This window comes from Streptosporangium sp. NPDC049248 (genome assembly GCF_040678965.1).
GTDB lineage: Bacteria > Actinomycetota > Actinomycetes > Streptosporangiales > Streptosporangiaceae > Streptosporangium > Streptosporangium fukuiense.
Genome location: NZ_JBFAQY010000018.1, coordinates 1 through 54,659, shown reverse-complemented (window position 1 = coordinate 54,659; position 54,659 = coordinate 1). Strand labels below are relative to the sequence as shown.

At 69.8% G+C, this 54,659-nt stretch carries 55 protein-coding genes, 2 tRNA genes and 1 riboswitch (1 of these 58 running past the window's edge); of the genes, 29 read left to right on the top strand and 28 right to left on the bottom strand.

The window, feature by feature from the left end; all coding sequences use genetic code 11:
- A protein-coding gene (locus tag AB0K21_RS28330; RefSeq protein ID WP_364154673.1) for a L,D-transpeptidase family protein crosses the window boundary here: on the bottom strand, nucleotides 1–765 show its 5' portion. 108 nt of this gene lie to the left of the window's left edge; only the first 765 of its 873 coding nucleotides appear in the window; it begins with the start codon at nucleotides 763–765; its stop codon lies off the left edge, out of view.
- 225 nt (nucleotides 766–990) lie between these two features.
- On the opposite strand from AB0K21_RS28330, the gene AB0K21_RS28325 reads away from it, so the two are divergent.
- On the top strand, nucleotides 991–1,314 hold the full coding sequence (locus AB0K21_RS28325; protein ID WP_364154670.1) for a hypothetical protein: 324 nt from the start codon (nucleotides 991–993) through the stop codon (nucleotides 1,312–1,314).
- A 119-nt stretch (nucleotides 1,315–1,433) separates the two neighbouring features.
- Here the strand turns inward: AB0K21_RS28325 and AB0K21_RS28320 are convergent, their stop codons facing one another.
- The 3 genes from AB0K21_RS28320 to AB0K21_RS28310 are packed head-to-tail and all read right to left on the bottom strand — an operon-like array spanning nucleotide 1,434 to nucleotide 3,923.
- Entirely contained in the window at nucleotides 1,434–1,844 is a 411-nt protein-coding gene (locus tag AB0K21_RS28320; RefSeq protein ID WP_364154667.1) for a Rieske (2Fe-2S) protein, read from the bottom strand.
- A 40-nt stretch (nucleotides 1,845–1,884) separates the two neighbouring features.
- The gene (locus tag AB0K21_RS28315; protein ID WP_364154664.1) at nucleotides 1,885–3,252 is read right to left on the bottom strand and encodes a HAMP domain-containing sensor histidine kinase; all 1,368 of its coding nucleotides are present in this window, start codon (nucleotides 3,250–3,252) and stop codon (nucleotides 1,885–1,887) included.
- A gap of 2 nt (nucleotides 3,253–3,254) precedes the next feature.
- A complete protein-coding gene (locus AB0K21_RS28310) occupies nucleotides 3,255–3,923 on the bottom strand; it encodes a response regulator transcription factor (protein ID WP_364154661.1) in 669 nt (222 codons plus the stop codon).
- A gap of 124 nt (nucleotides 3,924–4,047) precedes the next feature.
- Between AB0K21_RS28310 and AB0K21_RS28305 the strand changes: the two genes are divergently transcribed.
- A complete protein-coding gene (locus AB0K21_RS28305) occupies nucleotides 4,048–4,635 on the top strand; it encodes a hypothetical protein (RefSeq protein WP_364154658.1) in 588 nt (195 codons plus the stop codon).
- A gap of 136 nt (nucleotides 4,636–4,771) precedes the next feature.
- Here AB0K21_RS28305 and AB0K21_RS28300 read toward each other — a convergent pair whose 3' ends face one another.
- On the bottom strand, nucleotides 4,772–5,863 hold the full coding sequence (locus AB0K21_RS28300; protein ID WP_364154655.1) for a hypothetical protein: 1,092 nt from the start codon (nucleotides 5,861–5,863) through the stop codon (nucleotides 4,772–4,774).
- A 163-nt stretch (nucleotides 5,864–6,026) separates the two neighbouring features.
- On the bottom strand, nucleotides 6,027–6,575 hold the full coding sequence (locus AB0K21_RS28295) for a hypothetical protein (RefSeq protein ID WP_364154652.1): 549 nt from the start codon (nucleotides 6,573–6,575) through the stop codon (nucleotides 6,027–6,029).
- A gap of 206 nt (nucleotides 6,576–6,781) precedes the next feature.
- Between AB0K21_RS28295 and AB0K21_RS28290 the strand changes: the two genes are divergently transcribed.
- A complete protein-coding gene (locus AB0K21_RS28290) occupies nucleotides 6,782–7,318 on the top strand; it encodes a peptidylprolyl isomerase (RefSeq protein ID WP_343970656.1) in 537 nt (178 codons plus the stop codon).
- Between the two features lie 151 nt (nucleotides 7,319–7,469).
- Complete coding sequence (locus AB0K21_RS28285) at nucleotides 7,470–8,345, top strand: rhomboid family intramembrane serine protease (RefSeq protein WP_343970659.1); 876 nt, start codon at nucleotides 7,470–7,472, stop codon at nucleotides 8,343–8,345.
- A 49-nt stretch (nucleotides 8,346–8,394) separates the two neighbouring features.
- On the opposite strand, the gene AB0K21_RS28280 is transcribed toward AB0K21_RS28285, so the two are convergent.
- Nucleotides 8,395–8,640: a cell division protein CrgA gene (locus AB0K21_RS28280; RefSeq protein WP_343970662.1), complete on the bottom strand. Its 246-nt coding sequence runs from the start codon at nucleotides 8,638–8,640 to the stop codon at nucleotides 8,395–8,397.
- A gap of 213 nt (nucleotides 8,641–8,853) precedes the next feature.
- On the opposite strand from AB0K21_RS28280, the gene AB0K21_RS28275 reads away from it, so the two are divergent.
- From AB0K21_RS28275 to AB0K21_RS28265, 3 genes are read left to right on the top strand one after another with little or no spacing between them, the layout of a single operon-like run.
- Nucleotides 8,854–9,486 carry a class E sortase gene (locus tag AB0K21_RS28275; RefSeq protein ID WP_364154647.1) on the top strand — a complete coding sequence of 211 codons (633 nt, stop codon included), beginning with the start codon at nucleotides 8,854–8,856 and terminating at the stop codon, nucleotides 9,484–9,486.
- A gap of 38 nt (nucleotides 9,487–9,524) precedes the next feature.
- Nucleotides 9,525–9,683 carry a hypothetical protein gene (locus AB0K21_RS28270; protein WP_343970668.1) on the top strand — a complete coding sequence of 53 codons (159 nt, stop codon included), beginning with the start codon at nucleotides 9,525–9,527 and terminating at the stop codon, nucleotides 9,681–9,683.
- Entirely contained in the window at nucleotides 9,680–10,252 is a 573-nt protein-coding gene (locus tag AB0K21_RS28265; protein ID WP_343970671.1) for a gamma-glutamyl-gamma-aminobutyrate hydrolase family protein, read from the top strand. Before AB0K21_RS28270 ends, AB0K21_RS28265 begins: the two co-directional genes overlap by 4 nt.
- Nucleotides 10,253–10,409: 157 nt before the next feature.
- On the opposite strand, the gene pknB is transcribed toward AB0K21_RS28265, so the two are convergent.
- The 7 genes from pknB to AB0K21_RS28230 all read right to left on the bottom strand — a co-directional run bounded on the left by pknB (nucleotide 10,410) and on the right by AB0K21_RS28230 (nucleotide 19,182).
- Nucleotides 10,410–12,263 (bottom strand): Stk1 family PASTA domain-containing Ser/Thr kinase, encoded by a 1,854-nt coding sequence (pknB, locus tag AB0K21_RS28260; RefSeq protein WP_364154642.1) that lies wholly within the window; start codon nucleotides 12,261–12,263, stop codon nucleotides 10,410–10,412.
- A gap of 82 nt (nucleotides 12,264–12,345) precedes the next feature.
- The gene (locus tag AB0K21_RS28255) at nucleotides 12,346–13,797 is read right to left on the bottom strand and encodes a serine/threonine-protein kinase (RefSeq protein ID WP_364154639.1); all 1,452 of its coding nucleotides are present in this window, start codon (nucleotides 13,795–13,797) and stop codon (nucleotides 12,346–12,348) included.
- The gene (locus AB0K21_RS28250; protein WP_343970681.1) at nucleotides 13,794–15,251 is read right to left on the bottom strand and encodes a penicillin-binding protein 2; all 1,458 of its coding nucleotides are present in this window, start codon (nucleotides 15,249–15,251) and stop codon (nucleotides 13,794–13,796) included. Before AB0K21_RS28250 ends, AB0K21_RS28255 begins: the two co-directional genes overlap by 4 nt.
- A complete protein-coding gene (locus AB0K21_RS28245) occupies nucleotides 15,248–16,627 on the bottom strand; it encodes an FtsW/RodA/SpoVE family cell cycle protein (protein WP_343970684.1) in 1,380 nt (459 codons plus the stop codon). Before AB0K21_RS28245 ends, AB0K21_RS28250 begins: the two co-directional genes overlap by 4 nt.
- Nucleotides 16,628–16,631: 4 nt before the next feature.
- The gene (locus tag AB0K21_RS28240) at nucleotides 16,632–17,960 is read right to left on the bottom strand and encodes a Stp1/IreP family PP2C-type Ser/Thr phosphatase (protein WP_343970687.1); all 1,329 of its coding nucleotides are present in this window, start codon (nucleotides 17,958–17,960) and stop codon (nucleotides 16,632–16,634) included.
- The gene (locus AB0K21_RS28235; RefSeq protein ID WP_343970689.1) at nucleotides 17,957–18,424 is read right to left on the bottom strand and encodes an FHA domain-containing protein; all 468 of its coding nucleotides are present in this window, start codon (nucleotides 18,422–18,424) and stop codon (nucleotides 17,957–17,959) included. Before AB0K21_RS28235 ends, AB0K21_RS28240 begins: the two co-directional genes overlap by 4 nt.
- A 17-nt stretch (nucleotides 18,425–18,441) precedes the next feature.
- Nucleotides 18,442–19,182, bottom strand: coding sequence for a DUF3662 and FHA domain-containing protein (locus tag AB0K21_RS28230; RefSeq protein ID WP_326646286.1), 741 nt, complete (start codon nucleotides 19,180–19,182; stop codon nucleotides 18,442–18,444).
- 166 nt (nucleotides 19,183–19,348) lie between these two features.
- Between AB0K21_RS28230 and AB0K21_RS28225 the strand changes: the two genes are divergently transcribed.
- A tRNA-Leu gene (locus AB0K21_RS28225) sits at nucleotides 19,349–19,431 on the top strand.
- Between the two features lie 480 nt (nucleotides 19,432–19,911).
- On the opposite strand, the gene AB0K21_RS28220 is transcribed toward AB0K21_RS28225, so the two are convergent.
- Nucleotides 19,912–20,946, bottom strand: coding sequence for a hemolysin family protein (locus AB0K21_RS28220; protein ID WP_343970694.1), 1,035 nt, complete (start codon nucleotides 20,944–20,946; stop codon nucleotides 19,912–19,914).
- Nucleotides 20,943–22,418, bottom strand: a complete 1,476-nt coding sequence (locus tag AB0K21_RS28215; RefSeq protein ID WP_343970697.1) for a hemolysin family protein — start codon at nucleotides 22,416–22,418, stop codon at nucleotides 20,943–20,945. Before AB0K21_RS28215 ends, AB0K21_RS28220 begins: the two co-directional genes overlap by 4 nt.
- Before the next feature lie 294 nt (nucleotides 22,419–22,712).
- Here AB0K21_RS28215 and AB0K21_RS28210 point away from each other — a divergent pair, with 294 nt between their 5' ends.
- The 5 genes from AB0K21_RS28210 (at nucleotide 22,713) to AB0K21_RS28190 (ending at nucleotide 27,425) form a co-directional block, all read left to right on the top strand.
- The gene (locus AB0K21_RS28210; protein WP_364154632.1) at nucleotides 22,713–23,972 is read left to right on the top strand and encodes an LCP family protein; all 1,260 of its coding nucleotides are present in this window, start codon (nucleotides 22,713–22,715) and stop codon (nucleotides 23,970–23,972) included.
- 121 nt (nucleotides 23,973–24,093) lie between these two features.
- Nucleotides 24,094–24,660, top strand: coding sequence for a DM13 domain-containing protein (locus AB0K21_RS28205; RefSeq protein ID WP_343970703.1), 567 nt, complete (start codon nucleotides 24,094–24,096; stop codon nucleotides 24,658–24,660).
- A 15-nt stretch (nucleotides 24,661–24,675) separates the two neighbouring features.
- Nucleotides 24,676–25,281, top strand: coding sequence for a TenA family protein (locus AB0K21_RS28200; RefSeq protein ID WP_343970706.1), 606 nt, complete (start codon nucleotides 24,676–24,678; stop codon nucleotides 25,279–25,281).
- Between the two features lie 236 nt (nucleotides 25,282–25,517).
- Nucleotides 25,518–25,841 (top strand): rhodanese-like domain-containing protein, encoded by a 324-nt coding sequence (locus tag AB0K21_RS28195; RefSeq protein WP_343970709.1) that lies wholly within the window; start codon nucleotides 25,518–25,520, stop codon nucleotides 25,839–25,841.
- A gap of 107 nt (nucleotides 25,842–25,948) precedes the next feature.
- A riboswitch (TPP riboswitch) is annotated at nucleotides 25,949–26,088 on the top strand.
- Nucleotides 26,079–27,425 (top strand): cytosine permease, encoded by a 1,347-nt coding sequence (locus AB0K21_RS28190; RefSeq protein ID WP_343970712.1) that lies wholly within the window; start codon nucleotides 26,079–26,081, stop codon nucleotides 27,423–27,425. It overlaps the preceding riboswitch by 10 nt.
- 15 nt (nucleotides 27,426–27,440) lie before the next feature.
- Here the strand turns inward: AB0K21_RS28190 and AB0K21_RS28185 are convergent, their stop codons facing one another.
- Nucleotides 27,441–28,001, bottom strand: a complete 561-nt coding sequence (locus AB0K21_RS28185) for a methylated-DNA--[protein]-cysteine S-methyltransferase (RefSeq protein ID WP_364154628.1) — start codon at nucleotides 27,999–28,001, stop codon at nucleotides 27,441–27,443.
- Nucleotides 28,002–28,126: 125 nt separating this feature from the next.
- Between AB0K21_RS28185 and AB0K21_RS28180 the strand changes: the two genes are divergently transcribed.
- Both AB0K21_RS28180 and AB0K21_RS28175 read left to right on the top strand, forming a co-directional pair.
- A complete protein-coding gene (locus AB0K21_RS28180; protein WP_364154625.1) occupies nucleotides 28,127–29,998 on the top strand; it encodes a PAS domain S-box protein in 1,872 nt (623 codons plus the stop codon).
- Nucleotides 29,999–30,154: 156 nt separating this feature from the next.
- The gene (locus AB0K21_RS28175) at nucleotides 30,155–30,604 is read left to right on the top strand and encodes an ATP-binding protein (RefSeq protein WP_051753245.1); all 450 of its coding nucleotides are present in this window, start codon (nucleotides 30,155–30,157) and stop codon (nucleotides 30,602–30,604) included.
- Between the two features lie 74 nt (nucleotides 30,605–30,678).
- On the opposite strand, the gene yidC is transcribed toward AB0K21_RS28175, so the two are convergent.
- The 3 genes from yidC to AB0K21_RS28160 all read right to left on the bottom strand — a co-directional run bounded on the left by yidC (nucleotide 30,679) and on the right by AB0K21_RS28160 (nucleotide 31,907).
- Nucleotides 30,679–31,374: a membrane protein insertase YidC gene (gene yidC / locus AB0K21_RS28170; RefSeq protein WP_343970721.1), complete on the bottom strand. Its 696-nt coding sequence runs from the start codon at nucleotides 31,372–31,374 to the stop codon at nucleotides 30,679–30,681.
- Between the two features lie 102 nt (nucleotides 31,375–31,476).
- Nucleotides 31,477–31,743, bottom strand: coding sequence for a DUF6412 domain-containing protein (locus tag AB0K21_RS28165; RefSeq protein WP_343970724.1), 267 nt, complete (start codon nucleotides 31,741–31,743; stop codon nucleotides 31,477–31,479).
- A complete protein-coding gene (locus AB0K21_RS28160) occupies nucleotides 31,740–31,907 on the bottom strand; it encodes a hypothetical protein (protein ID WP_343970727.1) in 168 nt (55 codons plus the stop codon). Before AB0K21_RS28160 ends, AB0K21_RS28165 begins: the two co-directional genes overlap by 4 nt.
- A gap of 116 nt (nucleotides 31,908–32,023) precedes the next feature.
- On the opposite strand from AB0K21_RS28160, the gene AB0K21_RS28155 reads away from it, so the two are divergent.
- The gene (locus AB0K21_RS28155) at nucleotides 32,024–32,719 is read left to right on the top strand and encodes a response regulator transcription factor (protein ID WP_343970730.1); all 696 of its coding nucleotides are present in this window, start codon (nucleotides 32,024–32,026) and stop codon (nucleotides 32,717–32,719) included.
- Nucleotides 32,716–33,843, top strand: coding sequence for a HAMP domain-containing sensor histidine kinase (locus tag AB0K21_RS28150; RefSeq protein WP_343970733.1), 1,128 nt, complete (start codon nucleotides 32,716–32,718; stop codon nucleotides 33,841–33,843). Before AB0K21_RS28155 ends, AB0K21_RS28150 begins: the two co-directional genes overlap by 4 nt.
- Nucleotides 33,844–33,929: 86 nt before the next feature.
- On the opposite strand, the gene AB0K21_RS28145 is transcribed toward AB0K21_RS28150, so the two are convergent.
- Nucleotides 33,930–34,442, bottom strand: coding sequence for a hypothetical protein (locus AB0K21_RS28145; RefSeq protein WP_343970736.1), 513 nt, complete (start codon nucleotides 34,440–34,442; stop codon nucleotides 33,930–33,932).
- Between the two features lie 229 nt (nucleotides 34,443–34,671).
- On the opposite strand from AB0K21_RS28145, the gene AB0K21_RS28140 reads away from it, so the two are divergent.
- The 3 genes from AB0K21_RS28140 (at nucleotide 34,672) to mptB (ending at nucleotide 37,458) form a co-directional block, all read left to right on the top strand.
- Entirely contained in the window at nucleotides 34,672–35,025 is a 354-nt protein-coding gene (locus AB0K21_RS28140) for an STAS domain-containing protein (protein WP_343970739.1), read from the top strand.
- Nucleotides 35,026–35,073: 48 nt separating this feature from the next.
- Nucleotides 35,074–35,754 (top strand): glycosyltransferase family 2 protein, encoded by a 681-nt coding sequence (locus AB0K21_RS28135; RefSeq protein ID WP_343970742.1) that lies wholly within the window; start codon nucleotides 35,074–35,076, stop codon nucleotides 35,752–35,754.
- A 228-nt stretch (nucleotides 35,755–35,982) separates the two neighbouring features.
- A complete protein-coding gene (gene mptB, locus AB0K21_RS28130) occupies nucleotides 35,983–37,458 on the top strand; it encodes a polyprenol phosphomannose-dependent alpha 1,6 mannosyltransferase MptB (RefSeq protein WP_343970745.1) in 1,476 nt (491 codons plus the stop codon).
- Here mptB and AB0K21_RS28125 read toward each other — a convergent pair.
- Nucleotides 37,340–39,787, bottom strand: a complete 2,448-nt coding sequence (locus AB0K21_RS28125; protein ID WP_364154616.1) for a hypothetical protein — start codon at nucleotides 39,785–39,787, stop codon at nucleotides 37,340–37,342. The genes mptB and AB0K21_RS28125 overlap by 119 nt on opposite strands.
- 63 nt (nucleotides 39,788–39,850) lie before the next feature.
- Between AB0K21_RS28125 and AB0K21_RS28120 the strand changes: the two genes are divergently transcribed.
- The 3 genes from AB0K21_RS28120 to serS all read left to right on the top strand — a co-directional run bounded on the left by AB0K21_RS28120 (nucleotide 39,851) and on the right by serS (nucleotide 43,617).
- Nucleotides 39,851–41,212, top strand: a complete 1,362-nt coding sequence (locus AB0K21_RS28120) for a glycosyltransferase 87 family protein (protein WP_343970751.1) — start codon at nucleotides 39,851–39,853, stop codon at nucleotides 41,210–41,212.
- Nucleotides 41,213–41,371: 159 nt separating this feature from the next.
- Nucleotides 41,372–42,292: a prephenate dehydratase gene (gene pheA / locus AB0K21_RS28115; RefSeq protein WP_343970754.1), complete on the top strand. Its 921-nt coding sequence runs from the start codon at nucleotides 41,372–41,374 to the stop codon at nucleotides 42,290–42,292.
- A gap of 62 nt (nucleotides 42,293–42,354) precedes the next feature.
- Nucleotides 42,355–43,617: a serine--tRNA ligase gene (serS, locus tag AB0K21_RS28110; RefSeq protein ID WP_343970757.1), complete on the top strand. Its 1,263-nt coding sequence runs from the start codon at nucleotides 42,355–42,357 to the stop codon at nucleotides 43,615–43,617.
- Nucleotides 43,618–43,727: 110 nt separating this feature from the next.
- Here serS and AB0K21_RS28105 read toward each other — a convergent pair whose 3' ends face one another.
- Both AB0K21_RS28105 and AB0K21_RS28100 read right to left on the bottom strand, forming a co-directional pair.
- A complete protein-coding gene (locus tag AB0K21_RS28105; RefSeq protein WP_364154611.1) occupies nucleotides 43,728–45,173 on the bottom strand; it encodes a hypothetical protein in 1,446 nt (481 codons plus the stop codon).
- Between the two features lie 67 nt (nucleotides 45,174–45,240).
- Complete coding sequence (locus AB0K21_RS28100) at nucleotides 45,241–45,786, bottom strand: TetR family transcriptional regulator (RefSeq protein WP_343970763.1); 546 nt, start codon at nucleotides 45,784–45,786, stop codon at nucleotides 45,241–45,243.
- A 106-nt stretch (nucleotides 45,787–45,892) separates the two neighbouring features.
- On the opposite strand from AB0K21_RS28100, the gene AB0K21_RS28095 reads away from it, so the two are divergent.
- Nucleotides 45,893–47,035 (top strand): FAD-dependent oxidoreductase, encoded by a 1,143-nt coding sequence (locus AB0K21_RS28095; RefSeq protein ID WP_343970766.1) that lies wholly within the window; start codon nucleotides 45,893–45,895, stop codon nucleotides 47,033–47,035.
- A gap of 157 nt (nucleotides 47,036–47,192) precedes the next feature.
- Here AB0K21_RS28095 and AB0K21_RS28090 read toward each other — a convergent pair whose 3' ends face one another.
- On the bottom strand, nucleotides 47,193–47,396 hold the full coding sequence (locus AB0K21_RS28090; protein WP_012886943.1) for a cold-shock protein: 204 nt from the start codon (nucleotides 47,394–47,396) through the stop codon (nucleotides 47,193–47,195).
- 236 nt (nucleotides 47,397–47,632) lie between these two features.
- Between AB0K21_RS28090 and AB0K21_RS28085 the strand changes: the two genes are divergently transcribed.
- Complete coding sequence (locus tag AB0K21_RS28085; protein WP_343970790.1) at nucleotides 47,633–48,433, top strand: HAD family hydrolase; 801 nt, start codon at nucleotides 47,633–47,635, stop codon at nucleotides 48,431–48,433.
- Nucleotides 48,434–48,438: 5 nt separating this feature from the next.
- On the opposite strand, the gene AB0K21_RS28080 is transcribed toward AB0K21_RS28085, so the two are convergent.
- Nucleotides 48,439–48,951 (bottom strand): bacterial proteasome activator family protein, encoded by a 513-nt coding sequence (locus AB0K21_RS28080; RefSeq protein WP_364154606.1) that lies wholly within the window; start codon nucleotides 48,949–48,951, stop codon nucleotides 48,439–48,441.
- 5 nt (nucleotides 48,952–48,956) lie between these two features.
- Nucleotides 48,957–49,913: an NAD(P)H-quinone oxidoreductase gene (locus AB0K21_RS28075; protein ID WP_343970797.1), complete on the bottom strand. Its 957-nt coding sequence runs from the start codon at nucleotides 49,911–49,913 to the stop codon at nucleotides 48,957–48,959.
- Nucleotides 49,914–50,028: 115 nt separating this feature from the next.
- On the opposite strand from AB0K21_RS28075, the gene AB0K21_RS28070 reads away from it, so the two are divergent.
- The 3 genes from AB0K21_RS28070 to AB0K21_RS28060 all read left to right on the top strand — a co-directional run bounded on the left by AB0K21_RS28070 (nucleotide 50,029) and on the right by AB0K21_RS28060 (nucleotide 53,584).
- On the top strand, nucleotides 50,029–52,263 hold the full coding sequence (locus AB0K21_RS28070; protein WP_364154603.1) for an AAA family ATPase: 2,235 nt from the start codon (nucleotides 50,029–50,031) through the stop codon (nucleotides 52,261–52,263).
- Between the two features lie 108 nt (nucleotides 52,264–52,371).
- Nucleotides 52,372–52,460: transfer RNA gene (locus AB0K21_RS28065), tRNA-Ser, on the top strand.
- A 578-nt stretch (nucleotides 52,461–53,038) separates the two neighbouring features.
- Nucleotides 53,039–53,584 carry a hypothetical protein gene (locus tag AB0K21_RS28060; RefSeq protein ID WP_343970803.1) on the top strand — a complete coding sequence of 182 codons (546 nt, stop codon included), beginning with the start codon at nucleotides 53,039–53,041 and terminating at the stop codon, nucleotides 53,582–53,584.
- Nucleotides 53,585–53,871: 287 nt separating this feature from the next.
- Here the strand turns inward: AB0K21_RS28060 and AB0K21_RS28055 are convergent, their stop codons facing one another.
- The gene (locus tag AB0K21_RS28055) at nucleotides 53,872–54,060 is read right to left on the bottom strand and encodes a hypothetical protein (protein ID WP_343970806.1); all 189 of its coding nucleotides are present in this window, start codon (nucleotides 54,058–54,060) and stop codon (nucleotides 53,872–53,874) included.
- Nucleotides 54,061–54,105: 45 nt separating this feature from the next.
- Between AB0K21_RS28055 and AB0K21_RS28050 the strand changes: the two genes are divergently transcribed.
- Nucleotides 54,106–54,588 (top strand): NUDIX hydrolase, encoded by a 483-nt coding sequence (locus tag AB0K21_RS28050; RefSeq protein WP_364154598.1) that lies wholly within the window; start codon nucleotides 54,106–54,108, stop codon nucleotides 54,586–54,588.
- Nucleotides 54,589–54,659: the final 71 nt, after the last annotated feature.

Below are 54,659 nucleotides of genomic sequence, written 5' to 3'. Positions count from 1 at the left end.
GTTAGCCTCCGGGCGGCGTTCGGCCCGGACCTCGGGGCGGCGGACATACACCGGATCACCCGGCTGGAGGAGCCGGTAGAGGGGGACGGCGTTGTGCAGCGGGACCCGGACGCACCCGTGGGAGGCGGGGAAGCGGGGAACGAGGGTGGAGCCGTGGACGGCGATGCCCCCGTTGAAGTAGACGGAGTAGAACATCGATCCCAGGATCCCGGTGGACCAGCCGGGGACCCGCGCTCCGACCCGGTAGTCGCCGACCGGGGTGTCGGCGAACCCGCAGTGGCCCTTCTCGCAGTACGACCTGCGGGCACCGGTCGAGATATGGGTCACCAGCACGGGTTTCCCTCCCCGCCACACCGTGAGGAGCTGGCGTCGCAGGTCGATCTCGGTCCGCTCGGACCCGCCGTATCCCACCAGGGGCCTGACACGCCTGGGGCGCAGGAGGGCCTGCCAGGTCGGCAGGTCGATCCTGTCGACGGGCCTCAGCCCGTTGGCCTTCTGGAAGGCCCATACGGTCATGCGCAGCGCGGAATCGTACGTGGAGCTGAGATTTCCCGGGGTGAAACCCAGATCTCTAAGCCTTTTCTTCACATTATGCACCTCGATTCCTCTGCTGCCCATTTTGAGGATCGTGAATTGGTCGGGAAGGGGGGCCTGCTGGAAATTCGGGGAGGGGTCGATCGCGGCGTGCGCGACGCCGACGGGCAGGGTCGCGGCCAGGGCGAAGATGGTTCCTGTGACCAGGGCACGGCGGACGGTGCTTCGCATATGTGACGTCTATCCGCTGACAGTGATGATCAACCCTCTAATGCCGCTTGCCAGAAAGTAAGACTTATACCGCCGTGTGCGACCCGACGGTTAGTGTGAAGAGACTTTCCCGAGAAAGCAGATATGTGTTTTAAGGCGGCACGATAAGATGATTTTAGGGATATTTGTAAGATATTTCCGGGGCATTGGGTGTGAACGGCACGCCGCACCGTACCGGCCGATCCTGTGGCGGAGCACGGCGGCGTCGTGGCGGGCGGCCCGGAGCGGTTCACCCTCAGCACGCCGGCACACACCATGACCGTCGAGGTACCCGAACACACCATCGCCTTCCAGGGCGGCTGGTGGTACCGCGGAGAGTACGCCGTCGAGCCGCGCTCGGAGGGCGCCCTGCTCACCCACCGGGTCCGCAACGTCGCGACCCGGGGACGGTGGGGCGTGCCGCTCGCCAACCGCTTCTTCTTCGGCCTCGACAGGAGCGCGAGCGACGGTTTCACCGCGGGGCTCCGGCGGATCGGCGACGAGCTGGGTTGCCGGACACGCCTGCTCTGAACGCACGGCGTTTCCGGTACCGGATCCGCAGAGCCGGAGAACGCCGGGGGTGCCCCCCTGGGACGCTCGCGGACGTCACGAAGAGGTCCCCGTGCGGGGTCCAGGGGAGCACCGGCCGATCAGCCGAGCCGGATGACGCCCTTGGAGACCTTGATCTTCCTGCGGGCCAGCGGTCGACCGGCCGGCCCCCTGGCCACCGAGCCGTCGGCGATCCGGAACCTGCTGCCGTGGCAGGGACAGTTGATGGTTCCGCCGCGAATGGTGGCGACCGCGCAGCCCTGGTGGGTGCATTTGGCACTGAAGGCGCGGAAGGTGCCCTTGACGGGCTGGGTGACCACCCATCTGCCGTTGATGATCCGACCGCCGCCGACGGGGATGCTGCTGGTCCTGGCGAGCACGGGACCGGCGGTCTCTCCGGCCTCCTCGGCCGCCTCGGCCGGGCGTATCCATGCGACGGCCGACGCGATCGCGGCGGCGGCGCCGCCCGCGAGACCTCGGAAGATCATTAATCGACGGGTGGGGGTGGGCATGGCGGGCCTCCCGGGGAGACGAATGGATCGCGTGTGTGGTTCATATCACAGGAAAGCGGGCCTGCAGGCAGGCTCCGCGGTCTTCCCCGGTGATGCGCAGGCTGCCGCCGTGCCGTACCGCGATGTCCCTGGCGATGGCCAGCCCGAGGCCCGATCCGCCCGCGTCCCTGTCTCTGGCCTCGTCCAGCCGGGTGAACCTGTCGAAGACCGCCTCGTGGTGCTCGACGGGGATGCCGGGGCCGTCGTCGCACACGTCGAGCACCGCCTCACCGCCGTCGGATGCCAGCCGGACGGTGACCGTGGAGTTCGCGTGACGTACGGCGTTGTCCACCAGGTTGGCCACCAGGCGGCGCAACTGCCCGGCCGAGCCGAGGACCACCGTGTCGGCCGCCACCTCCAGCGTCACCCTGATCTCCGGCCTGGGCCGCGACCGGGCCGCCTCCTCGGCGGTCACCTGGCCGAGGTCCACCTCCTCGTGGCAGGCGGGCTCCGCCGCGTCCAGGCGGGCGAGCAGCAGGAGGTCGGAGGTGAGCGCCTGGATCCGCTCCACGTCGGTCAGCGCCTCGGCCGCCAGCGGCCCCGGCGGCGCCAGCTCAAGACGCGTCCTCAGGATGGCCAGCGGGCTGCGGAGCTCGTGGGCGGCGTCGGCGACGAAGCGCTTGTGCCGGCTGACCGCCAGTTCGAGGCGGTCGAGCGTGCGGTTCATGGTCTCGGCGAGGCGGGCGATCTCATCGCGCGACCGCGGTACGGGGACCCGCCGGTGCAGGTCGTTGGCGGTGATGTCGGCCATCTCGGTGCGGATGGCCGAAACCGGTGCCAGTGCCCGGCCGACGGCGAGCCAGGTCAGGACGGCGACCAGCAGGAGCAGCGCGGGGATGCCGGGCAGCAGCAGGCCCCACAGTGCCCGCAGCGCGTCTCCCGTCGGCTCCAGCGACGCCCTGGCCTGCACGAACAGCACACCGTCGGCGGTGTCCACGGGCGTCGTGGCCAGGGCGAAGGCATCGCCGGGCGCCCACTGCGCCGCCTCGGCGGGCTGTGGCGCGGTACTGCTCCGAAAGTCCCGCACGGTTCCCGGGGTCTTTCTTCTGGGCGCCGGGGTGGCGGTCGATCTCCAGGCCGAAAGCTCGGAGGCCGGCGATACGGGGTACGCAAAGATCTTGACATCGGGGTCGAGGAGGGACGTCTCCGTGAGAGTGACACTGTCCGCGGGCTCCCTGAGGACCGTCACGCTGCCGGTGAGCACCTCGGCGGTGGCATCGGCGCGGCGGGCGGCCTCGTTGGAGGCGCTCCGTGTCAGGCTCCCGGTCAGCACACCGACGAGCACCGCGGCCGCCACGCCCAGCGCGACCGCGACGATGGCGGTGGCCGCGAGGGTCGCCCGGAGCCGCACCGAAAGGCGCGACGCCATCCTCAGGCCTCCAGCCGGTAGCCGGCGCCGCGTACCGTCACCAGCGACGAGCGGCCGAACGGAGCGTCGATCTTGCGGCGCAGCGCGCTGATGTAGACCTCCACGATGTTCGGATCGCCGTCGTAGGAGAAATCCCAGGCCTGGGCCAGCAGCTCGCTCTTGGAGACCACCTCGCCCTGCCTGCGCGCCAGGCCGTGCAGCACCGCGAACTCCTTGGGGGTGAGGGGGATGTCCACCTCCCCGCGGCGGCAGCGGAGCCCCGCGGGATCGACGGCCAGGTCGCCGACCGCGATGGACACCGGTCTGGCGTGGCCGCCCCGGCGTACCAGCGCGCGCAGCCGGGCCAGCAGCACCACGTAGGAGAACGGCTTGGACAGGAAGTCGTCCGCGCCGGTGTCCAGGGCCTCGGCCTCGTCGTGCACCCCGTCCTTGGCGGTGAGCATCAGGATCGGCGTCCAGTTCTCCGCGTCGCGGAGCCTGGCGCAGACGGTGTAGCCGTTCATCCGGGGCAGCATGACGTCCAGCACGATCACGTCGTACGGGTTCTCGGTCGCCATCCACAACCCGTCGCGTCCGTCGTACGTCACGTCGACGGCGAACCCCTCGCCCGCCAGCCCGTCCTTGAGCAGATGGGCCAGACGTTTCTCGTCCTCAACCAGCAGCACACGCATACCGCTCAGAGTGCCGCACCCCGCCTAAAGCCAACCTGAAGATGACTTCTGCCGCCTTCAGCCTGGGTTCAGGCAGGGGGCGGGAATCTGTGATCTCCAGATCCGCCTGACAAGGAGAATGCCCATGCGTATCCGCATGCTCGCCGCCGCCGTGGTGACAGCGGGGGCACTGATGGCCACCCTGACCGGGGCCGCCAGTGCCGACGACACGCCCACGCCCGCTCCCATGGAGGGCACGGTACAGATCCAGTGCGAGGGCGGCGGACAGGCGACCCTGACGACGCGCCGGCTGACCGAGGCCGAGATCAAGGAGTTGGAGAAGGCCGGAGCGTCGCCCGCCGTACCCGCCGTGCCCTCGGGACGGGCCGGCGAGGCCGCGGCGCCGAGCGGCCATGTCAAGGTCTTCAGGGGCGTCCGGGCGGAAGGGGAGGACGCGAAGGAGCTCCTCCCGCTTTCCGAGGGCGTGACCCTCGTCAAGGACTTCAAGGTCATGGCCGCTCCCTCGGAGACCGCCGCCCCCGGGACTCCGGAGGCCGGGGCGGTGACCGTGACCTCCGAGGCCGTTCCCGAGAGGGTCGAGGGGGCCAAGAGGACCGAGAAGGTCGAGGGGGCCGAGCGGGCCGAGGGGCCCGGAGATGTCGAGGTCCTGGTCATGAGCACGCCCTCCGGGGACGCGCCCACCGTCACCTGCGCCAAGGCCCAGAAGGAGTAGTCCCGCGGGGGTGATCCCAAAGACCTGCGAGCCGGCCGGGGAAACCCGTGCGGGAGTGACCCCGGCCGGTTCGCAGCCGACCGGGACGATCGGGAGGCGTCCTGGCGGACCGTGCCGCGTCGGGGACCGGCGCGGTTCAGCCCTCGGAGAAGGTCGGGTGCGGGCCCAGGGCCCAGTACTCGTACAGGCCGTAACCGACGTGGCCGTCGTACTCGAAGCGGCCGACCGCGTCGACCAGGCCCCACATCGCGGCGGCGTCCTCCGGAAGGGTGTGGGTGACGCCCTGGACCACCGGTTCCGGCCCCTGGTACATGCCGTGCCTCCAGTCCGGTTCCAGGCCATATCCGGTGCCCACCATCAGGTGCACCGGGAGGATCGGAGTGCAGTGCACGTCGAAGGGCTTGCCACCCGGGGGAGAGAAGGAGATCGTCGCCTCTCGTACGTCCCGGGTGCCCTCCGCGTACGTCGGACGGTACTCGGGACGGCCGAGATACTCCTCCTCGCCCTGTCTCGGGGTGCCGAACCCCCACACCCGCACCGCCTCCTCCAGCACCCGGCGGCCCTTCTCGTCCTCCTGGACGATGCACAGGATGGCGTGGTCGTCGAACTGGATCGGGGTGTAGAGCCAGTAGAAGGTACCGGCGTCGCGGGCCTGGATGCCGGGCGGTTCGGGCTCGCCGACCGGGCGGATGCCCCACGAGCGGTCGCGGGTGCCCTGCCAGCGGTCGGGGGTGACCTCGACGCGCTCGTCGCCGATCAGTATGTGCCCACTCCACCTGCCGGTCTGGGCCAGCCGGGAGGAGTCGAACACCACGCGCTCCTGTCGGCGCAGGAAGTGCCGGGGCTCCAGCGTGGCCGGGATGGTGCCCTCCCAGGTGAGGTCGAAGGAGAGGCCGTGCTCGGTGGGGTCGAGCACCACCCGTAGCCGCCGGAGCCCCTCGATCACCTCGACCCGGAACGGGCCGACCCGCGTGTCCATCCGGTCGTCGCCGAGTTCCCGGGAGGCCCGGACCACGCGGTGCAGGTTCCGGTGGCGCACGCAGGCGAACGCGTCGGTGACCCCGAGGTTGGGATACTGCCCGAGGCCGACGATGAGCATCAGCTCGTCGGATCCGGCGTGACAGTTGAAGTAGTACCGGTCGTAGAAGTTGCGGTCCGAGGTCGTGACGTGCCGCATCACCTCGGGTGACTGGTGTACGGGATGGTCGTCGAGGGGCGACAGCGTCATCGGGTGCTCCTTCTGTCTCAGGAACACGTTCTAACAAGCGCTTGGTGGATCGGTCAATGGCGTGCGGTCCGCACAGCGGTATGGCCCGCGCCTTCGAAGGCGCGGGCCATACCGCTGACAGGTGACGTACACCGTGGTCGGCCGACCCGGGCACGTCGTACCGCTAGGGCAGTTTCTTGGACGTGTGCTCCGCCCTGGCGTCGGCTCTGTCACCGACCTCCTCGGCCTTCGCCGTGACGTCGTTCGTCACGTCGGAGGTCTTGCCCACCACCGCCTCCATCTTGTGCCCCACCCATTGGGACGCGTCGGAGGTGCTTTCCTTCAGGGTGTCCGCCCACTGGTCGGCGTTCCTGCGGTACAGCGCGTAGCCCGCTGCTCCGATCGCGACGCCGGTGACCAGCAGAACCATCGGCCATCCGCGGGACTTGGTGGGCTTGGGATCAATCCTCGCGGCAGCCTGGGACAGCGCGGCGCTGAGTTTCGGCGCGAGCTGTTCCTCGATCGAGTGCGCGGCGGCGTCAAGCCTCGGTGCCGCCCACCCGCGTACGACGATGATCTTCTCACCGGCCACGTTGCGAGCATGATCGGCCATGTCAAGGGCCTGGCCAGCTACGTCGCGGGCCTGGCCGGCCAGCGGGCTGACCCGATCCGCGACGAGGACAGCCCGAGCCTTCGCGTGGCGCAGCCGCCTTTCCGGAGCCACGATCTTCATGTGGCGCTTTCCAAACAGTGCTAGAGGCACAACAACCTCCCCATTCGTTGGGGCCCCGTCGCCACCCCTTCCCGCTCGAAGGCGGCTCAATCATGACGGCCCGTGGGAGGATGCATGAAGGATCGGCTCCGGCCGAAATCGTCAAAGCGCCACAAAAGCAATACGTTGCATAGGCATTGCCACAACCTGAAGGGGGCAGTCCGATCATGGCTGAGAAGTTGATCGCGAACCTCAACACCAATCGCGGAAGCGTGAAGGTCCAGCTCTTCCCGGACCACGCGCCTAAGACCGTGCGCAACTTCGTCGAGCTCGCCGAGGGCACCCGCGAGTGGGTGCACCCGGAGACCGGCCAGAAGTCCACCGCCAAGCTGTACGACGGCACCATCTTCCACCGGGTCATCTCAGGCTTCATGATCCAGGGTGGCGACCCGCTGGGTCAGGGTGTCGGCGGTCCCGGCTACAAGTTCGACGACGAGATCCACCCGGACCTCTACTTCAACCGTCCGTACCTGCTCGCCATGGCGAACGCGGGCATCCAGATGGGCCGCGGCACCAACGGCTCCCAGTTCTTCATCACCGTGGTGCCCACGCCGCACCTGAACGGCAAGCACACCATCTTCGGTGAGGTGATCGAGGGTCAGGACGTCGTGGACGCCATCGCCAAGACCGACACCGACGCCCGCGACCGCCCCACCGAGCCCGTGGTCCTGGAGTCGGTGACCATCGAACGCGTGCAGAGCTGATCTCTCGCCCGGCGGCCTCCCACGGAGGCCGCCGTTCGCGTTTCCGGCCGGTGTCGTTCAGTCGCCGTTTATGTGTGTACGGGCACTCGGGATCGTGAATAGGCTGGCAGTCTGGGGATAACAGAACGCGCGAAGGGGCCAGCCACAGACCATGACCACCCAGCCGTCCAGCGACCCCAACACCGTTGTTCCCAACTGCTACCGGCATCCAGGGCGGGAGACCTACGTCCGCTGCCAGCGCTGTGAGCGCCCCATCTGCCCCGACTGCATGCGCGAGGCCTCGGTGGGCTTCCAGTGCCCCGAGTGCGTGGCGGAGGGCAACAGGGGCATGCGGCAGGCACAGTCCGTGTTCGGCGGCCGGGCGGTCGTCACGCCCCGGGTCACCTGGGCGCTGCTGGTTCTCAACGTCCTGGCCTACTTCGCCGAGACCGTGCGCACCGACTGGGTGCTGGCCAACTTCACGATGAACTCCTTCGCCGTCGCCTACGACGGCGAGTGGTGGCGCCTGATCACCGGAGCCTTCCTGCACATGCCGCTCGGCGGTGGCGGCTGGGCCCTGACCCACATCGTGTTCAACATGTGGGCCCTCTACGCCATCGGCCCGGAACTGGAGCGGCGCCTCGGCTCGGCCAGGTTCCTGGCGCTCTATCTCCTCGCGGCGCTCGGCGGGTCCGTCGCGGTCTACCTGTTCGGCATCGCCGCGGTCGGCGCCTCGGGTGCGATCTACGGCATGTTCGGCGCGCTGTTCGTGCTCGGCAGGAAGCTCGGCTACAACGTCCAGGGTGTGCTCTGGCTGATCGGCATCAACGCGGTGATCACCTTCGTGATCCCCGGCATCAGCTGGCAGGGACACCTCGGCGGCCTGATCGCCGGCTCCCTGGTCGCGGCGGTGTTCGCCTTCGCCCCGGCCAGGAGCCGCGACGCCGTCCAGTGGGGAGGCTGCGCGGCGATGCTGGTCGTTCTGGTCGCGTTGGTGCTGGCGTTGCCGCCGTTCGCCGTCCAGGCCGAACTCGGCATCTACGGTTGATCCACACCCTGATGCTTCCCCAGGGTGTGGATAATGCCTGTGGAAAAGGCTAGCGCCAGCGGGTGGACAGGATCACACCGAGGATGATGAAGGCGAACCCGACCAGCAGGTTCCAGTTCTGGAGGGCGCCGAGAACGGGCGCGGTGGGCGCCACGTAGTAGACGGCGATCCACAGGATGCCGACGATCCAGCAGGTCACCATGACCGGCGCCAGCCAGCGCGGGCTGATCTTGATCTGCTGTGAGGTCTGCGGCGGGGTGTAGACCGGCTTCTTGCGAGTCTTGGGCTTGGGCACTGGGGTTCTTCTCCTGCGTCAACCCTGCGCGATCCGGACCGTGCGCAGGCCATGTCGATTAGCGTAGTCGCTGGTGGGTGAAGTCCCGTGTAAGGATAGTCCGCGCAGGTGGGCCATGGCGATTCCGTGAGGCACCATACTGCGGCAAATGTTCTGCCGAACCCGTGATCCGGTCCTGCCGGACGAAGTGTCCCGTCACTAGCCTTGACCCTCGTGAGAGCGGCGTTGAAGGTCATGGGCGATCTGAGCATCACCGCGGGCCTGGTCATCCTGCTCTTCTGCGCCTACCTGTTGTGGGGCACCGGCTCCTACACCGCGGAGCAGCAGGTGCTGTTGCAAAGGCAGTTCATCGAGGGCGGGAAGGCCGGCCGGGCGCACGGGCCCGGCCCGGTCCGGCTGGGCGGGGCGGTCGCGCTGCTGTCGATTCCCAGGCTCGGCGACGACTACCGGTACGCCGTCGTGGAGGGCGTCGACCAGGACCGGCTGCGGATGGGGCCGGGTCACTACCCCGGAAGCGCCATGCCAGGAAAAATCGGTAATTTCGTTCTTTCGGGCCATAGGACCACCTATGCCGCCCCCTTCGGTCGCATCGACGAACTCCAGCGGGGCGATCGCATCGTGGTCGATGCCCACGAGGCCCGCTACACCTACCGGGTCACCGGCAGGCGCGTCGTCGACCCCACCGAGCTCGGCGTCATCGCCCCGGTCCCCGACCAGCCGGGAAAGACACCGACCAGGGCGACGATCACCTTGTCCACCTGCCACCCGAAGTACTCGGCCGCCCAGCGGCTCGTCGTCTTCGGCGCGCTGGACCGGAGCCAGGCCCGCCTCGGACGACCCGAATAGTCCGAAAACCAACCCCGACAGCCCGGAGAAGGAGTCTCGTGTACGGCTGGATCTGGCGGCTGCTTCCCGGAAACCTCGCGGTCAGGGTGTTCACCGCCGCCGTACTGGCCGCCCTGGTCGCGGCCGTACTCTGGTATGTCGTGTTCCCCTGGATCGAACCCCGCATCTCCCTCGACCTGGCCGGCGTGGGCCCGTGAGCCGCGTCCTGGTCGTGGACAACCACGACAGCTTCGTCCACACCATCGTCCAGTACCTCCGTGAACTCGGCGCCACCTGCGACGTGCGGCCACGTGACCAGGTCAGGGTCGAGGACGCCGCCGGCTTCGACGGGGTTCTGATCAGCCCCGGCCCCGGCACCCCGGAGAACGCGGGCGTGAGCGTCCCGCTCGTCGGCTACTGCGAGGCCCACGGCATTCCGCTGCTCGGCGTCTGCCTGGGGCACCAGGCCATCGCCATCGCCCACGGCGCGACCGTCTCGCGGGCCCCCGAACTGGTGCACGGCCGCACCAGTGCGATCACGCATGACGGGCGCGGCGTCTTCGCCGGCCTGCCGTCGCCGACGACCATGACGCGCTACCACTCGCTGGCCGTCCTGCCCGACACGGTTCCCGAGATCCTTGAGGTGACCGCGACCACCGGCGACGGCGTGATCATGGGCCTGCGCCACCGTACGGCCCCCGTCGAAGGTGTGCAGTTCCACCCCGAGTCGGTGATCTCCCAGCACGGTCATCGGCTGCTCGGAAACTGGCTGGAAAGGTTGGTGTAACGCGGCGCCCTTCCTGGGCGATTGACCAGTGAGAGTCCTTCCGCCATCGCCCCCGAGTGGCGGAAGGACTCTTCCCCGTTTCCGGGCCTCCCGCATGGGCGGTGCGGGAAACGAGGAAGGCCCCCGCGATCGCGAGGGCCTTCTCATGTGTTCCGGATCAGTTCCCGTCGGGTGGCGACTCGTCGAAGATGGTGCCGTCGTCGGGCTCCGTGGGCATGTCGTCCGTCGGCTCGTCGGGAATGGTCGGCTCATCGGACGGGTAGGTCGGCTGCTCGGTCGGCTCGGGCGCCTGCCCGCTCGACACGATCAGCGTGATCGTCGTCCCCGGCTGGTACTTGCCACCCGGCTCGGGAGACTGGCTCAGCACGGTGTCCTTGGGCAGGTCGCTCGGCTGCTCGACGACCTTCCACTTGAAGCCCGCCTCCTTGAGCATGTTCTTGGCGTCCCCGACGGTGAGGTTGGCCACGCTCGGGACCTCCACCGCCTCCTTGGGCACGTAGATTCGCACGGTGCTGCCCTTGCTGGCCTTCTTGCCGGCCTCGGGCAGGGTCTCGAAGACGATGCCCTGCTTCCGGCTGGAGGGCTTGCTCTGCAGGCTGACCTTGAAGCCGGCGTCCTCCAGGGTCTTCGTGGCCTCTTCCGCGGTCATGTTGAGCACGGAGGGCACCTCGACCTTCTCGATGCCCTTGGAGACCTTGAGCGTCACCTCGGTGCCCTTGTCGACCTCCTGGTCGGCCGCCGGTTCGGTGTCGATCACCGAACCCTTCGGGATCTCCTCGTCGAACGCCTGGACCGTCTTCACCTTCAGGCCGAGATCCGTCAGCGCCTTGGTCGCCGCCTCCATGGTCTGCGAGGCCAGCGGCGGGACCGTCACCTTGCCCGAGGCGGTGGGGGTGCCGGGGGAGCTGAGGAACATGTAGCCCACGCCGACGAAGGCGCCGATGACCAGCAGGGGGATGAGGATCCACGCCGCGGTCTTGACCGCGGTGTTGCTGCTCTGCTGCCGGCGCCGGCCGCGCTCGCCGGTGCGCCCGCCCCCCTCCTCGCCGTACTCGTACGCCGGGACGGCGGTGGTGCGCTGGGTGGCCGGGCCGCCGGGCCCGGGAGCCTGCATCGTCCGGGTGGCCGAGCCGTAGTTATTGGAGATGGCCATGGTCTGGGCGTCCGTCGGGATGCCGGACATCGCCCGCTGGATGTCGGCCCGCATCTCCCCGGCGCTCTGGTAGCGGTGCGCCGGATCCTTGGCCATCGCCTTGAGCACGATGGCGTCGGCCCACTGGGGGATGTCGGGGTCGATCTGCGACGGCGGGATCGGCTCCTCGCGCACATGCTGGTAGGCGATCGCGACCGGCGAGTCGCCGGTGAACGGAGGCTGTCCGGTCAGCAGCTCGTACAGCACGCAACCGGTGGAGTAGAGGTCGCTGCGGGCGTCGACCCGCTCGCCCCTGGCCTGCTCCGGCGAGAGGTACTGGGCGGTGCCGATCACCTGGGCGGTCTGTGTCATGGTCGCGGCCGAGTCGGCCATCGCGCGGGCGATGCCGAAGTCCATGACCTTGACGTCGCCATTGCGAGTGATCATGATGTTCGCCGGTTTGATGTCCCGGTGGACGATGCCGCCACGGTGGCTGTAGTCCAGCGCCCGAAGGATCCCGTCGACCAGTTCGGCGGCACGTTCGGGCAGCAACCGCCGGTCGGCCCGGAGCAGGTCGCGCAGCGTGCGGCCGTCGACGTACTCCATCACGATGTAGGGAACGGGTGCACCCTCTGAGACGTCCTCGCCGGTGTCGTAGACCGCGACGATGGACGGATGGTTCAGTGACGCGGCGGACTGAGCCTCCCGGCGGAACCGCGCCTGGAAGATGTGATCCCTGGCCAGGTCCGCGCGGAGGGTCTTGATGGCGACGATCCGATCCAGCCGGATGTCTCGGGCGCGATAGACCTCGGCCATGCCGCCACGCCCGACGACGCCGTCAAGCTCGTAGCGATCGCCGAGGCGTCGGGGCTGAGTCATTTCCTGCACTGTCCCTTACCGTTCATCTTGGGTGCCGGTGGGCTCTTGGGCCACCGGTGTCCATCATCGACCCGTTGCCGCATCACGTCTCCTCATTCGGCTGGTCTGTATCGCCGGGTTCGGGAGTCGTACTCGGTGTGGGGCTCGGTGTCACCGTCGGGGTGGTGGGCGTCGGGGTGGGAATCGTCGGGCTGGGGCTGGGGCTGGGTGGTGGCGACGTACTCGGCCTTGCGGTGGGCGTGGCCGATGTGCTTACCGTAGCCGACGGCGTGACCGAGGGGCGGGCCGTCTTCCCCGGCGAGACAGGTGGTCTGCTCGCCGGAGACGCGCTCCGGCTCGGTGTGGCCGTCGGCGATTCGGTAGCCTGGCTCGGCCGTACGACCGGCTTCTCCGGCTCGCTGCCGCCTGGCCGGCCGGTCAGCTCGTAGGCCGCCAGAGAGCCCAGCCCGACCGCGACGGCGCATCCCGCGACCGCGGCGACGATCACTGTTCTCCTGCGCCGACGCCCATCAGGCGCCGGCCCGGTACCTGGAGGCGTCCCGCCCGCGCCCTCCACGGAACCTCCGCCCGCACCGCCGTGAGCGCCGGAGCCCGCACCCCCGCCGGCGGCGGGGCCGACGGGCGCGGCCATGGCCGAGGTGATCTCCTGCGGCCACTCGGTCGCGGGCTCGGCGCGCCAGCCCGAGGGGTCGGTGAGCATGCCGAGAGCGGTGGCGTCGGTGGCGGCCAGCGCGTCGAGCAGCACGTCCGCCCGTTCCGACAGCTCCCTGGCGCCGGCCGGGCGCCGCAGCGGGTCCTTGGACAGGCACGCCATGACCAGGTCACGGACCGCGGGCGGGATGCTCTCCGGGAGCGGCGGCGGGGGCTCGCCGATGTGCATGAGAGCGATCGCCACCTGCGTCTCGGCGCGGAACGGCGCCCGGCCGGCCAGGCACTCGTAGGCGACCACCCCGAGGGAGTAGATGTCGGTGGCGGGCGTCAGCGGTTCGCCGGAGGCCTGCTCGGGACTGACGTACTGGGCGGTGCCGAGCAGGACTCCCGTCTGGGTGACCGGCGCGGCCTCCAGCACCCTGGCGATGCCGAAGTCTGTGATCTTTATCACGCCCGCCTCGGTCACCAGCAGATTGCCGGGCTTGATGTCCCGGTGGATGACCCCCGCGCGGTGCGCGGCCTGCAGGGCCCTGGCGGTCTGATGGACCACGTCGAGGGTGACCTTGGGGCTCAGCGCGCCGTCCCGGGCCAGGATGCCGGCCAGGGACTCGCCGGGCACCAGCTCCATCACCAGATAGGCGACGCCGTCGGTCTCGGCGTAGTCGAAGACCTGCGCGATGCCCGGATCGGACAGCCCGGCCGCGATGCGGGCCTCGGAGCGGAAGCGCTGCCGGAAGGCGGGATCCTCCGCCACGTGCGCGCGGAGCAGCTTCACCGCGACCTCGCGGCCGAGCAACTCGTCCCTGGCCCGCCACACCTCGCCCATGCCGCCCGACGCGATACGCCCTAGCGGGCGGTATCGGCCCCCGAGCAACGCGGTCATCTATTCAGCACCGCTTCCATCACGCTCTTGGCGATCGGGGCGGCGGTGTGACCACCTGAGGCGTCGCTGCCGGCGCTGCCGGACTCGACGATCAGCGCGACGGCGACCTGGGGGTCCTCCGCGGGGGCGTAGGAGATGAACCACGCGTGCGGGTCACGGCCCTCGGCGGTCTCGGCGGTGCCGGTCTTGCCGCCGACCGTCACGCCCTGAATCTGCGCCGCGCTCGCCGTGCCCTTGTTGACGACGTTGACCATCATCTCCTGGAGCTTGCGCGCGTTGTCCTCGCTCATCGCGGTGCTCAGCTCTTCGGGGTCGGCGGTCTCGATCTCGCCGCCCTCGGCATCCGCGATCCTGTTCACCAGGTACGGCTTCATGACCACGCCGTTGTTGGCGATGCCGGCGGCGATCATGGCCATCTGCAGCGGGGTCATCTGGTTGCTGCGCTGGCCGATCGACGCCTGGGCGAGGGCCGCCTGGTCCTCCTCGGGGCCGATCCCGCTACCCGCGACCGGCAGCGGGATCGACAACGGCTCGCCGCCGATGCCGAACTTGAAGGCCTGGTCCTTCAGCGCGTCGTAGCCGAGTTCCATGGCGATCTTGCCGAACGGGGTGTTGCAGGACTTCTCCAGCGCGAACGAGAGCGTCACGCGTCCGGCGCCGCAGGCCGCGCCACCGTAGTTGGGCAGGTCGGCGGTGGTGTTGGGCAGGTCGAGCACCTGCGGGGCGTCGACCTGGGTCTCCGGGCCGAGGGTGTCGTCGCTCTCCAGGTATGCCGCCATGGTGACCACCTTGAAGGTCGAGCCCGGCGGATAGGTGCGCTCGATGGCCCGGTTGACCAGCGGTTTGTCCTCGTCCTTGTCCAGCTTGTTGTACGCCTTGTTGACCTCGCCCTTGTCGGGCTTGGAGAGCGGGTTGGGGTCGTAGGTGGGGATCGAGACCATGGCGAGGATCGCCCCGGTCTTCGGTTCGATCGCGACCAGCGCGCCCTTCTTGCCGCTGGCGCCCAGCGCCTTGTAGGCGGCCTCCTGCGCCCTGGGGTTGATCGTCAGGTCGACGTTGGCGCCCTTGCTCCGCTTGGCGGTGAACAGGTCGATGCTCCGCCGGATCAGCAGGTCGGCGCTGGTGCCGTTGAGCAGGCGGTTCTCCGTCCGCTCGATGTCGCGCTGGCTCTCGGGCGCGAAGAACCCGGTGATGGGCGCGTAGAGCTTGCCCTCGGGATAGCGGCGCTGGAAGCGGAACTTGGTGTCGCCGGTGTCGACGGACTCGGCGAGGACCTTGTCGCCCGCGGTGATCCGGCCGCGCTCGACCTCGTACTGGGCGTAGAAGTTGCGGGTGTTGCGCGAGTCGGCGCGCAGGTCCTCCGCCCGCACGGCCTGCAGGTAGTTCACGTTGATCATGAGCAGGCCGAACATGAGCAGGCAGGCCAGGGCCGCGCGCTTGAGGGGACCGTTCATCGCTGGAACACCTGCGTCATTCCTTCGTCCTGGATGGCCTGGGGCGGAGGCTTCCTCGCCGTATCCGACATGCGTACCAGCAGCGCGATAAGGATCCAGTTAGCCAGCAGTGCCGAGCCGCCCTGGGACATGAACGGGGTGACCAGGCCGGTCAGCGGGATCAGGTTGGTCACGCCGCCGACGATGATGAAGACCTGCCAGGCCAGGATGAACGACAGGCCGCCCGCCAGCAGCTTGGAGAACGGCTCGCGGGCCGCGATCGAGGTGCGCAGGCCGCGCTCCACCAGCAGGGCGTAGACCATCAGCAGGGCCATCAGCCCGGTCAGGCCGAGCTCCTCGCCCGCGGCGGTGAAGATGAAGTCGGAGAAGGAGAGCGGGATCAGGTTGGGGTGGCCCTGGCCCAGACCGGTGCCCAGAACGCCGCCCTGGCCCATGCCGAACAGGCCCTGCATGAGCTGGTAGCTGCCACCGAACGTGCGGTCGTACAGCTCCGGGTCCTCCGGGTTGAGAAAGACCTCGAAGCGGGCCGCGACGTGGTCGAAGATGAGCCCCGCCAGCACCGCCCCGCCGACGAAGAGCAGGATGCCGATGAGCACCCACGAGGTGCGCTGGGTGGCGATGTAGAGCATCGCGATGAAGGTGCCGAAGATCAGCAGCGAGGAGCCGAGGTCCTTCTGCAGGATCAGCACGCCCAGGCTGAGGCCCCAGGTGATGAGCACCGGGCCGAGGTCACGGGCCCGGGGCAGGTCGATGAAGAGCAGCCGCCGCCCGGCCAGGGCCAGCACGTCGCGCTTGGCGACCAGGTAGCCGGCGAAGAAGACGACCAGGGCGAGCTTGGTGAACTCGGCCGGCTGGAGGCTGAAGCCGGCGACGCCGATCCAGATGCGGGCGCCGTTGATCTCCTGGCCGAGGAACGGCAGCAGCGGCGAGATCAGCAGGGCCAGGCCGACGGCGCCCGCGGTGTAGGTCAGACGCTGTAGCGCGCGGTGGTCGCGCAGCACGATCAGCGTCACGGAGAACATGACGACCCCGACGGCGGTCCACAGCAGCTGGTTGGTGGCCGAGGCTCCGTCCATGCCGGCCGCCTCAAGCCGATAGATGATCACCAGTCCGAGGCCGTTGATCAGTGTCACCAGCGGCAGGATCAGCGGGTCGGCCCAGGGCGCGAACTTGGCCAGCACCAGGTAGGCGGCCAGCATCAGACCGCCCAGGCCGAGACCGTAGGTGAGCATGCCCGCGGGGATCTGGTTGTCGAGCGCCAGCCCCACATTGGCGTACGCCAGCATCACGATGGCGACCGCGAATGCGAGCATCGCCAGCTGGGCCAACCGCCGTTTGGCGGGAAGCGGGACAGGCTCGGCGCTAGGGGTGCTCATGTGTTCACTGTGACCTTGTGGGTTCGGGGGCCCTGGGGACGGGGGGCTTGGCGGACGCGGAGGCGCTCGGCGACGTGGTCGGCTCGGCCTTGTCGTCGGCCTTGTCGTCGGCCTTGGCCGCGGACGACTTCAGCTCTTCGATCTTTTTCAGGCCCGCCTCGACGGTGGGGACGGGGATGCCGTCGCGGACCTGGCCCTGCTGGAACGCGCCAAGGGTCGTGATCGATTCTGCGGTGCCCTGGGCGACCTCGAAAAGCTCAAAGGGGCCGAGGTTGGTCTTCACGCCCTGGAAAACCACGATTTCGTTACCTCTGGCCCCTACGAAGTATTGATCGTCCAGCCATTGCCCGCCGAAGTACCAGCCTAGGCCGCTTCCGATGACGACGACACCGCCCGCCACGGCCATCAGGGGCCACAGTCGGCGACGTTTGGCCGGCTTGGCGGCGGCGGCCCTGATGATCGGCTCGTCGGGCTCGTCGTCGGCGATGACCGGTTGCGGCATGGTGACCGCGCTGGCACGTCCCGCCGGGGTGTCCGGCGGCTGCGACCGCGGCATGCCGGAGCCGGCGGCACCGACCACGGCCGCCTCGGTGCGCGGCGCGAAGCTCTCGTCCACCTCCAGCACGTCCGCCAGGACGCAGGTGATGTTGTCCGGACCACCGCCCCGGTTGGCCAGGTCGATGAGGGTGCGGACCACCCCGTCGGGATCCTCGATCGTGGAGAGCGTGTGGTGCAGGGTCTCCGCGCTCACCACCCCGGACAGGCCGTCGGAGCAGAGCAGGTAGCGGTCGCCGACCTGGGCCTCGCGCAGGGACAGGTCGGGGTCGACCTCACCGCTGCCGTCGAGGGCCCGGAGCAGGATCGACCGCTGGGGATGGGTGGCGGCCTCCTCCGCGGTGATCCGGCCGTCGTCCACCAGTGACTGCACCAGCGTGTGGTCATGCGTGATCTGGTAGAGCTCTCCCGCGCGCAGCAGGTAGGCCCGGGAGTCGCCGACGTGGACCAGGGCGACCCTCGTCCCGGACCAGAGCATGGCGGTGAGGGTGGTGCCCATGCCCTTGAGGCTGGGATCGCGGCCCACCATCTCGTGCAGCTTGCGGTTGGCGTCGCGTACCGCTGCCTCGATGGTGCTGAGCAGGTCACCTCCCTGGGCGTCCGCGTCGAGTGAGGACATCGCGGCGATGGCGACCGAACTGGCCACCTCACCGTGTGCGTGGCCGCCCATGCCGTCCGCGACGGCGAGCAGGCGGCCGCTGGCGTAGGCGGAGTCCTCGTTGCCCTCGCGGAGGAGGCCGACGTCAGAGCGGGCGGCGTAACGGAGTGCGATGGTCATTTGCGCAATTCGATGACGGTCTTACCGATGCGGATCGGAACACCGAGCGGCACCGGAGTCGGACGGGTGACTTTTGAGCGTTCGAGATAAGTGCCGTTGGTCGAGCCGAGATCTTCCACGATCCACTGACCGTCCTGGGGGAAGAGCCGGGCATGCCGACTGGAGGCGTAGTCGTCGCTGACTACCAGCGTCGAGTCGTTCGCCCGGCCGATGGTGATGGGCGTCTCCGAGAGGGTAATGGTGGTGCCTTGCAGGGGGCCACCGGTGACGACCATCTGCCGTGGTTCCCCCTTCTTGGATTTGGCCGCGGGCTTCACCGGCTTGGGAACCTTGCGCGCGGGGACGACGGCGGCCGTGCGTGATCCGAACAAGTCCGTCCGGATCACGCCGACCGCGGCAATCACGAAGAACCACAGCACCGCGAGGAAAGCGAGCCGGATCAGCAGCAGCGTGAGCTCGGACATGGACCGTCTATTTACCTTTAATCGCGCCGGAAAACCAGAGTCGTTCGCCCCAGCGTCACGCGAGTGCCGTTCTGGAGCTCGACCCGGCGAACCGGCTGGCCGTTGACGAAGGTGCCATTCGTGGAGCCGAGGTCGACGAGCGCGACCTGGGGGCCCTCCACTCGTAGCTCGGCGTGGTGCCGGGACACACCCGGGTCGACCAGCCGTAGATCACAGTCGGTGCCCCTGCCGAGCAGGGTCACCGGGGTTGTCAGGTCGAAGGACCGCTGGCCCTGCGGGTCGTCCTGGGTGGACACCAGCAGGCGGGGGCGGCCTCCGAACGCGTGAGGTTTGGCGGTGGGCACGTCGCTCACCGGCTGGCGGATCTCGTCCTGTTCGACCGTCGCGCCACGGATCACGCCCGAGCGGATGCGGAACAGGCCGACCGCGAGGTCGTCTGCCGTCTCGAAGCGGACCCTGACCGGTCCCACGAAGGAGTAGCCCTGTTCCTTGGCGTACTCCCTGGCGAGGTTGGCCAGCTCGTGGCCGATGCTGTCCGCGTAGACCTCCAGCCGCTCGCTGTCGGTCGTGGACAGCTCGACCACGAAGTCGTTGGGCACGAGAGTGCGTCCCTGGGCGACGATCGCCGCCCGCTCGTCCATCTCTCGTTGGACCGCACTGGCGACCTCTACCGGCTGAAGGTCAGATTTGAACGCCCGCGCAAAGGCCCCTTCAACCAAGCCTTCGAGCCTCCGCTCGAAACGCTGCAGGACTCCCACCGGGTACCTCCCCTCCTCCGTCTGTGTGGTCGCGGCCGCTTGGGGGCTCGTTGGCTCGGTCCTCGCTCTCTCGCACCCAGCTGCTCCGCTTTCGCATCTAGGAGGATCGTATCCGGGTTCGTGGGTACCGGCTGATACGTGCTAATGTTTCGACCGCACCCAACAAGGGCGGGTGGCGGAACGGCAGACGCGCACGGTTCAGGTCCGTGTGTCCGAAAGGACGTGAGGGTTCAAATCCCTCCTCGCCCACAAGATCATGACCCCGGTCACGCGGATACCGCGACCGGGGTCTTGCTGTTTCCGGGGAAACCGCGCATTCATCTGAGTCATCCATGAGGTCTCGTGACGGACCGGGTCGATTATCGATCAAGGTAGCCGTTCGCTCCGTTGTAGAGAAGCCTCGGGGCTTACATGTGGGTCTTGTGGTTTCTGGGGTGGTGCGGCACACCTTCCCGTTCTACCCGGCCACACTTGCTGATCACTTTCGGATGACTTGCATGGGTTTGCCGGTTGGCTGATTACGCTGACAGAGAAAATGGGTCGAGGGGATCTCACCCGGCCCGCCGAGTCCCCGGATCGGCGGGCCGATCCGGGGCGCGGTGGTTCCGCGGGTGCCCACCGGCGTTCACCGATGGGCACCCGCGTTCACCGGACGCGACGGCGGGGCGCCTCGAAGACGACCTCGGCGTGGAGTGCCCAGGAAGCGGATGAGGATCCCCGGCCGCCGCACTAGCGGGTCGCGAGCACCCGGACGCCCAGGATCTCGCCGAGAAGGTCCGTGAGGCTCACCATGCCGACCACCTCGCCGCCGCCGTCCGTGACGAGGCCCAGGTGCGCGTGGGCGTCCTGGAGGGCGGAGACGGCGTCGGGGATCGTGGTGGCCTTGTCCAGGCGGGGCACCGGCCGGGCGAGTTCCGCGGGACTGGCGTCCGGCCGGACGAGGATGTCCCTGATGTGCACCACGCCCAGGACGTCGCGCGGCCGGCCGGAGGTGACCAGCAGGCGCAGGTGCCCGTCGCGCGCGGCCACCTCGCGGATGTGCGTGCTCGTCGCGTCGCCGGGCACCGAGGTGGCCTTCGCCAGCGGCAGCATCAGCCGCTCGACCGGCTGCTGGTGCACTCGCAGGGCCCGGGTGAGCAGATCGTGCTCGTCCCGGTCGAGCAGCCCCATCCGGCCCGACTCACCGACCAGCATCGCCAGCTGGACGGGGGTCCTGGTGGTGGCCAGCTCGTCCCTGGGATGTACGCCGAACAGCTTCAGGATCCCGTTGGTCAGGTTGTTGAGCGCGGCGAGCACCGGCCTGACGACCCAGGTGAAGCCGCGGAACGGCAGGGCCAGCCCCATCGCGGCGATCTCGGGATGGGTCAGCGCCCATGACTTGGGAGCCATCTCGCCGACCACCATGTGCAGGAAGGTGATGATCGCCAGCGCGATCATCAGCGAGATGGGGACCCGCAGCGACTCGGGCACGCCGACCGCGCCGAAGACCGGTTCCAGCAGGTGCTCGACGGCCGGTTCGGTCACCATGCCCAGGCCGAGCGAGCAGAGCGTGATGCCCAGCTGCGCACCGGCCAGCATCAGGGAGAGCTCCCTACCGCCGCGCACCGCGGCGCGGGCGGCGATCCGGGTCAACCGGCCACCCTTGCCCGCCAGCTCCTCCAGACGGTGCCTGCGGGCTGAGATCACCGCGAACTCGGCGGCGACGAAGAAGGCGTTGCCGATCAGCAGGGCCACACCGAGCAGCAGGGCGGCGGTGGTGCTCATCGTCGCTTCACCCCGCTCCGCACGATCATGGAAGTCTCCGGGACAGGCTCGGTCGTCTGCGGCGCGGCCATCGCCGGATCATCCTCTCTCTCCGCCGTTCCCGGCGTCGCGTCCCCCTCGGGATCGTCCTTTCGAGGTACGGCGAGTGACAGCCGCACCCACTCGGGGACCCGGCGATGCACCGACAGCACGGTGAGCACCGCGTCCTTCTCGTCGGCGCCGTCGTTCTCCAGGGGGTCGTTCCGCAGGGTCAGCGTGACGGTCACGCTGTCACCGGGCTCGGCCATCCGGCCGAGGGTGGCGAGCACGAGGCCCGCGACGGTGTCGTAGTCGTCGCTCTCCGGAAGCTGCAGCCCGATGGCCCGCTCGATCTCGTCCAGCCTGAGCGTGCCGGGCAGGTCCCAGGTGCCCTCCTCACCCGCGACGACCCCCGCGGGCTCCGGGTCGTTCTCGTCGACGAGCTCGCCGACGAGCTCCTCGGCGAGGTCCTCGACGGTGACCACGCCGGCCAGGCCCCCGTACTCGTCGATGACGCACGCCAGGTCGTCGCGGGCGGCGCGCATGCGCTCCAGCACGACGGGGAGCGGCAGGGAGGTGGGCACCAGGAGCGCGGGACGGGTGATCCTCTCCAGTGTTCCGGTGCTCAGCCCCGACTTGAGCAGCTCGCGCACGCCGGTGACGCCGACCACGTCGTCGCCGTTCTGGTCGCAGAGCACCGGGTAGCGGGAGTGACCGTGCCTGCGGACGGCGTCGATCAGGTCGGAGATCGGGCGCTCCTCCCTCAGCAGCACCACGCGGGGACGCGGCACCATGACGTCCTCGGCGGTACGGTCGCCGAACTCCAGCGCGCGCTCGAGCAGCTCCGACAGCCGCGGCGGCAGGTCGCCGGTGCTGGCGGAGTCGGAGATGATCCGGGACAGCTCCTCGGGGCTGGCGCCGTGCTCGATCTCCTCCACCGGCTCGACGCCGACCCGGCGCAACAGGCCGGTGGCGGCGGAGTCGAACAGCCGGATGATCGGTCCGGCGATCCGCAGGTAGATCAACGTCGAGCGGGCGAGGAACTTCGCCACCGGCTCGGGACGGGCGATGCCGAGGTTCTTGGGGGCGAGCTCGCCGAGGACCATCTGGATGACGGTGGCGACCGCGACGGCCAGTGCCACGGCGATGCCGGGTACGGCACCCGACGGGACTCCCGCGGCCTCCAGCCAGGGGCGGATGACCGTGGCGATGGCGGGTTCGGAGATGAAACCGACGAGCAGCGCGGTGACGGTGATGCCGAGTTGCGCGCCCGACAGCATGAACGACAGGCGTCCCGTCACCTCCAGCGCCCGTTCCGCGGCCACGTCGCCCGAGTCGGCCTGCTCACGCAGCACGCCGCGGTCCGCCGCGACGAAGGCGAACTCCTGGGCGACGAAATAGCCGGTGGCGAGGGTGAGCAGAAGTACGGCCAGCAGGCCCAGAGCCGTGCTCACCGGGTAGCTCTCCCGGTTGGTTCAGCGGTTCCCGTGCGTTTGCACGGGCAGGTACTCCACGAGTCCGGAGTGGACACGATCATCCTTTCGAGCAGAGGTAGTTCTCTACCGTAACGATCCGGGTGGGGGTTGATGTTTCCGGATCAGCAGACGATCGCATTGTCGGTGGCTAACAACCTGTCTGAGTACTTTCACATAGGGAAACCTTGGGGACTCCGCGGCATGCGCGTGAGCCGCGACGTAGCGTCGATAATGACGTTTTCATCATGAGATCGAGAAGTGGCGGGACACGACGTGGCTGACTGGCCCGAAGACGACGATCGCACTCGCTCGCTGCGGTCGCCCACCCCGGGGTCCGCGCCGCAGCGAGCGGCCGGGCAGCCCGCCCACCCCCTGCCGGGCGGGCAGGCGTCGGCCCGGCGGCAGGCGTCCGGGGGCGAGGAGGTGCCGTCCCCCCGGGGAAGCTCACGGGTGTACGGCAAGGCCAGGTCGGGCTCCAGCCCGGTCAGACCGCTGAACGCCTCTTCCGACGGCTCCCGCGCCGGTTTCGGCGGTTCGGGTGACGGCGGCGGGCAGCGGACGTCGAGCTGGCGCCCGAAGCGCCCGGGCAGGCTGATCGTGCGGATCCTCGCCGGGCTGCTCGTCGTGCTGCTGGTCGTGGCCATCGGCGGATATTTCATGATTAACTCACGGCTGACCAGGATCGAGGCGCTCACCGACTACGAGGGCCGACCCGCCGACACCCCCGGCACCAACTGGCTGCTGGTCGGTTCCGACAGCCGGGAGGGCCTGACCGCGGCACAGCGTAAGAAGCTCGCCACGGGCAAGGCCGTGGGCCGCAGGACCGACACGATGATGCTGCTGCACATTCCCGACGGTGACGGCCGCCCGACCCTGGTCAGCCTGCCGCGTGACTCCTACGTGCCGATCGACGGCCACGGCAGCGACAAGCTCAACGCCGCCTACGCCTTCCAGGACGGCGGCCCCAAGCTGCTCGCCAAGACCGTGGAGAAGGTGACCGGGCTGCGGCTCGACCACTACATGGAGATCGGCTTCGGCGGCTTCGTGGGCATCGTCGACGCCATCGGCGGGGTCGAGATCGACGTCAAGCAGGCCATCAGGGACCCCAAGGCCGGGATCAACCTGAAGAAGGGGCTCCAGCTCATGGACGGCGGGACGGCCCTCGGTTACGTCCGTACCCGTGCCACCGGCAAGATCCCCGACCTCGACCGGACCCAGCGCCAGCGCCAGTTCTTCTCCGCGGTGGTGAAGAAGGCGGCCAGCCCCGGGGTCCTGATCAACCCCTTCACCTCCGTGCCGCTCGCGCTGAGCGCCGCCGACTCGGTGTCCGTGGGCGAGGAGACCGGTGCCTTCGACCTGCTCTCCCTCGGTCTGGCCATGGGCGACAACCCGGTCACCACCGTCGTCCCGGTCGGCTCCCTGCCCACCATCAACGGTCAGGCGGTCGTCAAGTGGGATCGGGAGAAGGCGCTGCGCCTGTTCGACGCGCTGGCCGAGGACAAGCCCGTCCCCAAGGACGTCCTCGCCAAGTAGGCGTCATCGTTCCACGTGGTGAGCGCCGTGGTCGTAAGCACTCCGTAAGCGGTGCGCGGCCACGGCGCCATTAGCCTCGATGTCGAAGACAGAGCCGGGGCTCCCACGCCGGAGGTATTCGATGAGAATCAAAAGACTGCTCCGACACCCCGCCACGTGGGGCGTTCTGGCGGTCGGTGCCGTCGTGCTCGGCGTCGCCCTCTACCTGTTCCAGCCCTGGCGCCTGTTCACCACGGTCGAGGTGAACGAGGCGTTGCCGACCGTGGCCGTGACCTCCGAGCCGGAGGCGACCCCGGTGGTGCAAGACGGGGCGAGCGAGCCCGCCAAGGCCCCCGAGGAGCCAAGAATCCTGGCCAAGGGCACGTTCGTCTCCCACGAGCACGAGACCGCGGGCAAGGCGAGGGTGCTGGAGCTCCCGGATGGGAGCCGGGTCCTGCGGATCGAGGACCTGGACACCTCCGACGGCCCGGATCTGCGGGTCTGGCTGAGTGACCAGCCCGTCAAGGAGGGCAGGGCCGGATGGTTCAACCTGGACGACGGCAAGCACCTCGAACTCGGCGAGCTGAAGGGCAACCGGGGTAACGCCAACTACGCCATCCCCGCGGGGGCCGACCTCGACAGCCTGAAGAGCGTCACCATCTGGTGCAGGCGCTTCAGCGTCTCCTTCGGCGCCGCCGCCCTCACCTGACACAATGCCCGGACTATGAGTGTTTCCGGGAAACTGCATGCCATTGGCCGCCCGCTCGTCGAGGCGCAGCTCGCGCACCCGACGGTGGTCGGCATCGCGCGAGGAGACCTGCCCGAGCCGGTGTTCCGGTCCTGGCTGGAGCAGGACTACCTGTTCCTGCTCGACTACGTGCGGGTTTTCTCGCGACTCGCCTGGCAGGCCCCTGACGGGCACCTGGGGGACCTGGTGGATCTGGCCCACGCCACATTCCACGAGGAGCTGAACCTGCACCGTTCGCTGTCCGCGGAGTTCGGCGCCGATCTCGGCGGGGTGCGAAAGGGGCCTGCCTGCGCGGCCTACACCTCTTTCCTGCTCGACTCCGCGGCCGTCTACGCCGATGGCCTGGCCGCGCTCTACCCCTGCATGTGGGGCTACTCCACGCTCGGTCGGGCCCTGGCCGAGAACCCGCCCGACGAGCCGCGATACCGTGCCTGGGTCGACACCTACGCCCATCCGGCCTTCGCCGAGCTGACCGAGCGCATCGCCGTGATGATCGACGAGGCGGCACCCGACCCCGGTAGGGCGGAAAAGCTGTTCACCGAGGGAATGGCCCATGAACTCGCCTTCTGGGACGTGCCCTGAGGCCGTCCTCTCGCGGCGGCCTTTCGTCTTTCCCGGCCCGCCGGCCTCCCGCGCCTTCGGCTCCCTCCTCGGCACCGGTGTCGCCGATCCTTCGGCCACGGGGCACAGAAGGCCGGCTGATTCAGTCGGTCAGTTGTGGTGAATTAGCTCGCTATCAGGGGAAATTGAGAGTCCGGATGAGGGCGTCCGAGAGGCTTTGCGCACCCATCAGGTGTGGGAGTTGGAACAATGGGCGCATGAGTGTTCCTGAGGTCGAGGCACGGGCCGTGCCGGATGACGCGTTCCTGCTCGACGTACGCGAGGACGACGAGTGGCGTGCCGGGCACGCGCCGGGAGCCGTCCACATCCCGCTGGGTGAGCTGCAGTCCCGGGTCGACGAGGTGCCCAAGGGCGCGCCCGTCTACGTGATCTGCCGGGTCGGCGGCCGTTCCGCCAACGCCACCGCCTGGCTCAACCACGTGGGCTGGGACGCGATCAACGTCGGCGGCGGTATGCGGTCCTGGGAGGTGGCGGGGCGTTCGATGGTCGCCGAGAGCGGTCAGGACCCGTTCGTGGCCTGAGCGGTCCCAGTGGTCTGAGTGGTTTCAGTGGCCCGGGTGGCCTGAGTCGACGTCCACCGAGATGGCGGTCCTTGCCAAGAAAGGAATAAATGGCATAATCGGGGCGAATTATTTACCGCGGGAGCTCGGGCGTGACCGGGCTGAGAGGGCGGAACCACGCAGAGGGTCGCACAGACCCTCCGACGCGCCGCCGACCGCATGAACCTGTCCGGGTAATGCCGGCGTAGGGAGCGTGTGATGTCGCCTGCCGTCGTTGACTCCAAGTCAGCCGAGGCCCCCCTCACCCTCGACGAGGCTCCTCCCAGGGAGCTCGGCGTGCTCGACCAGGGCGCGCTCTGGGCCAATCTGGGGGTCAGCCTGCTCGGATTCTCCGGCGCGATCGCGCTGATCGATCCGCTCGGCGACCGGCCGCTGAGCTTCGTGGCCGCGATCCTGGCCGCCGTCGTGGGCAGCGTCATCGGCACCGCGATGGTCGGCCTGGCCGCCATTCCCGGGCAGCGGACCGGCGCTCCGGCGATGGTCCTGCTCCGCGGGCTGTTCGGTGCCAGGCTCTCGTACCTGCCGACCGTGCTGAACATCATCCAGATGCTCGGCTGGGGCGCGTTCGAGCTCTGGGTCATCGCCCAGGGCGCCCAGGCCATCGCCGGATCCTTCGGGTTCGAGGTGCCGTACGCGGTCTGGGTGGTCCTCGGAGGGGTGATCACCACCGCGCTGAGCATCCGGCCGCTGGGAGCGGTCCGGTTGCTCCGCCGGTACGTCACCGCCGGCGTGGTCGTCTCGATGATCTGGTTCGCGGTCGCCCTGTTCAGCCGGGGGCCGTCCATCGGCGGTGGATCGTGGGAGGCCTTCGCGCCCTCGGTCGACTACGTGATCGCGCTGTCGGTCTCCTGGGTGCCGGTCGCGGCGGACTTCGCGCGGTTCTCCAGGTCCGGCAGGGCCACGTTCACCGGTGTCGTCGGCGGCTACACGATCACCCAGGTGGCCTGTCTGGTCCTGGGAATCGCGGCGCTCGCCCTGGTCGGCAACGACACCGGGCGGGTCTGGGACCCCTTCGTGGCCGCGGCCCTCGGCCCGCTGTTCTTCGGCATCCTGGTGCTCAGGGAGACCGACCAGTCGTTCGTGAACGTCTACTCCACCACCATGTCGCTGCAGAACCTGATGCCCAGGCTGGACCGCAGGGTCATCTCCGTGGTCATCGGAGTGCTGGTCACCCTGCTCGCGATCTTCGTCAAGGTCGACACCTACACCGCGTTCCTGAGCCTGATCGGGGCGGTCTTCGTGCCGATGTTCGCGGTGCTCGCCGTGGACTACTTCCTGCTCGGCGGCGCCAGGAGCTGGGACACCTCCGACGGCGCGCCCTCGCGCTGGCTCATGGTGGCCCCGTGGCTGCTGGGCTTCGCGGCGTGGTGGATGCTCGCCGCGTTGCCGGTCGCCCCGGAGCTGGCCTGGTGGACCTCGTTCTGGACCGATGCCCGTGACCTGCTCGGCTTCGTCCCGCAGCCGTGGATGAGCGCGGCCGTCGGCGCGTTCCTCGCCGCGGGTCTCGTCACCCTGGGCACCGGTGCGCTCCGGCGCCGTTCCTGACCGGGCGGAGGCGCGCTAAGCGCGGGACTCGATGCGCAGCAGGCGTTCCTTGGCGGCCAAGCCCCCGGCGTACCCGCCAAGGACCGACTCGCTCTCGACGACCCGGTGGCACGGCACGATGACGCACACCGGGTTGCTGCCCAGCGCGTTGCCGACCGCGCGCAGCGCCCGCGGCCTGCCGATCCGCTCGGCGATCTCGCGGTAGGTCGTCACCGTCCCGTACGGCACCGAGAGCATCATCTGCAGCACCGTCCTGGAGAACTGGGTGGCCAGGCGCAGGTCCACCGTTGTGGTGAAGGCCCGGAGCCGGGCGGAGAAGTAGGCGTCCAGCTCCCGGCGGACCGGGTCGAGCCGCCGGGGGTCCGGCCCGATGAAGGTGCCGACCTCCCTGCTGATCCGCTCGAAGACGACGTTCTCGTCCTCGTAGCTGCAGGCCACCACACCCCGGCCCGTCACGGCGAGGGTAAGACGCCCCAGCGGTCCGTCGAGCGTGCCGAACGCGATGTCGGGATGGCTCGTGCCGACGTAGTCGGGCGAGGTCACCCGTAGCAATGCATCGATGTCGCCGGATGACATGGCCCCACCCTTTCGTATCCAGGTGTGTGGTGACCGCAGAGTATCGGACGGATCGCCCGGCCAGTGGCAACACGTGCGGGACGAAAGTGCCAAGATCAGGCCGGTTGAGACGGCACTATGGGTGTGTGGTGGACTACACGGCCGACAATGACGAGGGCATCGGCCGGGCGGTCGTGGCCGACGCGCCCAACGCGATCGTCGCCATTGATCGCGAACAGACGGTCATCGCCTGGAATCCCGCCGCCGAGCGCCTTTTCGGCTGGTCGGCCGAGGAGACGGTCGGCCGGCGGGTTCCGGTGGTTCCCGAGGAGCTGATGGCCGAGCACAACGCGGTCCTGGAGAAGGTCCGCACCGGTGGCCAGGTGTCGCTGCGGACCAAGCGGTTCCGCCGGGACGGCAGCCTGCTCGATCTGCGGGTGGACACCGGCGCGCTCTCCTCGCGGGACGGCACCCCCATCGGTTATGTCAGCGTCTACCACCTGGCCCAGGACGACGAGAGCGCCAACGACCGCAACGCCCGCCGGGCACAGCTCGTCCGCCGGCTCACCGACGTGGTCGCCGACATCAACGCCGAGCTGGAGCTGCCCGCGGTGCTGGACCGGATCGCGGCCAGCCTCGCCGACCTGACCGGGGCCGACGCGGGCGGGTTCGTGCTCATCGAGGGCGACCGGCTCCGCCTCGTGGCCCGTCACAACCTTCCCGGCTCGATGCGGAACTCCACGGCGGACCTCCGCACCAGCCTGGTCGGCAAGCTGCTGCGCGAGGGCAGGACCGTCCTGCTGGAGACCGGTGACCAGGACCGGCTGGACGAGCTGATCTGGTCGCAGCTGCCCGGCCTGCACACCATCGCACTCGGTCTCGCGGCCATGGGCGGGCGACCGTACGGCGCGCTGTACGCGCTCTTCGCCAAGCGCAAGGTGGGCCACCTGGAGCTGGAGCTGCTGGAGCTCCTCGCGGGTCACGCGGGCATCGCCGTGGGCAACGCGATGGCCTACCAGGAGGCCGTACGGCAGCGGGCCCACGAGCGGGCGGTGTTCGACGCCAGCGCCGACGGCATAGCGGTCCTCGACGAGCTGGGCCGGGTCGTCCAGTGGAACCCGGCCGCCGGCGAGCTGACCGGCTTCCACTCCGCCGAGGTGATCGGCGGCCCGCCCCCGTTCCAGCTCCCGGCGCCGGGAGAGAAGCTCACCATCCAGTTGCCCTCGGGCACCTGGCTGGACGTGCTCTGCGCGGAGATCGTGGAGACGGGCGAGATCGTGGTCGACTTCCGCGACATCACCCGCGCGAAGGAACTGGAGGAGGCCAAGGATCTCTTCCTGGCCACCACCAGCCATGAACTGCGCACCCCGATCACCGTGGTCCGCGGCTTCGCCGGCACCCTCGACGACCGCTGGGACAGCATGACCGACACCGAGCGCCGTGCCGCGGTGCGCATCATCGCCGAGCGGGCCCGTTCCCTCGGCCAGCTCATGGACCACCTGCTGCTGGGCTCGCGCGCGGGGGCCGGTGAGCTCACGCTCAGAATCGAGGGCTTCGACTTGGCCGAGCTGGTGCGGGGAGCCACCCTGGGCCTGCCGATCCTGTCGGATCTGCACCGGGTCGAGGTCGACGTGCCCGATGACCTGCCCCTGGTCTCCGGCGACGCGCTGGCCACCGATATCCTGCTGGCCCAGCTGCTGGAGAACGCTTTCAAATATTCGCCGGACGGTGGCCTGATCAGGGTAGAGGCATGGGTGGATGGTGACCGGGTGGTGTTGGTCGTGGACGACGAGGGCGTGGGCATCGCCCAGGCCAGCAGGGAGCGCGTCTTCGACCGCTTCGTCCAGGCGGACAGCGGCGACCGCCGCAGGTTCGGCGGAGTCGGGCTTGGTCTCTACATCGTGCGCAGCCTGGCACGGGCCCAGGGAGGAGAGGTGTCGGCGCATCCACGCCCCGCGGGCGGCACCCGGATGAGGCTGGCCCTCCGTATCGCCGACACGCCGGACGCTCTTACCTGATCGACACGCCAAGGCGGTAACGAGTCGGTAACGGATCCGCTGATCTATTGTCGAATGTGCACAAGCTGTAATTGCTGCTCGGTTTCCGAGACTATCTAACGGGGCATTTCGGTCGTACTGGGGTGAGTTCCTCAGGGGGGAAAGGCATACGGGGAGGTGAGTGCGTCGAGCGTCGTGTTGTTGCCGTATGCACCGTCCAGCGTCGCTGTCGCACGCCAACGCCTCTGCTCTGACCTGCAGGAACGGGGTGTGTACGAGACCGCTATAGACGACGCGGTGCTCGTGGTCAGCGAGCTGCTGAGCAATGCGCTGCGTCACGCGCATCCGTTGCCGTCGGGGCAGATCAGGGTGTCATGGCACTGGACCGAGGAGCAGGTCGAGGTTGCGGTGAGTGACGGTGGTGCGGCCACCGAACCAAGAGCAGGGCGCCCGACGCTCTCCTCCCTGGGAGGGCGAGGCCTCGGAATCGTCGAATATCTGGCCTCGACATGGGGAGTCAGACACGAGGGGGACATCACCACGGTCTGGGCGGTGGTCACGGCGGTCAACACGGTAGGTAACGGCCATGTTTCCACCCCGGAACCCGCCCTCAGGGAATGCGGATAGCCCTTCCGTCGGGTGCCGTCCCGCTTGGCCTGTCATGAAGCGGGACGGCACCTCCCCCGCCGTCCGGAGTGCCGTCAGCCTCCGGCGAGCGCGGGCCGGTGCAGTATCGCCCGCTCCCCGGTGGTCCAGGCCGTCGTGACGAGCAGGTAGATCCCGGCCGCGAGCGGCAGCACCGCCGCGACCAGAACGGTTCCGTACGGCAGCAGGGGCAGCACCCGGCGCAGCACCGCGGGCTGGACGTCCTCGCTCATCGTGCTCCGCGTCTGGCGGGAGGCGACCCACGCCATGGCGACGAGCAGCAGGAAAAGCCCGGCGAAGACCAGGGTCGGACCACTGAGCAGCCCGAACCCGGCCACCGTGCCCGCGAACTGCTGGCCGAGCGGCACCCCGAGGAGCCCGTGGGTCAGCAGCGCGTTGGCCTGACCGGCGATCGTCGAGGAGACGAACGCCTGGTAGGTCACCATGAGGAACGGCAACTGCGCCGCCGACGGCAGGCAGCCTGCCAGTGGTGAGGTCCTCTCCCTGGCGTAGAGGGCGGCCAGTTCCCGCTGGAGCCGCTCGGGATGGCGGCCGTGACGTTTCCGGAGTTCCCGGATCTCCGGGGCGAGGCGGATCCTGGCCCGCTCACCCCTGGCCCGCATGACGCTGAGCGGGAGCAGCAGGAGCCGGACGAGGAGCGTGAAAACGACGATCGCGAGCGCGGTGGAGCCCAGCGGCCCGGCGAGCGCGGTGATGAGGTCGGCGGTGAACCCGATGACGGGGTCGAACATGGTCGGGGCCCTTCTGACCGGAGTGGGGACGGTACAGAGGACGCCCGCGCACCGCGGGGGTCTTCAGAGCGTGTGCGCGCGGCACACGGTGGTCGCGGGGGGTTACGCGGGCGCCGGGCCCGCGGAGGGTGCTCTGGGCCGGGACCTCCCGGCCGCGTCGGGGTCGCGTTGCCGGACGAACATCGTCCGCCTGGCCCGATCGCGCCGCGACAGCGGCGACCGCGCCCGCGCGCCGGAGGTGACGGGCGCCGGTCGCAGTGCCCAGGCGAGCAGGAGCACGCCCAGCCCGACCACGGCGGTCGCCGTCAGGACGCCGCCGCCGTCGAACATCCAGACCACCAGTGTCTGGACGGCGAGGAGCAGGTTCAACTCTTGGACTTGGAGACCACGGTGACCAGGGCGACGACCACGAAGGCCACGACCGCCAACACGATCACGAACTTCAGCAGCCCGAAAAGGGCGGGCAGCACGAGCCCGAACACCACATAGAGCGCGAGCAGGACGCCCAGGACCGCCAGCACGATACGACTCATGTGCTCCACCGTACGCCGACGGGAGGAACGGCGGGCGCCTTGATCGTAACGATCGAGTGCTTACGGACCGGTGACACGGCTTAGGGATCTCCTCTGGCGGGCCTACCGTTGAGGTCATGAGCGCGCGGATTCTGGTGGTCGACGACGATCCGATGGTGGCCGAGGTGGTGGCCCGCTACCTGGAACGTGACGGTCACGTGGTCGAGTGCGTCGGAGACGGCGCCGAGGCGCTCAGGCGCGCGCTGTCCAACCCGCCGGACCTGATGGTGCTCGACCTGATGCTCCCCAGGATGGACGGACTCCAGGTGTGCAGGAAGCTCAGGGAGCGGTGGCCGGTTCCAGTGATCATGCTGACCGCGCTGGGCGAGGAGATGGACAGGGTCGTCGGGCTGGAGACCGGTGCCGACGACTACGTCACCAAGCCCTTCAGTCCCAGAGAGCTGGCCCTGCGCGTGCAGTCGGTGCTGCGGCGGGCGCGCGGCGCCTCGCTGCCGACCGGTACCGGGGTGCTCAGGGACGGCGATCTGACCGTCGACGTCGGGGCGCACGAGGTGCGGTTCCGAGGTGGCGAGATCATGTTGACCGCCCGCGAGTTCGATCTTCTGGCCCACCTGATGCGCAACCCCCGCCAGGCCTTCAGTCGATCCGCGCTGCTCAACCAGGTCTGGGGCTGGTCCTTCGGCGACTCCTCCACGGTGACCGTCCACGTCCGCCGTCTCCGCGAGAAGATCGAGCCGGATCCGACCGTTCCCCGGCGCATCGTCACGGTGTGGGGCGTCGGCTACCGCTACGAGCCGCTGGCCGAGCCGTGATCCCCGAGATTCTGCTGATCGTCGCGGTCACCGCCGGCCTCGGCCTGCTGGTCGCGCTCGCCGGGCTGGGGGCGATGTGGCTGCTGCGCGAGCGGTCGATCGGCGCGATGCTCGCGGTGGTCGTCGTGGTGACCGTGCTGGCGACGGTGGGCGGCGTGGTCGCCATCACCCTGAAAATGATCATTGAGGGTACGTCGAGGGACATCGTGCTCAGTGTGGTCGTGGTGGGTGGCCTGGTCGGGCTGGGCGTCGCGACGGTGCTCGCCCGCCGGGTGGTGGCGGCCAGCCGCAGGCTCGTCGACGCCGTGCACGCGGTGCCCGCCTCGGGGGAGTTCACCCCGCCCGGAGGTCTCCCCGCCGAGCTCGGCACGATCGCCGGGAGCCTGGATCAGGCCTACCGGCGACTGCGCCTGGGCCACGAGCGCGAGCGTGCCCTGGAGAGCGCGCGCCGTGAGCTCGTCGCCTGGGTCAGCCACGACCTGCGTACCCCGCTGGCGGGCATGCGGGCCATGGCGGAGGCCCTGGAGGACGGGGTGGTCGCCGACCCCGAGACCGTAGGCCGCTACCACCGGCAGATCCGTCTGGAGGTGGACCGGCTGTCGGGAATGGTCGACGACCTCTTCGAGCTGTCCAAGATCCACGCGGGGGCGCTGCGCCTGTCGCGCAACCGGATCGGCCTCAGCGACCTGGTCGCCGACGCGCTGGCCGGGGTGGAGCAACTGGCCAGAGCCAAGGGGGTGCGGCTGGCCGGCGAGGTCGGCCCGGTGATCCCCGTCCAGGCCGACGCGGCCGAACTCTCCCGGGCGCTGCGCAACCTGGTGGTCAACGCGATCAGGCACACCCCCGGCGACGGCTCCGTCCTGGTCCGCGCCTCGGTCGAGGGCGGGATCGCCTGCCTGTCCGTCGCCGACTGCTGCGGCGGCATCCCGGTGGACGACCTGCCCCGCGTCTTCGACGTCGCCTTCCGCGGCGAGGCGGCCCGCACGCCCAGTGCCGACGGTGCCGGAGCGGGCCTCGGCCTGGCGATCGCGCGCGGCATCGTCGAGGCCCACGAGGGAGTGATCGGCGTCGTCAACTCCGGTCCGGGCTGCCGCTTCGAGATCCGCCTGCCGATCTCCGTCTGAACGGCACCGCCCGGCCGTCGTCGTGGGGCGGTGTCACCGGCCCTGATCCGATCGGCCCGGGTGCGGCGAGCCGCCGGTTCGGGCCGTCAGCCGGGACCGTTGCCGTTGGAGGTCGGCGCGGTCGTGGCGTCGCTCCCGGGTCTCACCGAGACCATGAGGGGCATCCGCGCGCGCTCGTCGTCCTCGGCGGCGTCGGTTTCGACGTGCCGGCAGGAGGTGAGCCTCCTGGTGGTGCCCAGGGACTCCACCATCGCCCGGAACGTCGGGCACGGCCAGCGCCACATGCAACTGCGGCAGCGCAGGATCGGATGTGCCGTGTCGCTGGTGATGCCGCCCGCGTCACGCGGCTGGTGCAGGTCGAGCAGCCTGACGCCGAGCGTGGCGAGGTCGAGGAGCTCTTCGCGTGCCCCTTCGAGGAAGTCGAGGTCCTCGGTCGACAGGCTGGTTCTGATCGGGACGTGTCCCTCGTGGTTCACCAGGTTCCGCAGTGAACTCGCCGCGTCGCGCCACGAGGTGGCCCTGTCGGTACGAGTGATCATGGACTCCAGGTGTTCCCGGAGCCGCTGCCGCTGGAGATCCTCGGGTAGGTCGGTGTTCATCGATACGTTCGAGCCCGTTTCCTGTAACTCAGCGGCTGTCACCGCCGTGGCGCAGCGATGATCGGGAGGTGTCGGGTCTTCTCCCTTTTCCGGCCAAGCCGGTGTTGCGCAGTGTCAAGCTTCGCGCACTCCGGGTTTCCGTGAGGCCGAAACGGGGGACAAAGGGCGGACGACTCGGGTTGTTCAAGAGAGCGTGACCGGTGGCTCTCGCGCCGCTAGTGTGCCCGCTGTGGAGCTAAAAGTCGCAACTCGATCTCATGCCGGTCACACCGTCGTGACCATCGTTGGCGAAATCGACCTATACACCGCACCTCGCCTGCAGGCCGAGTTCACCCGGCTGCTCGGGCAGAGCCAGACCATGCTCGTGGTCCTCGACATGTCCGCCGTGGAGTTCTGTGACTCCACCGGCATGAACGTGCTGCTCTCCGCGCTCAAGCGGCTGCGCGAGCGCGGCGGCACGCTGGAGGTGGCGGCACCCAGGCCCGCCGTACGCAAGATCCTTCAGGTCACGGGCCTAGACTCGGTCTTCGTCGTGCACGAGACCCTGCCGGAGAAGCTGATGACCTCCGAATCCCAGGGGTGACCCTCTCCCCACGGCCGATGCCCGGGGTTTCCATGTCGGAGGTGTTAGATGACCGGTACGGCGGCGATCATTCCCGCCAAGAACGAGGACGATCGGATCGGGGCGACCGTGGCCGCGGCCCTGACGCTCCCCGGCGTCGATCTCGTCATGGTCGTCGACGACGGCTCGACCGACCAGACGGGACGGGTGGCCAAGGCGGCCGGAGCCCACGTCGTGCGGCACAGCCACAACCGGGGCAAGGCCGCCGCGATGGAGAGCGGTGCCGAGGCCGTCCGCCTGCTCGACGACGAGGAGCCCCGGCACCTGCTGTTCCTCGACGCCGACCTGGGGGAGACCGCCCGTACCGCCGCGCCGCTGATCGAGCCGGTCGCGGCGGGCGAGGTCGACATGACGATCGCCGTCTTCGCCACCCGGGTGAAGCTCGGCGGCCACGGGTTCGTCGTGAAGCTCGCCCGTGAGGGCGTCGAGCGTGCCACCGGCTGGACGCCCGTCCAGCCGCTCAACGGCCAGCGCTGCCTGACCCGGGCGGCCTTCGAAGCCGCCCGGCCACTGGCCCACGGCTTCGGTGTGGAGACCGGTCTCACGATCGATCTGCTCAGAAAGGGCTTTCGGGTGCGCGAGGTCCAGGTGGAGATGGCCCACCGGGCCACCGGCACCGACTGGCGGGCCCAGCTCCATCGGGCCAAGCAGTTCCGCGACGTCGCCCGCGCCCTGCTGGTCCGCCGCTAGGCCCGGGAACGTTCACTCGGCCGAACGGCTCGTCACGGGTTCCACGGCCTCCGCATGTTCGATGTCTTCGCGGTTCGGAGCCGCGTGAGAGTCGGCGGTGCGGCTGGTCGTCGAGGGCCGGCCGAGGTCGAGTCCGGGATGCGAGGACGGCCGGGGCCGCCGGGAGAACAGGTCGCCCGCCGCGCCGCTGCCGTACCGGGCACCTGCAGGATGTGCTGGAATCTGCGGGTGAGCTTGGAGGCGTCGGTCGGCGACAGGAGACGGAGCCCCGTCGGCGGCATGCCGCGGCGGCTCGACATCGCCGCGTTCGGGGCCATGGGGCTCTCGGTGGCGGTCACGGTCCTGATCGGGCTGCTGGGGCCCTCCGCCATGGTCCCGAGGCTGCCCGGGCCGTCCTGGCAGCCGCCGTACTCGCTGGACGTTCCGGTGAGCGCCCATCTGGTCATCGCCATGGGCGCCGCCGCGATCGTCCTGGGCGGGCTCGGGCTCGCCGCCGCGCTCAGGTCCCGGTGGAGGCCGGAGGCGCGATGGCTGCTCATGGCGGGCTGCGCCACCGCGGGGCTGCTCGCCTTCCTGCCGCCCTCGGGCTCGGCCGACCATCTCAACTACGCCGCGTACGGCCGGCTGGTCACGCTCGGCCAGGACCCTTACGCGATCACCCCCGCCCTGCTGCCCCATGATCCGGTCACCGGCGCGGTGGAGGAGTGGGCCGGGGTGACCAGCGTCTACGGCCCGGTCGCCACCGCCGTACAGGCACTGGCGAGCCTCGTGGGCGGTGACTCGGTCCGGCTGACGGTCTTCGTGATGGCCGTGGTCAACGCCGCGGCGTTCATCGGTACGGCGCTGCTGCTGCACCGTTTCGCCAGGGGGGACGAGGAACTGCGCGGGCGGGCGGCGCTGCTCTGGGCGGCCAACCCGCTGATGATCTACCACCTGGGGGCGGGGATGCACATCGACACCCTCGCCATCGCCTGCATGGTCGCCGCGCTCACGGTTCGCGGGGCCGCCTCCGGGCTGCTGCTCGGGGTGGGCATCGGGGTCAAGCTCAACGCCGGGCTTGTCGCCCTCGGCCCGGCGTGGGAGTTGCGCCGCTCGCCGGGCAGGCTCGCCGTGGTGGCGGGGACCGCGACGGCCACCGTGGTGGCGATCTACGCCCTCGCCGGGCCGCACGTGCTCGACCAGGTGAGCGCCGCCAGCAAGAAGGTCTCCCTCGCCACGCCCTGGCAGCTCGTCAAGGTGGGGTTCCAGTCGCTCTTCGGGCCGGGCGCCTACTCGGCCTGGATCCAGATCGGCTCCCTGCTGCTGATGGTCTGCCTGGCCTGGCTGCTCCTGCGGGCACTGCCCGCGGGAACCGCGTCCGGTGACACCGCGCCCGCGGTCGCCGCGGCGATGGTGGTCGCCTGGCTGTTCGCCGCGCCGTACGCGCTGCCCTGGTACGACGGGCTGGCCTTCGCGCTGCTGGCCATGGCGTCCTGGCCCGCGCTGGAGGGCTTCATGGTCGCCAGGGTCGCCGTGCTGTCGCTGGGCTATCTGCCGGCCAGGGAGGCGCTGCGCCCCGAGGACCTGCTCTGGATGAAGACCCTGCTCAGGGAGCGGGTGGTGCCGTGGACGCTGCTGGCGTTGACGGTCGTCCTGGTGTGCTGGGCGGCGAGAGCGCCAGGGCGCGCACGGAGGCGGCGAGCGTCAGCGGAACCGCGACCGTGAGCGCCATCGCCGGGATCGCGATGCCCGAGTCGTTCATCAGGAAGCCGATCAGCGCGCAGGCCAGCGCGCCGATCAGCCCGGCGCGCAGCGCGGGCGAGAGCGCGTAGGCCCTGCCCAGGGCCGAGGCCCCCCATCGTGAGGGGCGGTCGAGCACCAGGAACAGGAACGCCAGCGCGACCAGCGTGAGCAGGGACAGCGACCAGTTGCCGACCGTGACCCCGATCATCGCGCCGAACTTGCGGCCCACCACGGTCCATGCCTCCCCGTCCAGCACCTGCTGGACGAAGGCGCCCAGGTGGGTGCGCTGGTCGGCGGGTCTGCGCCAGTCGGCGACCGCGATGGTGCCGATCAGCAGGACACCCGCCAGACCGGCCAGCCCCAGCTTGACCGGTGAGACCCGCCCGCCGGCCAGCAGGATCACGAAGACGGCGACCCCCACCAGGAACGCCGGGACCCCGCCGAAGTCGGCGCCCCACGCGGGCCAGCCGTCGGCGAACACCGCCAGCCCCCCGTACGCCACGCACACCGTGAGCGCGAGCCCGCGCCGGCCGCGTGAGATCAGCCACTGGGCCGTCCCGGCCAGGGCCAGGATCGTACCGGCGGAGTAGACGGCGAAGGCGATGTTGCTGAAACCGTAGAAGCGCCCGCCGGTCACCGGCTCGTAGCCGGTGACCGCGTTCACCTGGAGCACCGAGCCGGTCATCACGTCGGCCAGCAACGCCGTCGAGGTGATGGCGGCGACCACGGTCAACGGGCCGAGCGGGTGCGTCCGCCACGGTCCGGCGAACGCCACTCCCGCGATCACGCAGGCGAATCCGAGGATCGTCACGATCACCGCGGCCATCGGGGCGGGCAGGCTCCACCAGGGGACGAGTTGTGCCAGGAAGGTGGAGACCGCGATCGCCCCGCTGACCACGGCGACGACCTGGACGGTGGTCAGGGCCCGGGAGCCGCCCCAGCCTCGCCGGATCGCGACGGCGGCCAGCAGGTAGAACAGGATCTGCACCGCCACGAACACCGCGAAGAACGGCCCTCGCACCTCGCGCAGTACCTGGCTCGCCAGGTCGTCGTCCGCCAGCTTCCGCACGGTCGCCGCGGCCGGCTCTCCGCTCGGCTCCTGACTCTGCCAGGCGCGCCCGACGACCCCGTTCGGGGCCCGCAGGCCCAGCAGGTCGATCGCGGTGGCGGTCAGGTCGGTGTTGGCGACCAGGCCGTCCTGGCGGGTGGAGGTGGCGGTGAGGTAACCGCGCGGGTACGGCTCGCCGCCGGGGGACGGGCCCTGGGCGATCGCCACGTGCAGGTGCGGTGCGGTCGAGGTGTCGGCCAGGCCGCCGAGCAGGACCGTGGTCCCGCTCCCGGATGTCCTCCCGGCCTCCTGGGGCCGCGCGGTTTCGGAGGTCGGCGTGGGGGGCGTCGCCGGGGCGCCGGCGGCCGCGGGTGGCGGGGGCAGACGGTCGAGGACCGTGCCCACCACGCGGTCGGCTCTGGCCACGGCCTCCCGCCTGGTCTGAGCGGTCATCGCGACCGGGACGCCGTCCGGGGTGAGGCCGCCGCCGATCCAGGCCCTGGCCAGGTCGTCGGCCTCCACCACGATCAGCCCGTACGGGGACAGCTCGCCGAGCTCCTCGATGTTCGCCGCGTATTTCGCGATTTTTCCTGATGTGTCGGCGGCGGCGAGCGCGGCCCCCGGCCCGACGGCGGCCACCTTCAGGCCCGCTCCGGCCGCGAGCCGGCCCAGCTGCCCGAGGACCGGCCGGTAGGCGGTGGTGGCGTTGAAAGCGGACAGCTCGTCCCAGCCGGGCACGCTCGCCCCGCCGTCGGAGGTCGCCTCCGGCGTGCGCGGCAGCGCGCAGCCCGCGCCCGGGGCCCCCGCCCGCTGACCCGCGGAGACCGTCAGCCAGCCCGCCACCGGGCAGGTGATCCCCCGATCCGGCGGCGGAACCGCCCGGGTGGACATGGAGGCGGACCCGCCCTCGCCCACGAGCCTCCACAGGTTCGGGGTCCGCTCCGGGTCCAGGTCACCCCACTCCAGCCCCGGTACCCCGATGACCACGACCCGCTCGGGAAGCACCCTCGCCACCGAGGCGCTCGCCGTACCGGCACCAAAGGCTCCCAGGAGCCCGCAGACCGCGGCCAGCAGCAGCGACACGGTGACCGGCACGGTCCTGGAGAACCCCGTCGGCCGGTTCCTCTTCGAGCCGTGTGACCCGCGTACGACCACGGCGGACGCCGTCGTGGTGGGCCGGGGTCGCCTCGGCCGTGTCGCGGTGCCGGGCGTCCCGGTGGCGGCCGGGCGCGCGAGCCCGCGACCGCGCGGTGTCGAAGCCATCCGTTCCCCTGTCCGTGTCCGTCGGGCGGCCGTTTCCCCGGCCCCACGGTAGCCTGCCTGGTCGTGAGGACTGGCGAGGTGACCACGGCCGGACGACGCACGTGGACGTGGCTGACGTGGTTGGGCTGGCTGTCCGCGCTGCTGCTGGTCGCCGCGGCGGTGGCCCCGCTGGTGCTCTACTGGCTGGGCAACGTGGACGACCAGCGCCTGGTCGACCTGGATGTGTACCGTACCGGCGGGGAGGCGGTCCTGGAGGGCCGGTCCGTCTACGGGTTCGTCACCCCGGCGCCGCAGTTGCTGCCGTTCACCTACCCGCCGGTGGCCGCCCTGCTGGCCACCCCGCTGGCGGCGGTGTCATGGCCGACGGCGCAGTGGGCGTGGACGGCACTGATCTTCCTGACCCTGGCGGTCACCGTCGGGCTCTCCTTCCGCGCCCTGCTCGCCGGGGCGGGCACCCGGGACACGGCGCCGGCCTCGCCGGCGGTCGTTCCCGGTACGCCTGCCCGGCCGCGTGGGCCGGGCCGGGCGGGCGCTCTGAAGAGACCGCGCGGGGTGGACCGGCTGTGGGTGCCGCTGCTGTTCGCCGTTCTGATGATCGCGTGCACCTATCTGATGCCGATCAGGGACCAGGTCCGCTTCGGCCAGGTGGACATCCTGCTCGTCGCGCTCTGCCTGGCCGACTGCGTGGCCAGACGCCCGGTGTGGCCGCGCGGCATGCTGATCGGCCTGGCCACCGCGGTCAAGCTCACCCCCGGCGTCTTCCTGATCTACCTCCTCATCACCGGTTTCGGCCCCGGGGCGAGGCGGGAACAGCGCGACACCTTCTTCATCGCCGCGCTCACCGCCGCGCTGCTGACCCTGCTGCCGTTCCTGGTGATCCCGGCGGACGCCGCCGACTTCTGGTTCCGCGCGCTGCTCGACCCCGAGCGGCTCGGTGCCAACGCCGCGACCACCAACCAGTCGATGCGCGGCATGCTCATCCGGCTCTACCTGCCCGACGTGCTGACGAGCCTGCTCTGGGCGGCGCTGGTCGCGGTGGTCGCCTGGTACGGCTTCCGCCACGCCCGCAGGGCGCTGCTCGACGGCCACCCGGTGGCCGGGGTCGCCCTGGTCGGGCTGATGGCGGTGCTGCTCTCCCCGGTCGCCTGGATCCACCACCTGGCCTGGGTGGTCGTGGTGCTCGGGGCGCTGGCCGGCGACGGGCGCGACCCGGTCAGGGTCCGGGTGGCCGCCGGGGTCTGGCTCTACTACGTGCTGCCGATCCCCTGGTGGGGGGTGACGATCAAGGCGGCGGAGATCCCGGTGCTCAGTCCCGTGCTTGGCAAGATCGTGCAGAACGGGTTCGGGCTGGGCGCGCTTTTCCTGGTCTGGCTGCTGGGGGTGTGGCTGCCCAGGCGGAGAGCGGCATTCCAGGCACTCCGCTGATACGGGGTGATCCGTGGTGTGAAATGACCAAATCTGATGTGACTTGTGAGGTGAAGCGGCTTAATGCGGAGCGACCTCGGGCGGTCGTGGGGAGGAGCGGGCGGTCCGAAGGTGCGATCTTGGGCACATTTTTCGACAGTCGCCGGATAGCCTGAGGTCATGCCGAAATTCGCTTACCTGGGACCGGAGGGAACCTTCACCGAAGAGGCCCTGCGCATCCTGGCGCCGGAGGCCGAGCGTCTGCCGAGCCCGAACATCACCGCGGCCCTTGAGTCGGTCCGGCGCGGCGAGGCGGACGGAGCCGTCGTCCCGCTGGAGAACTCGCTCGAAGGCGCCATCACCACCACCCTTGACGAGCTCGCCCAGGGTGAGCCGCTGCTCATCACCGCGGAGCTGCTGCTCCCCGTCGAGTTCTCGCTCCTGGTGCGCCCCGGCACCGAGATGGCACACATCAAGAGGGTCTTCACCCACCCGGCGGCCATCACCCAGTGCCGCAACTTCACGGCCCGCGAGCTGCCCGACGCCGTGGTGGTCGCCGCCCCGTCGACGGCGGCGGCGGCGCAGGAGGTCGCGATCCCCGGCTCGCCGTACGACGCGGCCATCGCCGCGCGCATCGCCGGTGAGCACTACGGCCTCGTCCAGCTCGCGAGCGGGATCGGCGACCGCACCGACACCGTGACCCGGTTCGTCCGGGTGACGCGTCCCGGCCCGCTGCCCGAGCCGACCGGTGCCGACCGCACCTCCCTGGTGGTCTTCCTGGCCGACGACCACCCGGGCGCGCTGCTGGAGATGCTGACCGAGTTCTCCGTCCGCGGCGTCAACCTGTCCCGCATCGAGTCGCGGCCGACCGGCGACGGCATCGGCCGCTATTTCTTCCACTTCGACTTCGAGGGCCACGTCGCCGACGCCCGGGTCGGCGAGGCGATCTCCGGTCTGCACCGGATCTCCGCCAAGGTGCGCTTCCTGGGCAGCTACCCGCGCGCCGACGCCTTCGCGCCGCAGATCAAGCGCGGTACGAACAACGACGACTTCGCCGAGGCCGCCGCCTGGCTGGACAGGATCCGCGCCGGCCAGAGCTGATCGTCGGCCGGTGCGGAGCAAACCGGGCGCGGGCGAGAGCCGTACCTCGGTAGCCTGTGACTGTGATTGACCTGCGTACCCTTCGTGAGGATCCGGACCGGCTACGGGCGTCGCAGCGTGCCCGCGGTGAGGACGACTCTGTCGTCGACACGCTGCTCGACCTTGATGAGCGCCGACGTGGTGCGCTGAGCCGTTTCGAGACGCTCCGCGCCGAGCAGAAGACCGTCGGCAAGTCGGTCTCCCGTGCCTCGGGGGAGGAGAAGGCGACCCTGCTGGAGCGGGCGAAGGATCTCTCCTCGCAGGTCAAGTCGGCCGAGGCCGAGGCGGAGAAGCTCGCCGCCGAGCTCGATGAGCTGATCTACACGGTGCCCAACCTGGTGGAGGAGGGTGCTCCGGAAGGCGGCGAGGACGACTACGTCGTCCTGGAGGAGATCGGCGAGAAGCCGTCCTTCGACTTCGAGCCCAGAGACCACCTGGAGCTTGGCGAGCTGCTCGGCGCCATCGACATGGAGCGCGGTGCGAAGGTGTCGGGCTCGCGGTTCTTCTTCCTGCGGGGCGTCGGCGCGCGGCTCCAGCTCGGGCTGCTCAACATGGCCATGCAGCAGGCGATCGAGGCGGGTTTCGTGCCGATGATCACGCCCGTGCTGGTCAAGCCGGAGTCGATGAAGGGCACCGGTTTCCTCGGCGCCCACGCCAGCGAGGTCTACCACCTGCCCGACGACGACCTGTTCCTGGTCGGCACGAGCGAGGTGCCGATGGCGGCCTACCACGGCGACGAGATCCTGGACGGCTCCGCGCTGCCGTACCGCTACGCGGGATGGTCCTCGTGCTTCCGCCGCGAGGCCGGCTCGTACGGCAAGGACACCCGGGGCATCATCCGGGTCCACCAGTTCGACAAGGTGGAGATGTTCTCCTATGTCCGGCCGGAGGAGGCGCACGCCGAGCACCTGCGCCTGCTCGACTGGGAGAAGGAGATGCTGGCCAAGGTCGAGCTGCCCTACCGGGTGATCGACACGGCGGCCGGAGACCTGGGCACCTCGGCCGCCAGGAAGTTCGACTGCGAGGCGTGGGTACCGAGCCAGGGGCGCTACCGCGAGCTCACCTCGACCTCCAACTGCACCGACTTCCAGGCCCGCCGCCTCGGGGTGCGTTTCCGCGAGTCCGGTGGCAAGCCCCGGCACGTGGCCACCCTGAACGGCACGCTGGCCACCACCCGCTGGATCGTCGCGATCCTGGAGAACCACCAGCAGGCCGACGGCTCCGTCGTGCTGCCCAAGGCCCTGCGCCCGTACGTCGGCCTCGACGTGCTCGAACCCGTCAGGTAGCCGTCCGCGAAGGCCCCGCCCGGCCCGTCGTCCCGCAGTTCGCCGCACCCGCCGAGCCGGACGGTGCGGCGGCCACCGGAACCTGTGCCGCGGCCGGGGCCTTCGTGCGTTCACGCCACCCGACGTTCCTCCGCGCTCCTCGCCGCAGTCCAGCCGATCAGAACCGATGCCCCGACTCCGGCGCCGCCCACGAGCCAGGCGAGGGACTCCGCCGTCGAGTAGTCGTCGGGTGTGCCGGAGAGCCAGCCGGAGAAGATCATCGAGATTACGGCCGGTATGCAGACGGCGATGGCCGGCAGCGTGATCCAGGTCCGCGACGGCACGCGCGACTTGATCGCGGCCGCGGCCGCGAGGACCGCCGCGGTGAGGCCGCAGGCGCTGCCGAACAGGAACAGCAGGGGTCCAATGAGGTCGTAGGACGGCTGGACGAACGGGAATCCGATCGCGGTGAGGATGTACGCGGCCACTGCCAGGCCGCTGTGCCGCGGTTCGCGACGGCGGGCGGCGGTCATGCCGGCCATGAAGGCGAGCAGGCCGGTGAAGAGGCCTGCGCCGTGCTCCGCCCCCAGGTCGACGTTCGGCGCGTCGAGCGGGATCGCCGCGTCGGTGGAGAGGCCGTCGGCCGAGAAGCCGAGCCGCCGCCAGCCTCCCCGCGGGTCGCGTACCGCGATGCCGTCGGTGCCGTTGGCCGCCACCACCACGTGGCCCTCGGGCACGCGCTGCACCGCGACGGCGGTGGAACCCTGCCACGGTAGGTAAGAGTGATCGTTGCTCCGGCGCAGAGCGTCCTCGCGTCCCTCGGAGACCCCCCACACCGTTCTCCAGCTTGTCCCGCCGTCCCGGGACTCGTCCACGCCCAGCCGTGGCGGGGAGACGCGGTAACAGTGCCCAGGGTCGTCCTGCAGGCAGGCCCGGGTGGCGGGTGAGGGCGGAAAGGACGGTGTCGCGGGTGCCGGAACGGGATCGGGCCGCATACTCCACGTCCGGCCGCCGTCGCGCGAGACGACGGCAGACGACGGGCCGTAGTCGACAAAGACAGTGATCGTTTCGTCGTCGGCCGAGACCGACAGGGCCGTGGGCGGGGGCGGGACGGCCGAAGTGGCGGTCACCCCGACGAGGGCGAACGGGACGACGACCAGCGCGCGGGCACGCCGTACCGCCTGGTCGGACCGGCAGCCGCGCCAGACCAGCCAGGCGACGCCCAGCACGGGCAGGGCCACCAGGTCGGTCGGGTCGGCCAGGACCCGCGAGGGGCCCGCGATCAGGGTCCATGCTCGGGAGGCGAGTTCCGCACCCCCCTCGGTGGTCTTGACCAGGGTGAAGCCGATACCGGTGGCGACGGTCGCGGCAGGGGCGGCGAGCCGGGCGAGGACCGGCGACAGGACCAGGGCGAGCAGCGGAGGGGCGACCAGCAGCCCCGCGACGTCGCTCAGCTTGCCGGTGACCGGGCCGGGCCACAGAGCCTTGAGGAGATGGTCGTTGACCGGTAGCACCAGGACGGCGACCACCGTCACCGGGTGACCGAACCAGGCGAGGACGGGACCATGACGTTCCATGGACGGGTGGACCCGCCGCGATGAGGCCGGGTTCGCCCGCGACGGCATCTGTGACCTTTCTGGAAGGTCAGCCGGTGAGATAGCGCTGCACGGTGGGGCCGAGCCAGCCGACGATCTCCTCGCGGGACATGGCGACCACCGGCGGCAGGCGCAGGACGTAGCGGCACAGGGCCATGCCGAGCACCTGCGTGGCGGTGAGCCCGGCCCGTACGGGGGCCTGGGCGGGGTCGGTGCCGAGGCGGGCGGCGAGGGGGCCGAGCTGGGCGGCGAAGATGCCGCGCATACGCTCGGCGGCACCCTCGTTGGTGACGCCGGTGCGGAGCAGGATCATCATCCCCTCGTCGCTCTCCCAGCGGTCGAGGAAGTGGGCGACGAGCGTGCGGCCGACCGCCTCCCTGGGGACCGCCTCCAGGTCGGGAAGCCTCAGGTCGAAGTCGGCCGCGGCGCTGAAGAGCCCGTCCTTGTTGCCGTAGTAGCGCATGACCATGGAGGGGTCGATGCCCGCGTCCGAGGCGATGGCCCGGATCGTCGCCCGCTCGTAGCCGTCCGAGGCGAAGCGCTCGCGCGCCGCGGCCAGGATCGCGGCCTTGGTGTCCTCCGAGGTTCTCCTCATGCCAACAACTGTAGGCCAACACCTGTTGACATAGCCAGGGCGGGCGCGCACAGTTATGCCAACGGTTGTTGACCAACAAGCGTTGGCATACTTCAGGGAGGACGAAATGCTTCCGGAGACCACTGACGTTCTCGTCGTCGGCGCGGGGCCGACCGGCCTCACCGTCGCCGTCTCCCTCGCCGGGCGGGGATTCGACGTGACGGTCGTCGACGACCAGGCGGCCGGTGACAACACCTCAAGAGCGGCCGTCGTGCACGCCAGGACGCTGGAGGTGCTTGAGGATCTCGGGATCTCCGGGCGGCTGACCGCCCTGGGCATCCACGCCCGGCGATTCACCATCAGGGACCGCGACAGGACGCTGGTGCCGGTCGACTTCGACAGGCTCCCGACCCGCTATCCCTACACGCTCATGATCTCCCAGGCCGTGACCGAGCGGGTCCTGCTGGAGCGTCTGGCCGAACTGGGCGGCCGCGTCGCCAGGCCGTACAGGCTGGAGAGCCTCACCCAGGACGCCGAGGGCGTGACCGCGGTCCTCTCCGGGGGCTCGACCGTCACCGCGAGGTACCTGGTCGGCGCCGACGGCATGCACAGCACGGTCCGTGAGCAGGCGGGCATCGAGTTCGAGGGCGGGCAGTACGCGGAGTCGTTCAGCCTGGCCGACGTACGGCTCACCGGCGGGGTGCCGGACGACGAGGTGGTCCTCTACTTCTCGCCCGCCGGGCTGGTCGTGGTCGCGCCGCTGCCCGACGGCACCCACCGGATCGTCTCCACGGTGGACGAGGCACCCCGCGACCCCGACGTGGCCTTCGTCCAAGGGCTGCTGGACAGCCGGGGCCCGCGGCGGGAGCGGGCGGTGGTCGGCGAGGTCGTCTGGGGAACGCGCTTCCGCGTCCACCACCGGGTGGCCGGCACCTTCCGTGCCGGGCGGGTGCTGCTCGCCGGTGACGCCGCGCACGTCCACAGCCCCGCAGGAGGACAGGGCATGAACATCGGGATTCAGGACGCCACCGCCCTGGCCGAAGCCCTCACAGTCGCTCTCAGCGGCGGGCAGGCGGATCTGGACCGCTACACCGCCGACCGTCGCCCCGTCGCCCTGCAGGTCGTCACCTTCGCCGGCCGGCTCTCCGGACTGGCCAACGTGAACAGGAGCCTGCGGCCGATCAGGAACCTGGTCCTGCGAATCCTGGCGATCAGCCCGGTCTTCCGTCGGCGTCTCGCCTGGCGGCTCTCAGGGCTTGTCTACCGGTGAGGCCCCGTCTGCCGGCCGCCGACGAGGACCGTGGCCGCCCGTAGACGGGGGCCGGCCGACCGGGTGTCGTGGAATGTCGTGAAAATGCGGAAGGCGGGGTTCGCCAGGAGCGAACCCCGCCTTCCGGTCAAACAGGTTCAACCAAGAGGTCTATGCGTCAGACGGCGCGGACCTGCGAGGCCTGCGGGCCCTTCTGGCCCTGGGTGATCTCGAACTCGACCCGCTGGCCGTCTTCGAGGCTACGGTAGCCGTTGCCCTGGATCTCGGAGAAGTGCACGAACACGTCCGGTGCACCGCCATCCGGTGCGATGAAGCCGAAGCCCTTTTCAGCGTTGAACCACTTGACGGTTCCCTGAGCCATTAAAGCTCTCCCTCAGGATTTGAAACTTTGGGATTCACACCTCATGAACCCCATGTGTCGTACAGCGGGCCCCGGGGTGGCTCAGTCAAACTGGTTTTCACAACGGGATTCAGCTAATACAACGCCATCACATCTAACACTATCCGGCGCATGCGTGTTCCCGCCATCAGGAAGATTCCTGGGACGGGATGCTGGGGCCGACACCCCGGCCATCACAGTGCAGACTGGGACTTGTTATGCGAAGCCCCAGGCTGGTCGCCACCGACCTCGACGGCACCGCTCTGCGTTCGGACGGCACCGTCTCCCCCCGTACAGCCGCCGCTTTTGCGCTTGTGGAGAACGCCGGAGCGGCGCTGGTCTTCGTGACCGGCAGACCGCCCCGCTGGATGCACACGGTCGCGGGAGCCGTGCGCCACCGAGGGCTGGCCATATGCGCCAACGGAGCCCTCGTCTACGACCTGCACACCGAGCAGATCGTCAAATCCCACCTCATCCACCCGGACGTGCTTGAAGAGGTGGTGAGACGGCTCAGGGAAAAGGTCCCCGGCCTCGCCTTCTCGGTGGAATACGAGGGGGGATTCGCCCACGAATCGGACTTTCGTCTCGGCGGGTGGGACAGCAGGGCGGTCGCCGGACTCCGGGTGGGGACGACCACGCTCATCTCGCGGCCCTGCGCCAAACTGCTGGCACTTCACCCCACGATGGATCCCGACATTCTCCAGGCGGCGGTCTGCGGGCTGGTCGGCGATCTGGTCACCCCCACTCACTCCAGCGGCCGGGCACTGATCGAGATGAGCGCGCACGGCGTCACGAAGGCCTCCGCGCTGGCCCATCTCGCGATGACCCGCGACATCGAGCCGCACGAAGTGATCGCCTTCGGCGACATGCCCAACGATCTTCCGATGCTCCGCTGGGCAGGCACCTCGTACGCCGTCGCCAACGCCCACCCGGAGGTGTTGGCCGCGGTCGATCACGTGACCGCGGCCAACAACGACGACGGGGTCGCCGGAGTCCTCGAACGGCTCTACAGCTCCTGACGGCCCTACAGGTAGGGGCCGGGGTTGGCGCCGTGCCCCTCCTGCTGCTGGAGGGAGATGCCGCCGGGCAGGGCCCTGCGCATGTTCTCAAGCTGGGCGCGGGCCGCCATCTGCTGGGCGAAGAGCGTGGTCTGTATGCCGTGGAACAATCCCTCAAGCCAGCCGACCAACTGGGCGTGGGCGACCCGGAGCTCCGCGTCGCTAGGCGGGGCGCCGTTGACGTCCTCGGTGAACGGCAGCGACAGCCGTTCCAGCTCTTCCACCAGCTCCGGCGCCAGACCGTCCTCCAGTTCCTTGATGGAGCTCTGGTGGATCTCCTTGAGTCGTTTGCGGCTCGCCTCGTCCAGCGGAGCCGCCCGAACCTCCTCCAGGAGCTGACGGATCATGCTGCCGATACGCATCACCTTGGCGGGTTGCTCGACCAGGTCGGCGACCGATCGCCCCTCGGAAGTCTCATCTTCCTGAGAGCCATGGGGACCCACGACCACGATGTGCGGAGTGCTCTCCTCAGCGTTCATAGTCTTCAACCTACTAGCAGGATTTTCCCGGTGTGTTCTCCGGACTCCAGGATCCGGTGAGCCTCGGCCGCGTCGCTCAGCGGCACCCGGGCGTGCACCACGGGCCGGATCGCCCCGGCGTCGATCAGGGGCCAGACGTTCTCCACGACCCCGCGTACGACGACCCCCTTCTCGTCGACCGACCGGGCGCGCAGGGTGGTGCCGTGCACCGAGGCCCGCTTGGCCAGCAGGGCTCCCAGGTCCAACTCGCCCTTCGTGCCGCCCTGCAGGCCGATCACGACCAGCCGGCCGCCGGTCCGCAGAGCCCTGACGTTCCCCGGCAGGTACCTGCCACCCATGATGTCGAGGATCACATCGGCCCTGACCTTCTCCGAGAAGTCCTCCCGCCGGTAGTCGATCCCCTCGTCGGCGCCCAGCTCCAGACAGCGGGCGATCTTCTCGGGCGACCCGGCGGTGACGACCACCCGCGAGCCGAACGCCTTCGCCAGCTGGATGGCCATCGTGCCGATCCCACTGGCGCCGCCGTGCACGAGAAGGGTCTCGCCCTTCCGCAGACGCGCGGTCATGAAGACGTTGGACCAGACGGTGCAGGCCACCTCGGGCAGCCCGGCCGCCTCGACGAGGTCGACGCCGTCGGGCACCCGCATGACCTGTTGCCAGGGTACGGCGACCTTCTCCGCGTACCCGCCGCCACTGAGCAGCGCGCACACCCGGTCACCCGGCGCGAATCCCACGACGTCCGGCCCCACCTCGGCGACCACGCCGGAACACTCGAGTCCCGGGTACGGAGAGGCGCCGGCGGGCGGATCGTAGAAACCCTGCCGCTGCAGCGCGTCGGCCCTGTTGACCGCGGAGGCCGCCACGTCGATGATGATTTCGCCGCGCTCGGGTAACGGGTCGGGAACCTCCCGCCACGTCAGAACTTCCGGCCCACCTGGTTTATCGATCACGATGGCGCGCATGTGAGCAAAGGTATCCGCCAAGCCAACTTGGTGGTTGCTCGCGTTGACAAGAACACAGGGCGTTAACCTGCTATGTGTTTGCTGCCCTTTTATGCCCATCCCGAGGGGGAACACGGTGGCAAGACACGATCGTGAGGAATCTCTCGAGGAACAGCTCGCGTGGCTTGACGCCATCAAAGAGCAGGAGGAGGCGCCGGCCCTGGCGGTGAAGGCCACCACGGTGGACGACACCGTCGTCTCGCCGTACCCGAAGGACCCCTGGAGCCTGGTCCCGGCCGAGCCCGACACGGCGTCCTCGCCGCTGTTCCGCGCGGCCGTCGACTCGGCCCACCCGGCCACGGGCTCGCCGGCGGCCGAACCGCCGGTCGAGGACGCCGACGCGGCCGACTGGATGGAGGCCTCCGACACGGTGAGCTCCTTCACCGTGCCCGCCCCGGCATCCGGCAAGCAGGACAACGACGGCTTTCTCGCGCCGCTCAAGCCCCTGCCGCGCCAGGAGCCCGGCGACAGCGCCCCGGGGGACTTCACCGAGCCGCACATCCGCACCCCGTTCGCGGCGCCCGCGCACGAGCCGGCCCGCGGCCTGTTCGAGCAACCCCAGCGCCAGGCGGAGTCCTCCGAGCCCACCCCTTCGTCCACCTCGTCCACCTCGTCCACCGGGACCGCCGACCCTGAGCCGGCCGCGCCGGCCTCCTCGGACACCCAGCGGTTCACCTTCGGCAGCGACGAACTCGGCGGCACCGACACCGGCCGGTTCTCGTTCGGCGGTGGTTTCGGCAGCGGTCAGGACCGCGCGCAGTCCACCCCGGGGGGTACGGCCTTCTCCTTCGGCAGCGGGGACTTCTCCGTGGAGAGCACCGGGACCGACCGGTCCGAGGCCGGTGGCGATCCGACCGCTCCCGCCGCCGACCGTTTCACCTTCGGCTCCGTGGAAACCGACAGGTTCCCCACCGGCGGCGAATCCACAGGGGCATCGGCGGCGAAGGAGTCGGCCGAGCGCTTCGAACCCGCCCCGGCCCCCGTTCCTCCGCCCTCCCACGAGCCCGAGCAGGCCGAGCCGTTCCGGACACCCGGCTCCTTCGGCGCCGACAGGCCGGAGCCGGCCGCGTCGCCGTCGCCGTCGCCGTCGCCGGAACGTTCCTCGTTCTCCGCCTTCTCGGATTCCTCTTCCGGTCAGGAACGGGAGAGTTTCTTCACACCCGGCCGGGAGAGCGGATCGGCCCAGGAACGCGGTGCCGCCTCCGGATGGGAGGCCGCCTCGGCCCAGGAGCGGATGGAACGGGAGAACCCCTTCGCCCCCGGCAGGGACACGGTCGAACCGGTGCGGGAGCCGTACCAGGCACGCCGCCGTCAGACGGCTCCGGCGGCCGCCTTCGGTACGCCGGCCAGGCAGCACCCCCCGGGCACGGCCCCCCGGCCGTCGGCAGACAGCCTGGATCCGGAGTCGCTGCTCCGTGGACGTCGCAACGCGCCCGCCGGAGGCTGGCGGAAGCTGGTCTACAAGGCGTCCGCAGGGCTGATCAAGCCGGGCGAGTCCCCCGAGGTCCGCCGCCGTCGCGAGCTGGTCGGCCGTGCACGCACCCCGGTGGCCACCGGCCACCACCGCGTCGCCGTGCTCAGCCTCAAGGGCGGCGTCGGCAAGACCACCACCACGGTCGGCCTCGGCGCCACCCTCGCCCAGGTACGCGGAGACCGGGTCATCGCGGTCGACGCCAACCCCGACCGGGGCACCCTGTCGGACAAGGTCGAGCTCGAAACCTCCGCGACGGTTCGCGACCTGCTCAACGAGCGCCAGCAGATCAAGAGGTACGTCGACATCAGGGCCTTCACCTCGCAGGCCCCCTCGCGCCTGGAGATCCTCGCCTCCGACCGTGACCCGTCGGTGTCCGAGGCCTTCAGCGCGTCCGACTACCAGTCGGTCGCCCAGGTCCTGGAGAACTTCTACTCGATCTGCATCACCGACTGCGGCACCGGCCTGCTCCACTCGGCGATGTCCGGCGTGCTCGGCCTCGCCGACCAGCTCGTCCTGGTCAGTTCCCCCTCCGTGGACGGCGCCCGCGCCGCCTCGGCGACCCTGGACTGGCTGGAGGCCCACCACTACGAGGAGCTGGTCCGCTCCGCCACCGTGGTGCTGTGCAGCGTACGCCCGAGGTCGAAGTCGACCGTCGACCTCGACCGCCTGGAAGCCCATTTCGCGGCCCGCTGTCGCGCGGTCATCCGGGTCCCCTACGACACGCATCTGGAGGAGGGCGCGGAGATCGACCTGGAGAGGCTCCAGCCCGCCACCCGCGAGTCCTACCTCCGCCTGGCCGCCTCGGTCGGTGACGGTTTCGCCGGCCCCCAACCCTGATCCGCCGGCCCGGCAGGCTTTGTTGTTCGGCGCCTGCCGGGTCTCGGGCACGTCCGGGCCAATGAGAGACTAGTGTGCAATCTGACACGTTCTTGGGACGTGTCACCAGGAGAGCTCGCCTAGTGGACGATGGCGGCGGTCTTGAAAACCGCTAGGCCGGGTGACCGGTCTCGTGGGTTCGAATCCCACGCTCTCCGCCCAGCTTGAGAAACGGCGCCTGACCAGGAACTTCCCTTGGGGCAGGCGCCGTTGATCGTTTCCGGGGTGTGCAGCCGTAGGCCACCGTGAGCGGCTCTCGGCCGGTGTTCGCGGGACATACGCGGGATGGATCTTGAGGACTTTCGCCAGGACGTACCGGCGATCGGCCGCGATTACGAGCGGCTGCCGCCGACCAGCGAGGCGATGATCCGGTGGGCGGCGATCAGTACGCTGTTAAGACGGATCATCCGGGGCCATCCCGCTCAGCGGTCCGGATCTGGCCCACTCGAATGGGCTCGCCGAGTCCAGTGATCAGCTCTCAAACACGTTTTATGAGGGAAGGCAGCATCTCCGAGCGGGAGGCCCCCACAGGAAGAGGCCCGCTCGCCGCGAAGGGCACACGACGGAGCCGCGCGGGCGACGTCCCGTGCTGCTTCCGCCTGTGTTGCGGGCTTGGGTGAAAGTTTCAGTCTCGACGTGCGCGGATGCCTGCCCGCGCCCCCGGCGCTGCTCGGTCCGGCCTGCCCGGTCTTGTCGTGACGATCTCGAACCTCCGGCCTCCCTCGAGAGGGACACCATGGCACTCAGCGTTCGTCATCCTGCCCAGGTTCTGCGCCTTGCCCTCGTCATCGCCCTGACGCTGACCGTCGGCGCGGTGCTGTCCGCTCCCGCCGCGCTCGCCGCTACCTATCGCTCGGCCACCTCCTCGGGCTGGGGCCCCAGCCCAGCGGCGGGAAGGGCGGCCGCCGAAGGCAACGCCCGCGCCGAGTTGAACCAGCAGGCCGCCGCGGCGGGCGAGGTCTGTTCGGATGTGTCCGTCACCACCAGACACCTCTACACCGCGCCCGACGGTTCGGCGTGGATCTATGAGGCGACCGCGTCGGGCAATTGCGTGGTCCCGCCGTCGCTGTCGTACACCGTGTCGCGCACCGAGACCCGTCAGGGCGGTGGCGCGAGCCCGTCTGTCGCCGTCGAGAACGGCTCGCAGGCTGCCCGCGCGGCGCTCCTGGCGGCGGGCCAGGCGTGCACGGGCTACGCCACGACGTCGTCGCTGGTCTACTCCGCGCCCGGCGGCGCGTGGTGGATCTACAACGTCACCGTCTCGGCCACCTGCACCCACTGACCGGCGGTCCTCGCTACGGCTCAGCCTCCACCCGGTGCTGGATCACCGGGCCGTGGTGGGCCGGGGCCTGGCCGCCCTACTCCCACGACGCCGCCGGCCTGACCGCCGACGCCATCCTCAGCCTGGCGAGATCACTCCGGACAGGCAGGCGGGGCGGAACGCTTCCCGCGCAGGTCGATCATCCGAAAGAACGCATTGGGCCTCTTCGACCGGCTTCGACAAGGGATGGCCACCGCGAAGCTCCGCATACCGGATGGCGATCCGGCGAGCAGCGGTCACCGGATCATTCACCGGGTGGTACGCATAAAGCCAGTGGAACCCGCACCGACGAGGCATTGGACACCCTCCTTCAGGCCGAGCACCTGGCCCCCGAGCAGATCCGCCATCACCACCTCGGCCGCCAACTCGTCCTGAGCTGGATCCGCCGCCAGAAAAGCAAACCGGCTCACCGATCTGACCCGCCGGCTGCGCGTCACCTGAGGAACCTTCACACCGGGCGGACTTCCCATACCGTAGGGATCATGACCGGGCAAGAGACCCCGCCAATGGCCACCCCCCACGCCGCAGCCGGGGCACTCTTCTTCGACGAACATGACCGCCTGCTTCTGGTCCGTCCCCACTACAAGGACTACCGCGACATCCCCGGCGGCTACATCGAACCCGGCGAGACCCCGTTCCAGGCGTGCGTACGTGAGGTTCACGAGGAACTCGGCATCCAACCGCCGATCGGTGACCTGCTCGTGGTCGACTGGGCACCCCACCCCCAAGAAGGCGACAAGGTCCTGTTCCTCTTCGACGGCGGAACCCTCACCCCGAGCATGCGCGACAGCATCCGACTCGGCACCGACGAACTCGCCGACTACGACTTCCACCCCGTCGAGGAACTACCCAGCCTCCTGATCGAACGACTGGCCAACCGCGTCACGGCCGCCGTCACCGCCCGCACCATCGGCCGCCCGCTGTATCTAGAGCACGGCCAATGTCGTGACTCGCTTGATGCTTGACGCAATGGCATCGGATGATGCTTGACACTCCTAGCTGGTCTTTCGCTGTTTAGTATGCGCTCTGGACTTGA

Bases quoted from the DNA above. Each gene is read 5' to 3' on its own strand.
- AB0K21_RS28205 (WP_343970703.1), top strand. From the start codon at position 24,094: ATGAGAATCAAAAGACTGCTCCGACACCCCGCCACGTGGGGCGTTCTG.
- AB0K21_RS28080 (WP_364154606.1), bottom strand. From the start codon at position 48,951: ATGAACGCTGAGGAGAGCACTCCGCACATCGTGGTCGTGGGTCCCCAT.
- AB0K21_RS28090 (WP_012886943.1), bottom strand. From the start codon at position 47,396: ATGGCTCAGGGAACCGTCAAGTGGTTCAACGCTGAAAAGGGCTTCGGC.
- AB0K21_RS28105 (WP_364154611.1), bottom strand. From the start codon at position 45,173: ATGGAACGTCATGGTCCCGTCCTCGCCTGGTTCGGTCACCCGGTGACG.
- AB0K21_RS28305 (WP_364154658.1), top strand. From the start codon at position 4,048: ATGCGTATCCGCATGCTCGCCGCCGCCGTGGTGACAGCGGGGGCACTG.
- AB0K21_RS28295 (WP_364154652.1), bottom strand. From the start codon at position 6,575: ATGAAGATCGTGGCTCCGGAAAGGCGGCTGCGCCACGCGAAGGCTCGG.
- AB0K21_RS28255 (WP_364154639.1), bottom strand. From the start codon at position 13,797: ATGACCGCGTTGCTCGGGGGCCGATACCGCCCGCTAGGGCGTATCGCG.
- AB0K21_RS28185 (WP_364154628.1), bottom strand. From the start codon at position 28,001: ATGTCATCCGGCGACATCGATGCATTGCTACGGGTGACCTCGCCCGAC.
- AB0K21_RS28200 (WP_343970706.1), top strand. From the start codon at position 24,676: ATGAGTGTTTCCGGGAAACTGCATGCCATTGGCCGCCCGCTCGTCGAG.
- pknB (WP_364154642.1), bottom strand. From the start codon at position 12,263: ATGACTCAGCCCCGACGCCTCGGCGATCGCTACGAGCTTGACGGCGTC.
- AB0K21_RS28285 (WP_343970659.1), top strand. From the start codon at position 7,470: ATGACCACCCAGCCGTCCAGCGACCCCAACACCGTTGTTCCCAACTGC.
- AB0K21_RS28320 (WP_364154667.1), bottom strand. From the start codon at position 1,844: ATGCCCACCCCCACCCGTCGATTAATGATCTTCCGAGGTCTCGCGGGC.
- AB0K21_RS28235 (WP_343970689.1), bottom strand. From the start codon at position 18,424: ATGTCCGAGCTCACGCTGCTGCTGATCCGGCTCGCTTTCCTCGCGGTG.
- pheA (WP_343970754.1), top strand. From the start codon at position 41,372: ATGCCGAAATTCGCTTACCTGGGACCGGAGGGAACCTTCACCGAAGAG.
- AB0K21_RS28155 (WP_343970730.1), top strand. From the start codon at position 32,024: ATGAGCGCGCGGATTCTGGTGGTCGACGACGATCCGATGGTGGCCGAG.
- AB0K21_RS28050 (WP_364154598.1), top strand. From the start codon at position 54,106: ATGACCGGGCAAGAGACCCCGCCAATGGCCACCCCCCACGCCGCAGCC.
- yidC (WP_343970721.1), bottom strand. From the start codon at position 31,374: ATGTTCGACCCCGTCATCGGGTTCACCGCCGACCTCATCACCGCGCTC.
- AB0K21_RS28315 (WP_364154664.1), bottom strand. From the start codon at position 3,252: ATGGCGTCGCGCCTTTCGGTGCGGCTCCGGGCGACCCTCGCGGCCACC.
- AB0K21_RS28245 (WP_343970684.1), bottom strand. From the start codon at position 16,627: ATGAGCACCCCTAGCGCCGAGCCTGTCCCGCTTCCCGCCAAACGGCGG.
- AB0K21_RS28100 (WP_343970763.1), bottom strand. From the start codon at position 45,786: ATGAGGAGAACCTCGGAGGACACCAAGGCCGCGATCCTGGCCGCGGCG.
- AB0K21_RS28125 (WP_364154616.1), bottom strand. From the start codon at position 39,787: ATGGCTTCGACACCGCGCGGTCGCGGGCTCGCGCGCCCGGCCGCCACC.
- AB0K21_RS28085 (WP_343970790.1), top strand. From the start codon at position 47,633: ATGCGAAGCCCCAGGCTGGTCGCCACCGACCTCGACGGCACCGCTCTG.
- AB0K21_RS28195 (WP_343970709.1), top strand. From the start codon at position 25,518: ATGAGTGTTCCTGAGGTCGAGGCACGGGCCGTGCCGGATGACGCGTTC.
- AB0K21_RS28190 (WP_343970712.1), top strand. From the start codon at position 26,079: ATGTCGCCTGCCGTCGTTGACTCCAAGTCAGCCGAGGCCCCCCTCACC.
- AB0K21_RS28250 (WP_343970681.1), bottom strand. From the start codon at position 15,251: ATGAACGGTCCCCTCAAGCGCGCGGCCCTGGCCTGCCTGCTCATGTTC.
- AB0K21_RS28310 (WP_364154661.1), bottom strand. From the start codon at position 3,923: ATGCGTGTGCTGCTGGTTGAGGACGAGAAACGTCTGGCCCATCTGCTC.
- AB0K21_RS28300 (WP_364154655.1), bottom strand. From the start codon at position 5,863: ATGACGCTGTCGCCCCTCGACGACCATCCCGTACACCAGTCACCCGAG.
- AB0K21_RS28095 (WP_343970766.1), top strand. From the start codon at position 45,893: ATGCTTCCGGAGACCACTGACGTTCTCGTCGTCGGCGCGGGGCCGACC.
- AB0K21_RS28160 (WP_343970727.1), bottom strand. From the start codon at position 31,907: ATGAGTCGTATCGTGCTGGCGGTCCTGGGCGTCCTGCTCGCGCTCTAT.
- AB0K21_RS28290 (WP_343970656.1), top strand. From the start codon at position 6,782: ATGGCTGAGAAGTTGATCGCGAACCTCAACACCAATCGCGGAAGCGTG.
- AB0K21_RS28145 (WP_343970736.1), bottom strand. From the start codon at position 34,442: ATGAACACCGACCTACCCGAGGATCTCCAGCGGCAGCGGCTCCGGGAA.
- AB0K21_RS28220 (WP_343970694.1), bottom strand. From the start codon at position 20,946: ATGAGCACCACCGCCGCCCTGCTGCTCGGTGTGGCCCTGCTGATCGGC.
- AB0K21_RS28135 (WP_343970742.1), top strand. From the start codon at position 35,074: ATGACCGGTACGGCGGCGATCATTCCCGCCAAGAACGAGGACGATCGG.
- AB0K21_RS28060 (WP_343970803.1), top strand. From the start codon at position 53,039: ATGGCACTCAGCGTTCGTCATCCTGCCCAGGTTCTGCGCCTTGCCCTC.
- AB0K21_RS28075 (WP_343970797.1), bottom strand. From the start codon at position 49,913: ATGCGCGCCATCGTGATCGATAAACCAGGTGGGCCGGAAGTTCTGACG.
- AB0K21_RS28240 (WP_343970687.1), bottom strand. From the start codon at position 17,960: ATGACCATCGCACTCCGTTACGCCGCCCGCTCTGACGTCGGCCTCCTC.